At 61.1% G+C, this 56,020-nt stretch carries 55 protein-coding genes (2 of these 55 cut by a window edge); 30 read left to right on the top strand and 25 right to left on the bottom strand.

The window, feature by feature from the left end:
• Both LC094_RS16225 and lhpI read right to left on the bottom strand, forming a co-directional pair.
• A protein-coding gene (locus LC094_RS16225) for a dihydrodipicolinate synthase family protein (protein WP_226553840.1) crosses the window boundary here: on the bottom strand, window positions 1-248 show its 5' portion. The gene continues 712 nt to the left of window position 1, outside the view; 248 of the gene's 960 nt are visible here — the first part of the coding sequence; it begins with the start codon at window positions 246-248; its stop codon lies off the left edge, out of view.
• Window positions 249-263: 15 nt separating this feature from the next.
• Window positions 264-1,943, bottom strand: coding sequence for a cis-3-hydroxy-L-proline dehydratase (gene lhpI, locus LC094_RS16220; protein WP_226553839.1), 1,680 nt, complete (start codon window positions 1,941-1,943; stop codon window positions 264-266).
• Window positions 1,944-2,093: 150 nt separating this feature from the next.
• Between lhpI and LC094_RS16215 the strand changes: the two genes are divergently transcribed.
• Together LC094_RS16215 and LC094_RS16210 are read left to right on the top strand one after the other, a co-directional pair.
• Window positions 2,094-2,738, top strand: a complete 645-nt coding sequence (locus tag LC094_RS16215; RefSeq protein ID WP_226553838.1) for a helix-turn-helix domain-containing protein — start codon at window positions 2,094-2,096, stop codon at window positions 2,736-2,738.
• A 53-nt stretch (window positions 2,739-2,791) separates the two neighbouring features.
• Window positions 2,792-3,826, top strand: a complete 1,035-nt coding sequence (locus tag LC094_RS16210) for an Ldh family oxidoreductase (RefSeq protein ID WP_226553837.1) — start codon at window positions 2,792-2,794, stop codon at window positions 3,824-3,826.
• 98 nt (window positions 3,827-3,924) lie between these two features.
• Here the strand turns inward: LC094_RS16210 and LC094_RS16205 are convergent, their stop codons facing one another.
• The 4 genes from LC094_RS16205 to LC094_RS16190 all read right to left on the bottom strand — a co-directional run bounded on the left by LC094_RS16205 (window position 3,925) and on the right by LC094_RS16190 (window position 6,856).
• A complete protein-coding gene (locus tag LC094_RS16205) occupies window positions 3,925-4,647 on the bottom strand; it encodes an amino acid ABC transporter ATP-binding protein (protein WP_226553836.1) in 723 nt (240 codons plus the stop codon).
• The gene (locus LC094_RS16200) at window positions 4,640-5,293 is read right to left on the bottom strand and encodes an amino acid ABC transporter permease (protein ID WP_226553835.1); all 654 of its coding nucleotides are present in this window, start codon (window positions 5,291-5,293) and stop codon (window positions 4,640-4,642) included. Before LC094_RS16200 ends, LC094_RS16205 begins: the two co-directional genes overlap by 8 nt.
• 14 nt (window positions 5,294-5,307) lie before the next feature.
• Window positions 5,308-5,973, bottom strand: a complete 666-nt coding sequence (locus LC094_RS16195) for an amino acid ABC transporter permease (RefSeq protein WP_226553834.1) — start codon at window positions 5,971-5,973, stop codon at window positions 5,308-5,310.
• A 73-nt stretch (window positions 5,974-6,046) separates the two neighbouring features.
• Entirely contained in the window at window positions 6,047-6,856 is an 810-nt protein-coding gene (locus LC094_RS16190; protein ID WP_226553833.1) for an ABC transporter substrate-binding protein, read from the bottom strand.
• Between the two features lie 215 nt (window positions 6,857-7,071).
• Between LC094_RS16190 and LC094_RS16185 the strand changes: the two genes are divergently transcribed.
• Both LC094_RS16185 and LC094_RS16180 read left to right on the top strand, forming a co-directional pair.
• Complete coding sequence (locus LC094_RS16185; RefSeq protein ID WP_226553832.1) at window positions 7,072-8,586, top strand: aldehyde dehydrogenase (NADP(+)); 1,515 nt, start codon at window positions 7,072-7,074, stop codon at window positions 8,584-8,586.
• Window positions 8,587-8,800: 214 nt separating this feature from the next.
• Window positions 8,801-10,444 (top strand): IclR family transcriptional regulator, encoded by a 1,644-nt coding sequence (locus tag LC094_RS16180; protein WP_226553831.1) that lies wholly within the window; start codon window positions 8,801-8,803, stop codon window positions 10,442-10,444.
• A gap of 9 nt (window positions 10,445-10,453) precedes the next feature.
• Here the strand turns inward: LC094_RS16180 and LC094_RS16175 are convergent, their stop codons facing one another.
• Window positions 10,454-11,173, bottom strand: coding sequence for a hypothetical protein (locus tag LC094_RS16175; protein ID WP_226553830.1), 720 nt, complete (start codon window positions 11,171-11,173; stop codon window positions 10,454-10,456).
• 26 nt (window positions 11,174-11,199) lie between these two features.
• Complete coding sequence (locus tag LC094_RS16170; protein WP_226553829.1) at window positions 11,200-11,916, bottom strand: SDR family oxidoreductase; 717 nt, start codon at window positions 11,914-11,916, stop codon at window positions 11,200-11,202.
• Window positions 11,917-12,102: 186 nt separating this feature from the next.
• On the opposite strand from LC094_RS16170, the gene LC094_RS16165 reads away from it, so the two are divergent.
• The 6 genes from LC094_RS16165 (at window position 12,103) to LC094_RS16140 (ending at window position 18,652) form a co-directional block, all read left to right on the top strand.
• A complete protein-coding gene (locus LC094_RS16165; RefSeq protein WP_226553828.1) occupies window positions 12,103-12,795 on the top strand; it encodes an EthD domain-containing protein in 693 nt (230 codons plus the stop codon).
• Window positions 12,796-12,871: 76 nt separating this feature from the next.
• Entirely contained in the window at window positions 12,872-13,633 is a 762-nt protein-coding gene (locus LC094_RS16160) for an SDR family NAD(P)-dependent oxidoreductase (protein ID WP_226553827.1), read from the top strand.
• 9 nt (window positions 13,634-13,642) lie between these two features.
• Entirely contained in the window at window positions 13,643-14,236 is a 594-nt protein-coding gene (locus tag LC094_RS16155) for an EthD family reductase (RefSeq protein ID WP_226553826.1), read from the top strand.
• A 19-nt stretch (window positions 14,237-14,255) separates the two neighbouring features.
• On the top strand, window positions 14,256-15,887 hold the full coding sequence (locus LC094_RS16150) for a GMC family oxidoreductase (protein WP_226553961.1): 1,632 nt from the start codon (window positions 14,256-14,258) through the stop codon (window positions 15,885-15,887).
• A 30-nt stretch (window positions 15,888-15,917) separates the two neighbouring features.
• A complete protein-coding gene (locus LC094_RS16145) occupies window positions 15,918-17,627 on the top strand; it encodes an FAD-dependent oxidoreductase (RefSeq protein ID WP_226553825.1) in 1,710 nt (569 codons plus the stop codon).
• A gap of 86 nt (window positions 17,628-17,713) precedes the next feature.
• On the top strand, window positions 17,714-18,652 hold the full coding sequence (locus tag LC094_RS16140) for a DMT family transporter (protein WP_226553824.1): 939 nt from the start codon (window positions 17,714-17,716) through the stop codon (window positions 18,650-18,652).
• 30 nt (window positions 18,653-18,682) lie between these two features.
• On the opposite strand, the gene LC094_RS16135 is transcribed toward LC094_RS16140, so the two are convergent.
• Complete coding sequence (locus tag LC094_RS16135; RefSeq protein ID WP_226553823.1) at window positions 18,683-19,609, bottom strand: LysR substrate-binding domain-containing protein; 927 nt, start codon at window positions 19,607-19,609, stop codon at window positions 18,683-18,685.
• Window positions 19,610-19,699: 90 nt separating this feature from the next.
• On the opposite strand from LC094_RS16135, the gene LC094_RS16130 reads away from it, so the two are divergent.
• The 11 genes from LC094_RS16130 (at window position 19,700) to LC094_RS16080 (ending at window position 29,531) form a co-directional block, all read left to right on the top strand.
• On the top strand, window positions 19,700-20,692 hold the full coding sequence (locus tag LC094_RS16130) for a TIGR03571 family LLM class oxidoreductase (RefSeq protein ID WP_226553822.1): 993 nt from the start codon (window positions 19,700-19,702) through the stop codon (window positions 20,690-20,692).
• A gap of 1 nt (window position 20,693) precedes the next feature.
• On the top strand, window positions 20,694-21,812 hold the full coding sequence (locus LC094_RS16125; RefSeq protein WP_226553821.1) for an alkene reductase: 1,119 nt from the start codon (window positions 20,694-20,696) through the stop codon (window positions 21,810-21,812).
• Window positions 21,805-22,296 carry a nuclear transport factor 2 family protein gene (locus LC094_RS16120; RefSeq protein ID WP_226553820.1) on the top strand — a complete coding sequence of 164 codons (492 nt, stop codon included), beginning with the start codon at window positions 21,805-21,807 and terminating at the stop codon, window positions 22,294-22,296. Before LC094_RS16125 ends, LC094_RS16120 begins: the two co-directional genes overlap by 8 nt.
• A 4-nt stretch (window positions 22,297-22,300) precedes the next feature.
• The gene (locus LC094_RS16115; RefSeq protein WP_226553819.1) at window positions 22,301-23,254 is read left to right on the top strand and encodes a TIGR03571 family LLM class oxidoreductase; all 954 of its coding nucleotides are present in this window, start codon (window positions 22,301-22,303) and stop codon (window positions 23,252-23,254) included.
• Entirely contained in the window at window positions 23,254-24,198 is a 945-nt protein-coding gene (locus tag LC094_RS16110; protein ID WP_226553818.1) for a nuclear transport factor 2 family protein, read from the top strand. Before LC094_RS16115 ends, LC094_RS16110 begins: the two co-directional genes overlap by 1 nt.
• 190 nt (window positions 24,199-24,388) lie before the next feature.
• Entirely contained in the window at window positions 24,389-24,856 is a 468-nt protein-coding gene (locus LC094_RS16105; RefSeq protein WP_226553817.1) for an RrF2 family transcriptional regulator, read from the top strand.
• A 169-nt stretch (window positions 24,857-25,025) separates the two neighbouring features.
• The gene (locus LC094_RS16100; protein ID WP_226553816.1) at window positions 25,026-26,234 is read left to right on the top strand and encodes a sulfate ABC transporter substrate-binding protein; all 1,209 of its coding nucleotides are present in this window, start codon (window positions 25,026-25,028) and stop codon (window positions 26,232-26,234) included.
• Window positions 26,235-26,236: 2 nt separating this feature from the next.
• Window positions 26,237-27,076, top strand: coding sequence for a sulfate ABC transporter permease subunit CysT (cysT, locus tag LC094_RS16095; protein ID WP_226553960.1), 840 nt, complete (start codon window positions 26,237-26,239; stop codon window positions 27,074-27,076).
• Complete coding sequence (cysW, locus tag LC094_RS16090) at window positions 27,069-27,935, top strand: sulfate ABC transporter permease subunit CysW (RefSeq protein WP_226553815.1); 867 nt, start codon at window positions 27,069-27,071, stop codon at window positions 27,933-27,935. Before cysT ends, cysW begins: the two co-directional genes overlap by 8 nt.
• Window positions 27,936-27,946: 11 nt before the next feature.
• Window positions 27,947-28,666 (top strand): sulfate/molybdate ABC transporter ATP-binding protein, encoded by a 720-nt coding sequence (locus tag LC094_RS16085; protein WP_226553814.1) that lies wholly within the window; start codon window positions 27,947-27,949, stop codon window positions 28,664-28,666.
• A 385-nt stretch (window positions 28,667-29,051) separates the two neighbouring features.
• The gene (locus LC094_RS16080; RefSeq protein WP_226553813.1) at window positions 29,052-29,531 is read left to right on the top strand and encodes an Lrp/AsnC family transcriptional regulator; all 480 of its coding nucleotides are present in this window, start codon (window positions 29,052-29,054) and stop codon (window positions 29,529-29,531) included.
• A gap of 88 nt (window positions 29,532-29,619) precedes the next feature.
• Here LC094_RS16080 and LC094_RS16075 read toward each other — a convergent pair whose 3' ends face one another.
• Entirely contained in the window at window positions 29,620-30,465 is an 846-nt protein-coding gene (locus LC094_RS16075) for a helix-turn-helix transcriptional regulator (protein ID WP_226553812.1), read from the bottom strand.
• An 88-nt stretch (window positions 30,466-30,553) separates the two neighbouring features.
• Here LC094_RS16075 and LC094_RS16070 point away from each other — a divergent pair, with 88 nt between their 5' ends.
• Window positions 30,554-31,960, top strand: coding sequence for an MFS transporter (locus tag LC094_RS16070; protein ID WP_226553811.1), 1,407 nt, complete (start codon window positions 30,554-30,556; stop codon window positions 31,958-31,960).
• Here the strand turns inward: LC094_RS16070 and LC094_RS16065 are convergent.
• The 12 genes from LC094_RS16065 to kdgD form a co-directional block, all read right to left on the bottom strand.
• Window positions 31,937-32,737 carry an ABC transporter ATP-binding protein gene (locus LC094_RS16065; protein WP_226553810.1) on the bottom strand — a complete coding sequence of 267 codons (801 nt, stop codon included), beginning with the start codon at window positions 32,735-32,737 and terminating at the stop codon, window positions 31,937-31,939. The two genes, LC094_RS16070 and LC094_RS16065, sit on opposite strands and share 24 nt — an antisense overlap.
• A complete protein-coding gene (locus LC094_RS16060) occupies window positions 32,728-33,774 on the bottom strand; it encodes a FecCD family ABC transporter permease (protein ID WP_319003303.1) in 1,047 nt (348 codons plus the stop codon). Before LC094_RS16060 ends, LC094_RS16065 begins: the two co-directional genes overlap by 10 nt.
• A complete protein-coding gene (locus LC094_RS16055) occupies window positions 33,761-34,825 on the bottom strand; it encodes an ABC transporter substrate-binding protein (RefSeq protein WP_226553809.1) in 1,065 nt (354 codons plus the stop codon). Before LC094_RS16055 ends, LC094_RS16060 begins: the two co-directional genes overlap by 14 nt.
• Window positions 34,822-35,271, bottom strand: a complete 450-nt coding sequence (locus LC094_RS16050) for an SAM-dependent methyltransferase (RefSeq protein WP_226553808.1) — start codon at window positions 35,269-35,271, stop codon at window positions 34,822-34,824. Before LC094_RS16050 ends, LC094_RS16055 begins: the two co-directional genes overlap by 4 nt.
• Window positions 35,268-35,399, bottom strand: a complete 132-nt coding sequence (locus tag LC094_RS21620; RefSeq protein ID WP_264186545.1) for a hypothetical protein — start codon at window positions 35,397-35,399, stop codon at window positions 35,268-35,270. Before LC094_RS21620 ends, LC094_RS16050 begins: the two co-directional genes overlap by 4 nt.
• A 261-nt stretch (window positions 35,400-35,660) precedes the next feature.
• Window positions 35,661-36,893 (bottom strand): AGE family epimerase/isomerase, encoded by a 1,233-nt coding sequence (locus tag LC094_RS16045; protein WP_226553807.1) that lies wholly within the window; start codon window positions 36,891-36,893, stop codon window positions 35,661-35,663.
• 10 nt (window positions 36,894-36,903) lie between these two features.
• Entirely contained in the window at window positions 36,904-37,659 is a 756-nt protein-coding gene (locus LC094_RS16040) for an ABC transporter ATP-binding protein (protein WP_226553806.1), read from the bottom strand.
• Window positions 37,656-38,513 (bottom strand): ABC transporter ATP-binding protein, encoded by an 858-nt coding sequence (locus LC094_RS16035; protein ID WP_226553805.1) that lies wholly within the window; start codon window positions 38,511-38,513, stop codon window positions 37,656-37,658. The genes LC094_RS16040 and LC094_RS16035 overlap by 4 nt, the downstream gene beginning before the upstream one ends.
• Window positions 38,500-39,345, bottom strand: coding sequence for an ABC transporter permease (locus tag LC094_RS16030; protein ID WP_404815035.1), 846 nt, complete (start codon window positions 39,343-39,345; stop codon window positions 38,500-38,502). Before LC094_RS16030 ends, LC094_RS16035 begins: the two co-directional genes overlap by 14 nt.
• Before the next feature lie 59 nt (window positions 39,346-39,404).
• On the bottom strand, window positions 39,405-40,445 hold the full coding sequence (locus LC094_RS16025) for an ABC transporter permease (protein ID WP_226553803.1): 1,041 nt from the start codon (window positions 40,443-40,445) through the stop codon (window positions 39,405-39,407).
• Between the two features lie 5 nt (window positions 40,446-40,450).
• A complete protein-coding gene (locus tag LC094_RS16020; protein ID WP_226553802.1) occupies window positions 40,451-42,052 on the bottom strand; it encodes an ABC transporter substrate-binding protein in 1,602 nt (533 codons plus the stop codon).
• Between the two features lie 66 nt (window positions 42,053-42,118).
• Window positions 42,119-43,030, bottom strand: a complete 912-nt coding sequence (gene kdgD, locus LC094_RS16015; RefSeq protein ID WP_226553801.1) for a 5-dehydro-4-deoxyglucarate dehydratase — start codon at window positions 43,028-43,030, stop codon at window positions 42,119-42,121.
• A 95-nt stretch (window positions 43,031-43,125) separates the two neighbouring features.
• On the opposite strand from kdgD, the gene LC094_RS16010 reads away from it, so the two are divergent.
• The 3 genes from LC094_RS16010 to LC094_RS16000 all read left to right on the top strand — a co-directional run bounded on the left by LC094_RS16010 (window position 43,126) and on the right by LC094_RS16000 (window position 46,524).
• On the top strand, window positions 43,126-43,890 hold the full coding sequence (locus LC094_RS16010; RefSeq protein WP_226553800.1) for a FadR/GntR family transcriptional regulator: 765 nt from the start codon (window positions 43,126-43,128) through the stop codon (window positions 43,888-43,890).
• Window positions 43,891-43,962: 72 nt separating this feature from the next.
• Entirely contained in the window at window positions 43,963-44,934 is a 972-nt protein-coding gene (locus tag LC094_RS16005; RefSeq protein ID WP_226553799.1) for a mannonate dehydratase, read from the top strand.
• Window positions 44,935-44,991: 57 nt separating this feature from the next.
• Complete coding sequence (locus LC094_RS16000) at window positions 44,992-46,524, top strand: aldehyde dehydrogenase (NADP(+)) (protein ID WP_226553798.1); 1,533 nt, start codon at window positions 44,992-44,994, stop codon at window positions 46,522-46,524.
• 111 nt (window positions 46,525-46,635) lie between these two features.
• On the opposite strand, the gene LC094_RS15995 is transcribed toward LC094_RS16000, so the two are convergent.
• Window positions 46,636-47,403, bottom strand: a complete 768-nt coding sequence (locus LC094_RS15995; protein WP_226553797.1) for a 3-keto-5-aminohexanoate cleavage protein — start codon at window positions 47,401-47,403, stop codon at window positions 46,636-46,638.
• The gene (locus LC094_RS15990; RefSeq protein WP_226553958.1) at window positions 47,400-48,734 is read right to left on the bottom strand and encodes an aspartate aminotransferase family protein; all 1,335 of its coding nucleotides are present in this window, start codon (window positions 48,732-48,734) and stop codon (window positions 47,400-47,402) included. Before LC094_RS15990 ends, LC094_RS15995 begins: the two co-directional genes overlap by 4 nt.
• A gap of 136 nt (window positions 48,735-48,870) precedes the next feature.
• Here LC094_RS15990 and LC094_RS15985 point away from each other — a divergent pair, with 136 nt between their 5' ends.
• The 5 genes from LC094_RS15985 (at window position 48,871) to LC094_RS15965 (ending at window position 55,364) form a co-directional block, all read left to right on the top strand.
• Window positions 48,871-49,734 carry a MurR/RpiR family transcriptional regulator gene (locus LC094_RS15985; RefSeq protein WP_226553796.1) on the top strand — a complete coding sequence of 288 codons (864 nt, stop codon included), beginning with the start codon at window positions 48,871-48,873 and terminating at the stop codon, window positions 49,732-49,734.
• A gap of 45 nt (window positions 49,735-49,779) precedes the next feature.
• Window positions 49,780-50,745: a TAXI family TRAP transporter solute-binding subunit gene (locus LC094_RS15980; RefSeq protein ID WP_226553795.1), complete on the top strand. Its 966-nt coding sequence runs from the start codon at window positions 49,780-49,782 to the stop codon at window positions 50,743-50,745.
• A 74-nt stretch (window positions 50,746-50,819) separates the two neighbouring features.
• Complete coding sequence (locus LC094_RS15975) at window positions 50,820-53,435, top strand: TRAP transporter permease (RefSeq protein ID WP_226553794.1); 2,616 nt, start codon at window positions 50,820-50,822, stop codon at window positions 53,433-53,435.
• On the top strand, window positions 53,432-53,863 hold the full coding sequence (locus tag LC094_RS15970) for a universal stress protein (protein WP_226553793.1): 432 nt from the start codon (window positions 53,432-53,434) through the stop codon (window positions 53,861-53,863). The genes LC094_RS15975 and LC094_RS15970 overlap by 4 nt, the downstream gene beginning before the upstream one ends.
• A gap of 217 nt (window positions 53,864-54,080) precedes the next feature.
• Window positions 54,081-55,364 (top strand): ATP-binding protein, encoded by a 1,284-nt coding sequence (locus LC094_RS15965; protein ID WP_226553792.1) that lies wholly within the window; start codon window positions 54,081-54,083, stop codon window positions 55,362-55,364.
• Window positions 55,365-55,607: 243 nt separating this feature from the next.
• Here the strand turns inward: LC094_RS15965 and LC094_RS15960 are convergent, their stop codons facing one another.
• Window positions 55,608-56,020: the 3' end of a TonB-dependent receptor gene (locus LC094_RS15960; protein ID WP_226553791.1), read on the bottom strand. It continues 1,684 nt past the right edge of the window; the window shows 413 of its 2,097 coding nt (coding positions 1,685-2,097); its start codon lies off the right edge, out of view; the stop codon is at window positions 55,608-55,610.

Below are 56,020 nucleotides of genomic sequence, written 5' to 3'. Positions count from 1 at the left end.
GTGTTGACCGCACCGGTGCCGACGATCACGGGCACGCCGGCTTTGGTCAGCCGTTCAACGCCTTCCATCCGCTCTTCGTCGGTCAGCAAGGGCCAGTCGCCACAAGAGCCGCAATAGACCACACCGGACATGCCCGCCGCCATCATCTCCTGACCCCGGCGCACGAGGGCGTCAAAGTCGGGTTTGCGATCTGCGGCACAAGGGGTCAGAAGAGCGGGAATAGTGCCAAAAAACACATCTTTTTTCATGTCGGGTCTCCGTGGTTATTCTGGTTTGATCCATAAGGGGGGATGTTCAGGGGCCTTGCCCGTGCGGGCGGTGTCAGCGCATTGCGCCAGCGATCCGAAACGGACGGCGCGCTGTGACAGGCCAGGTGCGTAATGTGCATACTTGCCGGAATTGGTCATCAAGGTCTCGGCAGAGGGGGGGAACACTGGCTCGGAGATTGAGCACCAGCAGAGGTCCGGCACAATTTTGACGCCCGCACCTTCGAGCCGCGCCTTGACGCCGGATGCTGTGATCTCCGCAAGGCTCTGACGCCCGAGTGTGATGATCGTCGTGACATTCGGATGCACGCGTGTGCCGTCCATCAGATCGGCAAAAGCGCTGCACTCAGAGGTCGAGAAATGCGGGCTGCCCAAGGCGACGAGTTCGACCTTCGCCGCCCCTTGGTTGAAGCCCTGCCAGAGCTGCGCAAAATCTGCGGGGTCAATCGTCACATGATCTGCGTCGGAGGCAGGGGCCAGATCGGCCTCGGGCGTGATGCCCGCGATATGCAGCATCGGCGCGGCGGAGGTTGTCCCATAGGCCGCGCAGAGGGCTTTCAGGTCATTCTCCGTCGGGGGGGTGTGTTCCAAACCGCGAATGAGGGGGATGCGATCCGGTGCTTTCTGTCCGACGAGCCACCCGAGCATCGGCCAGAACGCATCGTCGATCCCCTCCGGCACAGTGACATCAATGATCCGCCGCGGCCTGCGGTTTGCGTCGAGGTAAACGCCGGTCTGGGCCGCACGTCCGGTGAGCGCAATACAAAGGTCCATGAAATCCGCGTGTTTGACGGTGCGGGCCCCCAAGACACTGTTGGCATAGATGACAGCATTGCTTTCGGCCCAAGCGATGTCTTCCCCCTGCGTGGGTTTATCCGCGAGCAGATATGGGGCGCAGGTGAAACTGGGTTTCGCGCCCATTTCGACATAGGCATCGGCCAGTTGGCTGGCGGGCAGGCCGAACTCTTCGGCGACGCCTTGGCTTCGCCAATTGGCATGATCGACGGAAATCGCGTTCATCGTCGTGGGCAGGCGCACGCGTCCGCCTTTGTCGGCCATGGCGCGTGCAAAGGTGAGGAAGGCGGGGCTTGCGTAGATACAGCCGTCGATATGCACCCGAGCGACATCGGTCAGTCGGGAGGCGCCCTGCGCCATGGCCATTGTGGTGATGATTTCCATCGCGACCTGCGCCGCTTCGCCATAGGCGCCCGAGAGGAAACGTTCATCCTCAGCCGTCAGCGCAAGCGCTGCGCTTTTTTTCGCCAGAGGCCACCGTATGTCGCCCGCGATCAGCGCATCCTCACGGATCGTCACCTCAGGCTCTTCGGACAGTCGGTCATACTCTGACGCAGAAAGTTGCAGGACAGCGATAGGGCGGTCGAACAATTTGGTGGCGACCAATGCGCCGAGGGTCAGGATGTCTTCGTTTTCACGAAAAATCAGCGCATGAGGGGCGTTCTGAGCAAAAGCGAGCCCAAGCAGAACCCCGCTGCCGGTGCAGGACCCGCGACTTGTCGGCATCATGACAATCTTACCGGTCAGAAATTGCCCGTGCTGCGGATGATGCGCGTCGATAATCTCACCGGTCGCGGGATCGACCCCACCCCAGACGCTCAAGCCTTCTTCGCAGAGAAGCAGAGGCCCCGAGACTTCGGCGGCGACGATAACATCTGGCATATCTACCCTCCTGTTGTCAGAGCGCATGTGGTTGGGGGTGGTTGCATTTCGCAACATTTTCTATTCCGCGACCCCGTCACGCATTGCGTGCCGTTGTATTTGGCGCAAATATATGCTTAAACAATCACACATGGTAAGAAAAGAAAAATTATGATGAAAACGGAAAAAAGCGGCGACCAAAATCCCGAGGCCAATTGGGAAGCGGAGCGTCATCATCTCCGCGCCGAACTTGGCGCGCGTATGAAATCAGTGCGCCAGTCCGCAGGGTTGACCTTGGATGCCGCGGCACAGCGCTCTGGCGTTGCCTTGTCCACCATTCACAAGATCGAAAATGGACGCGTTTCACCCAGTTATGAAAACCTGGTGCGGATCGCGCGCGCCTACGACATCGGGATGGAGCGTCTCTTCTCTGAAGATCATGAAGCGCATCAAACGACACGGTTGGCGATTACCAAAGCCGGGCAGGGACAAATCGTTCGCGCCAAGAATTTCGAATATGAAGTCTTGTGTAACGCCTTGGCGGATAAAAAGATCATTCCACTTGTGACGACGGTCGAGCGCCGCGAAAGCCTTCGCGAGGATGAGCTCGAATCACACTCCGGCGAGGAAACACTCTATGTGCTGTCCGGGCGCGTTGAGCTTGTGGTTGAGCATTATCAACCCGTGATCTTGGAGCAGGGCGATTGCGCCTATTTCGACAGCACCCTGAAACATGGACTTCGCGCGATCGACGACACGGAAACCAAAATCTTCTGGGCGTGCACCTATACCGACGTTGCCAACCAAAGCAGCTGACGCCGCGCAGTGGAACATACAGTGGAAAATTTCAGATATCCGCAGGAGGCTACATGACCGATACACAGATCATTTCTGTCGCAGCGCTTGAGGACAAGGTCCGTTCGATCTTTCAATCTCACGGCCTGACGGCGGCAAACGCACAGGCTGTGGCTCATGTGATTGTCGCCGGCGAACGGGATAATTGCAAATCACACGGGATCTACCGCATTGAAGGCTGCCTACGGGTTCTTGCCGCGGGCAAGGTGACCCCGGACGCCGTTCCCGAAGTCGTCGACAGCGGCAAAGCCGTGCTCGAAGTCGACGCGCATGGCGGGTTTTCCAATCCGGCCTTTTACGCTGCGAAAGATGCGTTGGTGGCCCGCGCCAAGGACACCGGGCTCGCGGCTCTGGTGATCCGGGACTGTCTGCATTTCTCGGCGCTTTGGCATGATGTCGAGGCGCTCGCCGAAGAGGGTCTTGCCGCGCTTTCCATGTGCCCGAGCTATTCTTTTGTGGCGCCCGCCGGAGGCAAAGAGCCCCTGCTCGGTACGAACCCGATGGCTTTTGGCTGGCCGCGCGCCGGGGCATATCCTTACGTCTTCGACTTTGCGACCTCTGTGGCCGCACGCGGCGAGATTGAACTGCATCGTCGCGCGGGCACGCCCATTCCCGAAGGCTGGGCCGTGGATCGCGACGGTCATCCGACCACCGATCCGGAGGCGGCGCTCGACGGGGCCATGCTGACCTTTGGGGGGCATAAAGGCTCGGCGATTTCGACCATGATCGAATTGCTGAGTGGCGCGTTGCTTGGCGAATTCATGAGCAAGGAAGCGTTGGACTTCATGGGCGGCGGAGATCTCTTGCCGCGTCATGGGGCCCTCATTCTGGCGCTTGATCCGACGACTTTCGCGGCGCGGTCCGGGCGCGACCCGATCGCGGAAGGCGAACGGTTGCTCAGCGCCATTCCGGCACAGGGCGCACGCCTGCCGTCGGAACGTCGTTTCAAAGCCCGCGAAGCGGCGATGCGCGATGGCATCCTTTTGAGCACCGCCGAGATGGAGCAACTCGATCGCTTCTTGCGCGAGGGTCTCTCCGCAACAGACTGAGAGAGACTGTCCGGAAAACACGAAGGCGCGGGATCAAGATCCCGCGCCTTTTTATGTTGTCGAGGTGCCCACTCAACTCTTGCATGTGACGCGTCGGTTTAGCGAACACTCGCCAGGAATTTTTGAGTTTCCTCGTGTTGAGGGTCCCCGAAAATCTGCTCCGGCGCCCCGATCTCGGCCATAATGCCTTGATGGAAAAAGGCGACGCGGTCGGATACGTCACGCGCGAAACTCATCTCGTGGGTGACGAGGATCATCGTCATGCCTTCTTCAGCAAGCATCTTGAGCGTCTCAAGCACCTCACCGACGAGCTGCGGGTCGAGCGCGGATGTGACCTCGTCGAACAGCATGTAATCCGGCGACATGGCCAGAGCGCGCGCAATCGCCATCCGCTGTTGCTGACCGCCGGACAGCCGTGTCGGGTGGGTCGATAACTTGTCCCCAAGCCCCACGTGTTTGAGTTGCTTCTCGGCGATGGCTTCGGCGTCGGCCTTGCTCATGCCAAGCACTTTGCGCGGGGCGAGGGTGACATTCTCCAACACGGTGAGATGCGGGAAGGCATTCCATTGCTGAAACACGATACCGATCTTTTGCCGCAGCTTGTTCAGGTCCGTAGATTTGGCATGAACTTCGGTGCCATCGACGATGATCTTGCCGGAGTCGATGGGTTCTAACCCGTTGATACAGGTCAGAAGCGTCGATTTGCCGGAGCCGGAGCCCCCGATGACCGTGACGACCTCGCCTTTGGCCACATTCAGGTCGATGCCTTTGAGAACCTCAAGCTGGCCAAAGGATTTGCGGACATTTTGGATCTCAATCATTGGACCACCTTTTTTCGAGATACCCGCCGAAACGGGCAAGCGGGAAGCTGATAATAAAGTAGAACGCCCCACAGATCAGCAGCAGGAACAGTGGCTCTTGCAGGCGCGTGATGAGGATTTGTGTGGATTTCAGAAGCTCGGTGACCTGCACGACATAGACGAGCGCCGAGTCCTTCATCACCCCGAGCGCCAAACCGATCCAGGACGGCAGTGCGACGCGGGTGGCGAGCGGCAGGACGATATGGCGCATATCCTGGCCCCAGGACATCCCGAGCGAGCGCGCGGCACGCCGGGTCGTCTTCGGGACAGCATCGATGCCACCCCGCACGATCTCTGCGCAATAGGCCGCCGTATAAAGCGACAGCACCATACAGGCGACGAAGAAGCCCGACAGTTGCAATTGCAACACCATGCCCATGAACGCATTGGCGAGCACAAGCTGGATCAACAGGGGCACGGACCGGAAAATGTCGAGAAAGAAGGTCAGCGGGGCGGCGAGAACGGCACCAAGCTGAACACGGATGATCCCGAACAGGATGCCGAGCACCGTGCCGATAACGACGGAAATCGCAGTGACGAGAATGGTAATCCCTGCGCCTTTGGCGAGGAAGATCACGTCCGTGAGTGAGAGAGTGGTATCAAACATTGTCACAATCTCCCTCAATACCGGAACAGGCGCGCGGCGGCGAGGCGGGCCCCCAGGGTGATGACCTTTGTGATGATGTAAAAGATCACACCGGCAATGGCGAACAGCTCGAAGGTTCGGAAGGTCAGCGCGTTGAGATCTTGGGTGACACCGTAAAGGTCGGTGTTCATCCCCACGGTGACACCGAGCGAGGTCATGAGAATGGCCCAGACCATCTGGTTCGTCATCGGCAGGAAGGCGATGCGCAGCATCTGCGGCAGGATGATGAACCGGAAAGATTGGCTCGACGTCATGCCAAGCGACCGGCCCGCACGTGTTTGCGTCTCGGGAATGGCTTTCAAAGCGCCGCGGAAGTTTTCGGCGAGATAGCCCGCGTTGTTGAAGGTGATGCCGATCAGAAGAGAGGTGAACGGCGAAAAATGAATGCCGAAACTCGCGATGCCGAAATGCGCCATGTAGATCTGGAACAGGGCAGGGGTGTTACGTGCGACTTCGACCCATGTGGTCGCAAATGCGGCGAGCGGGCGCGAACCGGACCGGCGCATCACGGTCAGAACAATGGCGAGGACGATGCCGATCAACATCGACAGCACCGCAACCTCCATTGTGACCATGGCGCCGTCCAGCATTTTCGGAAGCCGTGCGAGCACCTGCTTCCATTGGAAAGTGTAATCGAACATGTCCGCTATGTTTCCCTTTGCTGATTAGAAAGGCGGCGCGGGTGTTCCGCGCCGCCTGACATGTCGGGGTCAATTAACGGTACACGCCCTGAACGGTCAGGTCCGGCAGTTCGCCACCGATCCACTTTTCATAGAGCTCTTCATAGCGACCGGTGCGAACCTGTTGGTTCACGAAGAGGTTCAGGTAGTTGAGAAAGCCGTATTCATCGCGGCGGGTGAACAGAGCGACATAGTCGATGTCGAACGGCGCTTTGCCCACGACTTCGATGCCGTTGAAGTTGTCGGATTTTACAGTGGCCTGTGCCACGGTCGAGGTGGAGACTGTGGCGTCCAGTTGCCCTTGGCTGAGAGCCAGGAAGACGTCTGCCTGAGTCTGGTAGGGGCGGAACGTGCTGCCTTCGCCCCATGCGTTGACATATTCTTCGAGGGCAATCGCCTCATAGGTCCCGGCGACGGCCCCAACGGTGTGGCCTTTCATGGCTTCGAAAGAGTCGATGCCGCTTTCGGAGTTGGCGGTGACCGCCATATCAAAGGCAAAGTAGGGCACGGTAAAGCCGACGGTTTTGGCGCGCTCAAGCGTGTCGGACGTCGACGCGACACCCACGTCCACACGGCCGGACATCAGCGCCGGGATGCGTTCGGGGAAGGGGGTTTCAACGATCTCGGCTTCGACGCCCAGAGCGGCCGCGAGGTCGTTGCAGTAATCGACATCGAACCCGATCGGCTCGTTGTTGTTGTCGCGCATGCCCATCGGCGGGAAGTCAAGCACGACGGCACACCGCAATTTGCCAGACGCGATGATGTCGTCAAGCTTGTCTGCCTGAGCAGCGCCGGCAAGGCCGGTGGTGGCGAGTAAAACAGCGGTAAGGGCGAATTTCTTCATGAGTTGGACCTCTCTGTTGATCCTGTTTGAGACAGGTATATTTTCTATTTTTCGGTAAGAATTTTCGTATAAGAAAAATACTGGCGCGTAAAGAAAAAAATTGTTACGCCACACGCAAAGAGCGACAGCTCATCGGTTCCGTGTCTCAGGGAGGTTTTGGTTCTCATAGCCGCTCAACAAGGGGTCGAAGGCATTGTGTAACGAAAGGACAAGACATGACATTCACCCCGCATGGCAACCATCTCATCGCAGGCGCTTGGGTTGCCGGTGACGCGCGCTTTCAATCGGCTCCTGCGCAGGGGGCGTCGCACAGCTTTTCCAAAGGCACGTCGGCGCATGTGAATGCCGCGTGTGACGCCGCCGAAGAGGCGTTTTGGGACTATGGCTATTCGACCCGCGAGGCCCGCGCCGCATTTCTGAACGCCATCGCGGATGAGATCGAAGCCCGCGCCGAGGCGATCACCGAGATTGGCACGCAGGAAACCGGCCTGCCCGAGGCGCGTCTGAACGGCGAGCGCGGGCGCACCACCGGCCAGCTGCGCCTCTTTGCAAGCCACATCCTGAGCGCCGCGTATCTCGACCGCCGCCATGACGAAGCCCTCCCGGATCGTCAGCCGCTGCCGCGTCCTGACCTGCGGATGATGCAGCGCCCCATCGGTCCCGTCGCCGTTTTCGGCGCCTCGAACTTTCCGCTCGCCTTCTCGACCGCAGGCGGCGACACCGCCGCGGCACTGGCCGCCGGGTGCCCTGTCGTCGTCAAAGGCCATGACGCGCATCCCGGCACCGGCGAGATCATCGCCGAAGCCATCCATGCCGCGATCCAAACCTGCGGCATGCCCAAAGGCGTCTTCTCCCTCGTGCAGGGCGATGACCGCATCGTCGGGCAAACTTTGGTCCAGCACCCGCTGATCACCGCCGTGGGCTTTACCGGCTCGCTCGCAGGGGGGCGCGCGCTCTTTGATCTCTGCGCTCAGCGTGAGGTTCCGATCCCGTTTTTCGGCGAGCTGGGGTCCGTGAACCCGATGTTCATGCTGCCCGAGGCGATCTCGACCCGTGGCGCAGAGCTCGGCAAAGGCTGGGCGGGCTCGCTTGCCATGGGCGCGGGCCAGTTTTGCACCAACCCGGGCATCGCCGTGGTGATCGAAGGCCAGGAGGCCGACGCCTTTGTCGAGGCCGCGCGGGCCGCGTTGTCGGAGCAAGGCGCGCAGGTCATGCTGACGGACGGCATCGCCAAGGCCTATACCTCCGGTGCGGCGATGATCGGCGCGCAGGCGGGGGTTCAGGATTTGTTGACCAACATGTGCGACCAGCGCGAGGCCAAGCCGTTCCTCTTTAAAGTGGCCGCCTCCGACTGGCTTGGCAATTCCGCGCTGTCCGAAGAGGTCTTTGGCCCTCTGGGGCTCGTGGTCGTCGCGAAGGACGTGGACGAGATGGACCGCGTCGCCCGCAGCTTTAGCGGCCAGCTCACCGCGACTTTGCACCTCGATGAGGGCGACGCGGCGCTCGCACGACGTCTCTTGCCGGTGCTGGAACGCAAGGCGGGCCGGGTGCTCGCCAACGGCTTCCCGACAGGCGTCGAAGTCTGCGACAGCATGGTGCACGGCGGGCCTTATCCGGCCTCAACCAACTTCGGCGCCACCTCCGTCGGCACCCTGTCCATCCGCCGCTTCCTGCGCCCCGTCTGCTACCAGAACATTCCGACGGATGTTTTGCCGCGTGATCTGGCCTAAATCACGGCTTGCAAGATGCGCGCCAAAAGCGCGCATCTTTCGTCTTGGGAAACGCCGCGCCGATGCGGTGCTTGCCCATCAGGGGCCGATGCGGTGCTTGCCCATCAGGGAATGGCCGCATAAGCTGGCAATCGGCGCGCATATTTGGACTGAGGAGCGACACTGCTCTCTTTGTCCTCCAGCAAGCAGAAGTCGTAGAAGCGAGCAGACCCACATGGCGAACGCAGGCCGCGGAATCAAATCAATCGAGGTCAGCGGGCGTGTTCTGAGCGCTCTCATGGAAGCCTGGGAACCGATGATGCTCCGGGACATTGCGGAACAGGCAGACCTGAAACCCGCACTCTGCCACGCCTATCTGACCAGCATGAAAGATGTGGGCCTCGTGCATCAGGACCCGGCAACGGGCCTGTATCACACCGGTCATTTCGCGATTCACCTGGGGGTGAGATGGTTGGCCGAGAACCCGCGCATTCAGGCGGCAATCGAGGCGCTTCACCCTATGGCCTCCGAATTGGGGGTGATGGCGTTTTTGTCGCTGATTGGCCCTCTCGGCCCAGCTGCCGTGCATATCATTCCCGGCCCACGGACGACCGGTTTGAACCTGCGTTTGGGGGATCTGATTGCGCTCACCTCGACGACCACAGGCCGCGTTTTTGCCGCCTTCAGCACGGATCCCATGGTGCAAGGGCGTGCAGATGACGAGCGGAGTTTGCTACGCAAAGGGGATTGGCTCGGCGCGAGCCGTGATGAGGTGGATCTTGACGCGCTGCTGGATAATATTCGCGAAACAGGCCTTTCGGCGACGGCCAGGGCGCCGCTCCCGAGCCTGAACACCATCGCCGCCCCCGTGCATGACCCGAATGGGGAATTGGAATTTGCAATCACGCTGATCGGTGGCCACGACACCCTGTCGATTGACCGGGACAGTGAGGCGGCTAGGCGACTCTGCGCCCTGAGCGCGCGTCTCAGGACAATTCCCGATGTGACCACCCCTGAAAAGAAAGAGCTGCGCCCTCTGCCTGTCGCTGAGGAACCGATCGAACGCGACTCCGGGCGTGGTGTGCGCTCCATCTATCTTGGGACGCGGTTGCTGCATGGGATTGCGGAACACAGCGGGCCGATGATGCTGCGCGATGTGGCCGCCTCTGCGGGGGTCGAGACCGGGCAGGCCCACGCCTATATCGCGAGCTATCGCAATATCGGTCTCGTCGAGCAAATCGAGGCCAACGGGCGCTATCGTCTCGGGCGTGTCGCACTTTACCTCGGCATGTCTTCCATGCGGATGACCGATCCGATGCGCCTTGCATCTGATGCCGCGCATGCGCTGTCCAAGGCCACGCGCCTGAATGTGGCTGTCGCGATCTGGGGGTCTTTTGGCCCGAATGTGGTTCAGGTCCATGAAAGTGGCAGCCAGATCAGCATGGATACGCGACCGGGCACGGTGTATTCCATGGGGGGGACGGCGACGGGTCTTGTCTATTCCGCCTATCTGTCACCTGAGGCCGTCCGAGACGCGCTTGAGCGCGAAACATTCGACCCTTCGGACAGCTATCGTGTGGGCGCGAGGCTTGTGCCGGACGACGAGAAACTTGATGCCATTCGCGCCCAAGGCTATGCGACGGTCAATCCGGGCACCGTGCCGGGCGTCTGCGCCTTTTCTGCGCCAGTCTTTGATCATACGGGACAAATCGCGCTCGCTCTCACCATTATCGGGCACGATTCCTACATTCTCCCAAAAAGCGAGGATGTCTTTGTGCCGATGCTGCTGAAGACAACGCGCACGCTGTCCGCCGACTTGGGATATACGAGCACGCGTTGCCTGCTTGAAGAGGATCGGGCGGGCAACGCGGCTCAATAGCGACCGCCCTTACCAGCGGCGCGCATGCCCGTCGAAGGCCTCAAGGTCATCCAGCGTCTCGTGACGAAGCTCATAGGCCAGATTGTAGAGACCATAGGTGGCCTTGTCGGTGTCCACGCCTTTGGCCTTCAGCAGGTCGAGAATCTGGACCAGACGGCGGGCAAGGCGCGCGCGGTTGAAGCCTTCGACCACCAGCACGGCGACGGTAGGATCGGCCGCGCTCAGTGGCGGGCGGTTCGGTTCAATCTCAGGGAGCGTTTCGCCGAGCCGCGCCGCGATCACTTCGGGAATCTTGATCAGGTCGGCCAAGAGCTCTTGCACCACGGCGTTGGATTTCAGGTCCTCCCCCATCGGCATGATCACCGAAAGCGCGACACCGCCTGTGCCGCCGCCGATCTGACCCAGAAGCTGACAGTTGTTGCGCCAGGAATCGCGGTACTGATCGAGGATCGAGTTGAACCAGTCCGAGGTCCCGCCCGGATGTTCAGGCCAAGGCTTGGCGGCGAGTGTCGCAAAGGCGTCGATGTCGGAGGTCGGGTAGAACATGAAATAGCGCGGCAGGGTGCCGTCGCCCTCGTTGTAGCGGCGACCATATTCGATCCCGCCCCGCCCAATCGCGTTGGCGACATAATCCGGCACATGTTCGCGGGTGTGCACGAGGTTGTATTCTTCATCCACGGCGGCGGGCACATTGTGCCAAAGCGCGACGAATCCAGGTTTCGTTGTCATCGTATTTTCCTTTCGGTCTGTTGCGGTCAGATGAGGGAGGCGCCGCCGTCGAGCATGACGACCGTGCCTGTCGCATAGGGGGAGGCGGCCAAGAGCAGAAGTTGAGCGGCCACGTCTTCGGGGCGCCCGATCACGCCTGCGGGATAGCTTTCGGCGGTCTTGGCAAAGAGCGCCTGACGATCTGCTTCAGAAAGGCCGTTCCACATTTCGGTTTGGACCATCGCGGGCGAGAGCGCGTTCACACGCACCGGGGCAAGTTCCAGCGCGAGCCCGCGCGTCAAGCCTTCGAGCGCGGCATTGATCGCCACCATCAAAGACCGCCCTGCCACGGGGCGGTTTGCCAGATAGCCAGACACAACGCTGAGCGAGCCGCCCTCGCGGATCGCGGCATGTCGTGCCACGCGGTAAAAGCCCCAGAACTTGCTCTCAAAAGAGGCAAACGCATCCTCAAGCGGAAGGTCTCGGACCGGCGCGATCTTGACCTGTGACGCGGTGACGATGACATGATCGAAAGGGGCTGATTGATCGAATAATGCCGCGACAGAGGCATCGTCTCGAAGATCGACCTCACGTGTCGCAAGTGGGCCGCCAATCCGGTCGGCGGCCTCTGCCAGTCGGCGCGCATCGCGTGCGGCCAAAGTGACCTTCGCGCCAGCTTCATGTGCCATCTGTGCCGTGGCAAATCCGATCCCAGAGCTGCCTCCAATCACTAAGACACTCTTATCATTCAGGTTTTTTAGCATTTTTCCTCCGCTTTTGGTGCTTTCTGTCACGCTGCCTCACCATATTTCAAGAAATAGACGAAACTATTCGTTGATTTCTAGCAAGACATCATGGATATACGCAATAGGACAATGAATTCGCTCACTGCGAACTCAGGATAGGGCGGTCGAGGACTGTCGCGACCGCGCAGAATAGGAGGAGAGACGATGATTAGCCGATTTGGTCTGGTGCGCCGCAAGGACGGCATGGATGATGAGACCTTCCTGAACTACTGGCGCAAAATTCACGGGCCCATGGCGGCCAAGCTGCCGGATCTGAGGAATTACTACCAAAACTGGATCACCAATGCCGATCAGGTCGGTGTGGATCACCCGCGCGGCCAATGGGATCTCGACGGGTTTTCGGAACTACAATTCGACACGGTCCAAGCCATGCTCGATGCGCTCGAGTCGCCGGAATTTCCGCCCACGGTGGAAGACGTCGACAAGTTTCTCGGTCAGGTGCGCCTGATCGTCTGTGACAAGAACGTCGTCGTGCCGCGTCCGACCGTGGACGATGGCCCGGTGAAAAAGCGCATCTCGCTTCTCAAACGCCGGCCCGATGTGACGCCAGAGCAGTTCAAGGAAGAATGGCTCGGCAAGCACGCAGAGCTCGTGTCGAAATGGCCGGGTGTGCTTGGGTACAACCAGAACCTCGTGATCGACCGCTACGCGACGATGGCCGAGACCACCGACTATGACGCCGTTCCGGTCGATGGTCTGGTCGAGTTCTGGTTCCGCACTGAAGAAGAGGTCGAAGGGCTGTTCCAGACCGATCAGGTCAAAGAGACGCAGGCCCACGCCTATGAGTTCATCAGCGAGATCACGACCTTCTTCGTCGAAGAAACCAAGATCTTCTGATCCCGATCAGCGGGCCTGCCGCGCTATGGGCAGGCCCTTTGCCGCCATGCGCGGCCCCCAAAAATGGAGAAACCCGATGCATCCCCTTCTCGAAGGTAAACTCTGCCTCATCACCGGCGCAGCACAAGGCAATGGACGCGCCATGGCCGTCGGACTGGCCAAATGGGGCGCCGACATTGTTGTGACCGATGTCGATCTCGCCGGGGCGCAAGAGACCGCGGCGCTTGTCGAGGCGGAAGGCCGCAAAGCCCATGCCTATGAGTGGAACGTGGCCGATCTCGACGCGGGGCGCCGTCTGGCCGAAACGGTCAATTCCGAGGTTGGTGACATCGCCATTCTCATCAACAACGCAGGCATCATCTATCGTGGTGACAGTGATGGTCCTGAGGCCGTCGCGGCATGGAAGCGCATCATCGACGTCAATCTGAGCGGCACCTATTACGCGACGGTCTGTTTCATGGACCAGTTGGAGCGTACCAAGGGTTCGGTCATCAATGTCGGCTCGCTTCAGTCCTTCGTGGGCCTCGCCACCAAGGGTGCGGCCTATGCCTCGTCCAAAGGCGGCGTGCTTCTCCTGACCAAAGAGATGGCCGTGGAGTTTGCGCCGCGTGGCGTGCGGGTCAACGGCATTGCGCCGGGCACCATGCGCACGCCGATGAACACGTGGATCGACACAGACACCACCAAACTCTCCACCGTGCTACAACGCATTCCGATGGGACGTGTGGGCGAGCCCGAAGAGCTTGTGGGCGCCGCCGTCTTTCTCGCCAGCGAGGCGCTGGGGAGCTATGTGAACGGTGTCATGCTGCCCGTCGATGGCGGGTTCCTCGCGGTCTGAGGGAACACGATGACCGTGAAACGCATGACGCTTTTGGAACGGCGAGGGGATCTGTCCTTCGCCGATTTCGACAGCCACTGGGCCGGGCCGCATGGGCGTCTGGCCAAGGGATTCCCCGGTCTTGCCCGCTATCATCAGAACCCGGTTCAATCCTGCGTCGGCCCCGACCGCCACGGCATCGCAGGCATCGTCGAATTGTGGTTCGAGGATGTCGCCGCGATGACCGAGGCGCTGGCCTCCCCCGTCGCAGACGCATTGATCGAGGACGAGCCGAATTTTCTCTCGGGGATCACCATTCTGGCCGTTGAGGAGGAGGTGGTGACCCCCACGCCGATGCCTCCGAATCTCATGATCGTGATCGATGAGGGCACAATGTCACCCGATGGCCTCGCTTCATGGGGTCGGGACATTGCCGCCATGTCCGGTGTCGAGGGGCTGACCCTGAACCATGTCACGGCCGTCTCGAAACGGCAGGGGCTCGGCGCGCTCGCCACCCGGCCCCTTGCCGTCGTCTCGCTCGTGGCCGCCCCCGCAACATGTGAGGCGCTCGCGCAGCGGCTCACCGGAACGCTTTATGTCACGGCGCAACGCCGTATCGTTTGAGGACAGACTCTTGGACCACATGTCACAGCCGCCCAGCGACGGCATCTATGATTTCATCGTCACGGGCGCAGGCTCCGCAGGCTGCGTCATGGCGGCCCGGCTCAGCGAGAACGGCAAATACAGTGTCCTCCTGCTCGAAGCGGGCGGCGAGGATCGCGCCTTTTGGATTCACGCGCCGATGGGCTATCCATTCCTGTTTGCCAATCCCAAGATCAACTGGATGTTCGACAGCGAACCGATTTCCGGGCTGAACGGGCGCACGACTTATATGCCTCGGGGCAAGGTTCTGGGCGGCACAAGCTCGATCAATGGCATGGTCTATATTCGTGGCCACGCCGAGGATTATCATCACTGGCGGCAGATGGGCTGCGAAGGTTGGGGCTATGACGATGTGCTGCCCTATTTCAAAAAGGCCGAGGATCAGGGCCGGGGCGCGGATGAGTTCCATGGCACGGGCGGCCCGCTCAAAGTGTCGGACCATCAGGAGACCTACGCGCTCTCGGATGCGATCATCGCAGCCGGACAACAGGCGGGCTATCCGGCGAACCGGGATTTCAACGGGGCCACACAGGATGGCATGGGCTATTATCAGACCACGACCTATCGCGGCAAACGGTGGAGCACGGCGCGGGCCTATCTCAAACCGGCGCGGCGGCGGCCCAATCTGCGCACGATCACAAAGGCGCATGCGACCCGTATCCTCATGACCGACGGTCGGGCGAGCGGCGTCGAATATCAGACCCCGACAGGACGCCGCATGGCCACGGCCCGGCGCGAAGTTGTGGTGTCGTCTGGCGTCTTCGGCTCGGCTCAGCTTTTGATGCTCTCCGGCATCGGTCCGGCGGATCATCTCAGGGACCATGGCATCGACGTCGAACAGGACCGTGCACAGGTCGGCGCGAACCTGCACGATCATTTCTACGTCCAACTCATGTTCCGCGCCTCCCAGCCGGTGACCATGAACGACCTCGCCGCGAGTAAGGTGAAACAGGCGATCCAAGGCCTGCATTACGTGCTGCGCCGTCGTGGGCTTTTGTCCACCAACGGGATCAACGCCGGGGGTTTTGTGCGCACCGATCCACGGATGGCGCGGCCTGATATGCAGATCAACATGAACCCCTGGAGCGTCGCCGAACGGACCCGCGACGGCATGCGGGCGCATGATTTCTCGGGGTTCACCATGAGCCCGGTTCACCTTTTGCCGGAAAGCCGTGGCACGCTGACGCTCAAATCCTCGGACCCGTTGGCGGCCCCCTCGATCAATTTCAATTTCCTCGACACGGACTACGACATGCAGGCGATGATCGAAGGCGTGCGGATCGTGCGACAGATTTCGCAACAGCCCGCGCTCGCGCCCTTCATCACCGAGGAAATTCAACCCGGCGGGGCCACGCAAAGCGACGATGAGATGCGCGATTTCATTCGCAACTTTGGCTACGCCAATATGCATCCGGTGGGCACCTGTCGCATGGGCGCCGATGAGAGCGCCGTGGTCGATCCGCACCTGCGCGTGAACGGGGTGCGGGGCCTCCGGGTGGTCGATGCCTCGATCATGCCCTCCATCATTGCCGGAAACACCAATGCCCCGACCATCATGATCGCCGAGAAAGCCTCCGACATGATCCTCAAGGCTGCAAGCAGCCAAGCATAAGCGGCGTCACAGAACGTAGGAGACGAAAGCATGAAACATCTCGAAGTCGACGTCCTCGTTGTCGGGTCCGGCGCCGGTGGTTTGGCCGCTGCCGTGTCGGCGGCGCATCGGGGTCTTGAGGTCGTTGTGGCCGAGAAGGAACCCGTGTTCGGCGGCACCACTGCGCGATCCGGGGGCTGGATGTGGGTGCCGAACAATGCGCCCGGCAAGCGCGCAGGCCTCGACGACAGCCTTGAGAAGGCCCGCACTTACCTCAAACACGAAACCGGCGCGTTTTATGACCATGACCGGATCGAAGCCTTTCTGGAAGCCGGTCCCAAGGCCATTGAGTTTTTCGAAACCGAGACGGCCCTGGAATTCGATCTTGGCCCGACCTTCGCGGATTATCATTGCGATGCGCCAGGCGGGATGGATGCGGGCCGGTCCTTTGTCGCGCGTCCTTTTGATGGGCGCGAACTTGGGCCGGAGATCAAACGCCTGCGCCCGCCGATGTGGGAGATTACCATGCTCGGCATGATGATCGGCTCGGGCAAGGAGCTTTTGCATTTCTTCAACGTCACCCGGTCCCCCGTCTCGATGGTCTTTGTCGTGGGCTTGGTGACGAAATTCGCGCGTGAGAAACTTCTTCATGGGCGTGCCATGCGACTGGTGAACGGCAATGCCCTCATCGGTCGGCTCGCCAAATCCTGTTTCGACAAGGATGTGCCGATCTGGACCTCTTCCGCTGTCACACGGCTCATGCGGGATGACGCGGGCAAGGTCACGGGCGCCATCGTTCAGCGCGCCGACGGTCCGGTCGAAATCACCGCCCGCAAAGGCGTGGTGCTGGCCGCTGGTGGCTTCCCACAGGATGCGGTGCGGTGTGAAGAGCTGATCACGCATACGCCCACGGGGCGGAAACATGTCTCCCTCGCGCCGCCGGGCAACACCGGCGATGGGCTGCGTCTTGGCGAAACCGTGGGGGCCGAGGTGAAAACCGATCTGCCCAATGCCGCGGCTTGGGTGCCGATCAGCCGTCCGCCGCGCGGGGATGGCACTTTGGGCACCTTCCCGCATTTCGTGGATCGGTCAAAACCGGGTGTGATCGCGGTCACCCGCTCTGGTCGTCGCTTTGTCAACGAGGCGCAAAGCTATCACGATTTCAGCCAGGCGATGATCAAACGCTGTCGCGCAGAAGGCGGCGAGGAGGCCGAGATCGCGGCTTGGTTCATCGCGGATCACCGGACCTTCCGGCGCTATGGGTTGGGCTACGCCAAGCCTTCGCCGGTGCCCTATGGCAAGCTGATCAAACAGGGGTATTTGATCCGGGGGAAAACGCTGCGCGAGCTGGCGGACCAGATCGGGGCTGATGGTGCGCAACTGGAAAAAACCGTCGCCGCGTTCAACACCCATGCGGTGAAAGGCGAAGACCCGGAGTTCGGCAAAGGTTCGACTGCTTATAACCGCTCTCTGGGTGATCCCAAACACGAGCCCAACCCCTGCCTTGCACCAATTGAGCAGGGGCCGTTCTATGCGGTGCGTCTGCATGTGAGCGATCTGGGCACCTACGCCGGGCTTCAGACCAATCAGAACGCACAGGTCGTCGATCAGGCAGGTCGTGCCATCGAGGGGCTTTATGCGGCGGGCAATGATGCGGCCTCCATTATGGGGGGCAACTATCCGGGTGGCGGGATCACGCTTGGACCCGCGTTGACCTTTGGATACGTCGCTGCGCGTCATATGTCGGGGGAGAATGCTTAGGCCAACCCTTTGAGGTTGAACACCCAAACTGTGGCTGGACATATGGAGGTCGCCGCAGCAGATTGAATTTGATCTTGGAGATCCAAATGAGACTCGCTCGCGGCGCCCCAGTGCGCGCTCCCAATGCTTTGCAACAAAGCTACCTCTTCCGCGCCGGTTTGATGTTGGCCGCGATGCTTTTCTATGCCATCGCGGACTCCTCCGCCAAAGCCCTGTCCGAGCGGATCGACATTTCGCTTATCTTGTTCGGCCAAGGGGTCTGTGGTGCCCTGCTTTTCCTGCCGGTCAGTGTCGCCCGGGGGGAATTGCGATACGTCCGCAAACTGCTGTCGTGGCCCGTTCTCTTGCGGAACATCGCAGAGTTTGTGGCTCCGTTTTGCATTTTGATCGCGATGACCGTCACGCCCCTCGCGATCGTCGGCTCTCTGATTCAGCTTCAGCCTTTGTTTGTGCTGGTTTTGGCGGCTTTCTTTCTGAAAGAATCGATTGGCTGGCACCGATGGGCCTCTGTCATCGTTGGCTTTGCCAGCGTCCTGTTGATCCTTCGGCCTGGGACAGAGGGTTTGAATATCTGGGCGGCGATTGCGGTATTCGGGGTCTTCTGGCTGGCCGTGCGCGACATTGCCACGCGGTTGATCGATCCGACGATCCCGACCATGCTGCTCACCGCGATCTCTTTTGCCGTGCAAGCGCTGTTCGGGCTTTTGCTGGCTCTTTTTCGTGGCATTGAACAGGCGCCCGTCGGCAGTGACTATGCGATTTTGGGGTTGCTCGTCTTCGGCGCGGGTCTCGCCTTTAGTCTGACAACGGTCGTTTTGCGGTCGGGCGATGTCGCGGCGGTCACCCCATTTCGCTACTCGCGATTGCTTTATACTTTGGCGATCAGTGTGATCTTTTTTGGCGAACGGCCGGATGTCTGGGTTTTGGTCGGCGCCGCGATGATCACATTGTCGGGCCTCTATGTCTTTTGGCGGGAACGCAGGCTTGTGAACACGCGGCGCAAGAGGGCCCCAGAGGGCGGCTAAGTGCGGTTTGAGGCGCCCGGCATAGACCAGTTACAACCAATATCCTGCATCCGTCCGCGCGGCATCGGCAACCAACGCATCAATCAGAGCACGCTGAGCGGGTTTGAGATAGCGCGAGCGTGGCCAGACGGCGTGGATCGGCATTTCCGCCCCTGAAAATGTTTCCAGCACCGGAACCAGAGCGCCGGTGCTGAGTGCGCTGCTGACCAGCCAGGTTGGCAGTTGCGACAGGCCTGCACCCGCCAGCGTTGCCTCCAGCATCGCGTCCCCATCGCTGAATTCATGACGTGCCCGGATCAGCTGGGCGGTCAATGTGCCATCGGGCTGACGCAGCAGCCACGACACGGGTACGGCTTCGCGCCGGGTGCCAATGATGCAATCCCGTTCCGTCAGTTCAGCGGCGGTTTGCGGTGCTCCGTGCCGGGCGAGGTAGGCCGGGCTGGCACAGATCACCAACCGTTGCCGTCCCAGTCGACGCGCCACGAGGTCGGCGTCATCGCTCAGGGCCCCGATCCGCACCACGAGGTCCACGCCCGCGTCGATCAGGTTGATCCGCCGCTCGGTAAAGCTGACCGCGAGGTCGAGCGCGGGATGCGCCTGTGCCAGTTGCATCAGGACAGGCATCACATGTCGCCGCCCGAAGGCCGCAGGCAAGTGGATGTTCAGCCGGCCAGAGATTTTGCCGCTGCCTTCTGTGACCGAATTCTCGAGCCCCGCGACATCGGATAGGATCGCCACCCACCCATCGAAATAGCGTTGCCCCTCCGCGGTCAGGGACAGCCTGCGCGTGGTGCGATGCAACAGCTGCGTGCCGAGCCGCGCCTCCAGCCGCGAGACGCTTTTGCCCACGGCCGATCCGGTGAGGCCGAGCACGAGACCTGCGGCGGTGAAAGAGCCGGTCCGCACGGCTTCGACAAACTCGCGCACCCCGGAAAAAGGATCGTCAGCATCACGCATTATGGAATCTCAGGACGGAATGAATGAAATTGAAAGCATATTATCATTTGAGAAGAGATCAATAGATTGCGGGTCTGAAAGGAAGGCCCGATGACACACCACAGCCTGCACCACGCAGACACCGCCACCGCAACGGCCCGCCACGCCGGGTTTCAGCGCCTGTTTGCGCCGGGCGAGATGACGCTCGGCCTGATCATGCCGCTTGAGACCTATCCGACCGTCGGCGTTCCGACGATGGCGGCGCATCTCGATCTCGCCCGCCATGCGGAAGACATCGGGATTTCCGCGCTTTGGATGCGCGACATTCCCTTCTTTGACCCACAATATGGCGACGCGGGGCAGGTGTTCGAGCCCTTGACCTATATCGCCGTGCTGCTCAGCGTGACCCGGAAGATCGCGCTTGGCACCGCCGGGATCGTCCTGCCGTTTCGGGATCCGAACCTGCTGGCGCGTCAGGTCGCGAGCCTCGATCAGCTGTCGGGCGGGCGGATGCTGGCTGGGCTGTCCTCCGGTGACCGGCCAAAGGAATACCCGCTCTTCGACATCGACTTTGACAGCCGGGCCGCGCGGTTCCGTGAGGCCTATGATCTGTACCGCCAGTTCACCGAAACCCCTGCGCCAGCCTATGAGACAGAGCGTTTTGGCGCCTCTCCCGGTGGGTTCGACGTTCTGCCGAAACCGCCGCTGGGGCGGACGCCAGCCCTTGCCATTGGGCGCGCCGGGCAGGGCGTCGATTGGATCGGCGCCCAGATGGAAGGTCTCATCGTGCCGAGCCCTTCTGAGCCGGATTTGCCGCAGGCGGTCGCCGATTGGCGCGCGGCCAGCGGTGATGCGTTCAAACCCTATGGCATCGCGGGGTTCCTGCACCTGTCCTCTGATCGGGACCGTCCCTTCGAACGGGTGCGTGCCGGGTTCAGGACGGGCAGCAAGGGGCTCGCTGATTTCATGGAGCGCGCCCGCGACGCCGGTGTGAACCACATCGCGCTCAATCCGCGCTTCACCACCCGCCCCATGACCGACGTGCTGGCCGACCTTGAACGCGACGTGCTGCCACGCTTCCCCTCCCTGACGGAAAGGACCTGAGATGTCCCAACTTTTTACACCTTACGATCTCGCGGGGCTGACCCTGCCGAACCGCGTTGTCATGGCGCCGATGACCCGCTCCCGCGCGATGACCGGCGTGCCGGATGAGCAAACAGCGCTCTATTATGCACAACGCGCCAGTGCCGGGCTGTTGATCACCGAAGGCGCGCCCGTCAGCCAAGAAGGCAACGGCTATCTCTACACCCCCGGCATCTACACGGATGAGCAAGAGGCCGGTTGGGCCAAAGTCACCAAGGCGGTGCATGATCGTGGCGGGCGCATCTTTGTGCAGCTTTGGCACGTGGGGCGCGTGTCGCATGTTTCCCTGCAACCGGGCGCGGCCGCCCCGGTATCGGCCAGCGCGCAGCGTGGCGAAGGGGCGTTCTCCTTTGCCATCGGCCCAGACGGCGCGCCGGGGCAGCAACCCGCCTCTATACCCCGCGCGCTGGAGACCGAAGAGGTCGCGCGTGTTACAGCCGATTTCGTGGCCGCCGCCAAACGCGCGATCCGCGCGGGCTTTGATGGCGTCGAAATTCATGGCGCCAACAGCTACCTGTTCGAACAGTTCCTGAACGCAGGCTCCAACCAGCGCGAGGACCGTTACGGCGGCAGCATCGAGAACCGGATGCGATTTCTGCTAGAGACCCTCGACGCCGTGGCCGCCGAGATCGGTACGGACCGCACTGGCGTCCGCATTTCACCGTTCGGGCGATTGTCCGGGATGGGTGCCTTTGAAGGCGAGGCAGAGACGTGGCTCGCCGTGGCCGAGGCGCTGGAAGATCGCCAACCGGCCTATGTCCACCTCAGCGATCAACTGACCATCGGAGGCGATGCTCTGCCGACAGGTTTTCCGTCGCAGTTTTGCAAGACCTTCACCGGCACGCTGATTGCGGCGGGCGGCTTTACGCAAGCCACAGGCGCACAGGCGCTCAAAGACGGTGCGCTGGACCTCATCGCCTTTGGCAAGCCCTTTATCGCCAATCCCGATCTGGTGGAGCGGATGCAGAACGGCTGGCCGATCAACACCGCCCCGCGCGCGGCCTTCTACGGGGGCACAGGTGCCGCCGGCTACACAGATTTCCCGACATGGGACCAAGAGAGAGACGAAACCAATGAATGACATGACCCCCCTGTCCGTGAGGGACTCCACCCGCGAGGACCGCATCACAGCGATGCTCGATCGCGAGGACATCCGCACGCTGCGCCAACATTACAGCGCCCTTTTGGACGGCAACGAAGCCGACCGCATGGGCGAGGTCTTCACCGATGACGCCGAAGTGGTCGTCACCGTCGGGTCGATGAAGGGGCTGGAGGAGATCAAGACGAGCCTCAGAGGTGCCTATCAGATGTTCGACAGCCGCAAGGCGGGGCACTACCCCTTTGTTCACGCCATTGCCAACCATGAGATCACCCTGACCGGCCCGGATACTGCGACGGGCAGCTGCTATCTGCTGGACTTCGTCACGGATCGCCCCGGTCCACAGCATCCGTTCCTGCTGCTCGGTCGCTATATGGACGACTATGTCCGCGTGAACGGAGAATGGCGCATCTCCCGGTCAGAACTTGATGTGCTTTGGCCGCATGACGGCGCAGAGGAAGACTGATTTCATGCTGGACACAACTGCTATGCCCCAAAGCTTCTCGCGGGTGTTCTGTGCGGGCCGACTTTCTGTTGGCCTGATCACGCCGCTGGAAGCCTATCCCGACAGCCCGTTTCCGACGCTGAAGGATCATCAACAGATCGCCAAACAGGCCGAAGACGCTGGCTTTGCCAGCATCTGGGTCCGTGATGTGCCGTTTTATGATCCGAACTTCGGCGATGCCGCGCAGATGCTCGATCCTTTCGTGTACGCGGGTTACCTCGCTGCGGTGACCGAACGGATCACCATCGGCACCACCGGGATCGTCTTGCCGCTGCGCGAGCCTGTGTCGGTCGCGAAACAGGCCTTGTCCGTGGATCGGCTGACCGAAGGGCGGTTCATCCTCGGGCTCTCGACCGGTGATCGCCCCGTGGAATATCCGGCCTTCAACATCGATTTCGAGGACAGGGGAGAGCGGTATCGCGAGGCGGCGGAGGTCATCCGCACCCTGTCGGAGACCCGTTTCCCCAAGGCGGAGACCCTGCGTTTCGGCACCTTCTCCGGCAACCTCGACATGCATCCCAAGCCGGTGCATGGCCGCCTGCCGATCATGGCCGTGGGACGATCCCGGCAACCGATTGAATGGCTGGCGAAAAACGTCGATGCCTGGATCTGGGCGGTGGATGACGACAGTGCGATCTGTGACATTCTGACCGCGCTCAGGGATGCGGCGGGGGAGGGGACGCCCCCAGCCTATGGCTATTCAACATTCTTCGATCTCGACCCGAACCCGGACGCACCCTACCAGCGGTTCTACAATGTGGTGCGGATCGGTCGAAAGGCGTTGACCGAGCGGCTGTTGCACCACCGCGATCTGGGCGTGCGTCACGTCGCGCTGAACCTGAAGCCCTCGCAACGTGCCGCGCAATCGGTGATCGACGAGATGGGCACCCATGTCCTGCCCGCGCTGGAAACTGTGTGATGATCTCGGATCGCCGTCACATTCGCAGTCTGCTCGACGATCTGACAACGGCTTGGGCCTGCGGCGAATGGGGTGCATTGTGCCCGGATTTCGCCCCGGAAGCCCGACTGATCAGCGCTCAGCATGGCGCGCGCTCCGGGGCCGGTGAGATCGTCGATGCCCTGCGCCAAGATCGCTTCGCCCATCGGGTCAGCAACCATTACATCGGTGTCCAAGGAGACGACGCTGCGGCCAGTCTCTATCTCTTTGGCCTGATGGAGGAGGGTGGCGCGCCGCTGTTTCTCTTCGGCATGACATTGATCCTCCGGCTGCGCCGCAGTCCTGCGGGTTGGCAGATCACCGAGCTGCGCATGGAGGCCATGTGGAGCAAAGGCAGCCCGCGCCTTGTGCCGCACTGGCTGCATGTGCCGGGGGATCGTGGCTGGCAACCGGGCGATCCGTCGCCGGTGATCGTCAGTGAATTGCACGCGCCTTGGCACATTCTGCCCGATGCGCCCGTGCCCGAGGCTTTGGAAGACGCCCTGCCGGAGCTTTACGCCCGCTACGCCTTCGCCCTTGATCAGAACGATATCGGCCTGCTGGTCAGCGCCTATGCCGAGGATATCGCCGGCGGCTTTGCGCCCTTGGGCAATTTCGAAGGGCGTGACACTGTGATTGGACAGCTGAAAAGCTTTCGCCATCTGGCCCCGTTCTGGCAACATTTCGCAGAGGTGGTGGCCATCGAGGACGAAGGGGACGGCCAGCACGCCCGGATGATCGTCGGACGCATCATCCCAGAAAGACCGGTCGACCGCAGCGGCGCGCCCCTCTATGGCGCGCACTACCAGTTACGCCTCCGACGCGACGACCGCCGCTGGCGCATCTGTTGGAGCGACTATCGCCCCGGATGGTTCACATCAGATGTGCCGCCGTTCGACATCGGCCACGCGACCGGACATATGTAAGCGCGCAACCTTGCCAGAAGGTGAAAGCGGAGATTTTTCCAGGAGCCCGCTCGCGGAGCTGGCGCGCAGGTCAGGCGAGCCAAGTGGATGGCATGGTCTCTGGCGTCCCGGCAAAAAACAGATTCCGCCGAGACGCCATCTCTTGTAAATATTGATCGATCTAGTCGTAATATGTGCAGGGGGCGGCGCGATGCTCACTCAAAAGACAAAATATGCGCTGAAGGCTCTGACGGTCTTGGCCGATGAGCAGGCGCAGGATGGAACGGCTCTGCGGATCGAAGAGATCGCGGAGCGCTCCGGGGCCCCCAAACGCTTTCTTGAGCACATCCTCCTCGATCTGAAGCGGGCGGGTCTGATCGGGAGCCGTCGCGGTCGAAATGGGGGATACGAACTGATCAAGGACCCCCGGCGCGTATCTTTGGCGGAGGTGCTTCGCCTGATTGACGGCCCGTTGGCTCCGTTTCCGTGCTTGTCTCGCAATGCGTATCAGCGCTGTGAGGACTGCAAGGACGAGGTGAGCTGTAGTGTGCGTGCCGTGTTCGGCGGGTTTTACACGACGTATATCCTGATGCTCGAATCACTCACTCTGTCGGATTTGATGCGTGAGGCGCGACCGCTCGAACGCTTTGGCCTTCCGGGGCTTGGGGGCGGAGAATAATATTCTATAATCACGACCAAATTAGACGTGATTTTTCCTTTGCAAAACACGACTAACCCTGTCGTTATTAACGTGTCAGGAGGTGCCGGACGCTTCCTCGGGCCAAAACCCGAGAAGTCCCCATCGTCCTGACACGACGAATTCGACAGCGATGAGCAAAGGAGATCACATGCTTCTCACGATTCAGATCGGCAGCCATGTGCTGGCACAGGGCACTTTCATTCGCCGTCTCGATGACGGCCAGATCGAAATTGACGCGGGCAATCGCCGTATGGTTGGTCGCCCGATTGCGAGTGGCTGGCACCCAAAGGCCATGACCAAGGTTCGCGACGGCGCATTCCGTAAAACCTTTTCGCGCATCAGTTTGCGCCGAGGTGTCGTGGCGGCATTGACCTCGCTCGGTCTAACTTTCGGGGTCGTGATGCCCGCCAGCGCGCAGGAGGACACGGAGATCCTCAACGTGTCCTACGACCCGACGCGCGAGTTCTATCGGCAATACAATGAGCTTTTCAGCGCATGGTGGGAAAGCGAAGGCCACGCGCCTGTGACCTTGCGACAGTCGCATGGCGGCTCCGGCGGACAGGCGCGTGCCGTGATCGATGGGCTTGAGGCGACTGTGGTGACACTCGCGCTTTCGGCTGACATCTCGGCCATTGCCGAACGCACAGGCAAGATCCCGGAAGATTGGCAATCGCGCCTGCCGCACAATTCCTCGCCCTACACGTCAACGATCGTGTTTCTGGTCCGGGATGGCAATCCTCTCGGCATCGAGGATTGGGATGACCTTGCCCGCGACGACGTCGCTGTCATCACCCCGAACCCCAAGACCTCTGGCGGCGCGCGCTGGAACTTCATGGCGGCCTGGGCTTGGGCCATGGAGGAATATGACGGCGACGAGGCGCAGGCGCGCGCCTATCTGGGCACGCTGTTCCGCAACGTCCCTGTGCTTGACACCGGGGCACGCGGCGCGACCAACACCTTCGTTCAACGCGGGATTGGGGATGTCTTGCTGGCCTGGGAAAACGAGGCGTTTCTGGCTCTGGCCGAGCAAGGCGACGGTGCATTCGACATTGTTGTGCCTTCGGTTTCGATGCTCGCCGAACCACCCGTGACGCTGGTTGATGGCAACATCACGTCAGAGCGCCAGCGTGCCGTCGCCGAGGCCTATCTTGAGCATCTCTATCGTCCCGAAGCGCAGGCGCTCGCTTTGCAAAATTACTATCGGGCCTGGGATACCTCCGCCGCCTCGCAAGAGGATATCGCCCGCTTTCCTGAGGTGACGCGGCTGTCCATCGACGATTTCGGCGGATGGGCCGAAGTGCAGCCCACCTTCTTTGGCGATGGCGGTGTCTTCGACCAGATCTATGAGGAGCAATGACCATGCGGGCGGGCATTCTACGCTCGCCCTCACCCTTGCCGGGGTTTGGGCTGAGCTTTGGGATCATGATGGCGGCGCTGTCCGTTGTCGTCCTTTTGCCGATCATGGCGCTTGTCGGTCGCGGCGTGATGATCGGGCCGGCAGAGCTATGGGAGATGGTGGGCACAAGGCGCATTCGCGCAGCACTCGCCCTGTCGTTTCGCGCGGCCTTGGTGGCATCCCTGTTCAATCTGGTGTTCGGGCTTGTGTTGGCCTGGGTTCTGGTGCGGTACCGGTTTTGGGGACGTCGCCTGATTGATGCGGCGATTGACCTGCCTTTCGCATTGCCAACTGCGGTGGCAGGGATCGCATTGACGGCGCTTTATGCGCCAAACGGTGCCCTCGGTCAGATGCTCACGCCGCTGGGGATCAAAGTGGCCTATACCGAGTTTGGCATCTGGTTGGCACTGATTTTCATCGGGTTGCCTTTCGTGGTGCGCACGGTTCAGCCGGTCATCGAGGAGATCGACCGGGAGGTCGAAGAGGCCAGCGCCACCTTGGGGGCCAGCCGGGCCTATACCTTGCGTCGGGTGATCCTGCCGATGCTCGCCCCGGCCTTGCTGACGGGTTTTGCCCTCGCGTTGGCCCGCTCCGTCGGAGAATACGGATCGGTCATTTTTATTGCCGGGAACCTGCCGTTCAAGACCGAGATCGCGCCGCTGCTGATCGTGATCCGGCTTGAAGAATACAATTACGACGCGGCCACCGCGATTGGGCTCGCCATGTTGCTGATCTCCTTCGCGATGCTGCTGGTCATCAACATCATCCAGATATGGAGCAGACGGAGGATTGGCGATGTCTGACGTGAGTTTCACCCCCCGTGCGGCGTCGGTCACTACAGAGACCGCATTGACGAGGCGGATTGTGATCGGGGTGGTCATGATCCTGATCGCGGTCCTGCTGTTTGCGCCGCTGATCGCTGTCTTTGCCGAGGCCCTGCGCAGCGGCTGGGCCGCCTCGCTCGAAGGCCTTGCCTCGCCCGATGCGCAGGCCGCAATCCGGTTGACGCTGATCGTGGCGGCCATCGCTGTGCCTCTCAATGCCGCTTTCGGCATCGCGGCAGCCTGGGCGATCACCAAGTTCGACTTCCGTGGCAAAGCCCTTTTGATCACGCTGATAGACTTGCCCTTTTCGGTCTCGCCGGTTGTGGCGGGCTTGGCCCTTGTGATGCTGTTCGGCACCAATTCCTGGCTCGGGGCCTGGCTGATCGCCCATGACCTGAAGGTCGTCTTCGCCTTTCCCGGTATTGTGCTGGCGACGATGTTTGTGACGTTCCCGTTTGTCGCTCGAGAATTGATCCCCGTCATGATGGAACAGGGCCGCGCCGAGGAAGAGGCCGCCTTGACTTTGGGGGCGTCGGGCTGGCGAACGTTTTTCACGGTCACGCTCCCGAATATCCGTTGGGCGCTGCTCTATGGGGTGCTGCTCTGTAATGCTCGGGCCATGGGTGAATTTGGAGCCGTCGCTGTGATCTCCGGCAAAATCCGGGGTGAGACGACGACCATGCCGATCATGATCGAGATGCTTTACAACGAGTATCTTTCGGTTGCCGCCTTCTCTCTGGCCGCCGTTCTGGCGCTCCTTGCACTGCTCACTCTTCTTCTGAAATCCCTGCTCGAATGGCGCTATGCGGGCCTTTTGGCCGCGACCCGACGCCACTGAAAGGAGCCAACATGTTTGTTCAAATCGAAGAAATCGCCAAAGAATTCGGCAATCAGCGTGCGCTTCACCCGGTGTCGCTCAGCATCCCCTCTGGCGCATTGATCGCGCTGCTCGGCCCTTCGGGGTCCGGCAAGACGACGCTTCTGCGGATTTTGGCCGGACTGGAGTTCCCGACCTCAGGCCGTGTCATGTTCGATGCGCTGGATGCGACAGGGCTCAGCGTGCAAGACCGCCGCGCGGGGTTTGTTTTCCAGCATTACGCCCTCTTTCGGCACATGACCGTATTCGAGAACGTGGCTTATGGTTTGCGCGCGCGCACACGCGGCGAGCGCCCGGCCGAGGCGGAGATCGGGCGTCGCGTGAACCGGCTGCTGGACCTCATCCAGCTTCCGGATATCGGCGCGCGCTACCCCAGCCAACTCTCGGGCGGTCAACGCCAGCGGGTGGCCCTCGCGCGCGCATTGGCGATCGAGCCGCGTATGCTTTTGCTCGACGAGCCCTTCGGCGCCTTGGACGCCAAGGTGCGCAAAGAGCTTCGTCAGGGGCTGCGCGAAATCCACGACACCACCGGCCTGACCACGGTTTTTGTGACGCATGATCAGGAGGAGGCTTTGGAACTCGCCGACCTTGTGGTCGTGATGTCGATGGGCCGGATCGAACAGGTCGGCAAACCGTCAGACATTCGCGCGAACCCGGCGAGCGACTTCGTGCGCGCGTTTACTGCAGCTTAGGACTGCGTGGGTGGATGCAACGTCCAACACATATCGGCGCGTCAACTTGGCTTCGGGCGGCTCTCTGGCTCACGACGTCTTCCGTCCCGGCGGAGGGGGGCTTTGCGATCCCGGTCACGGGGTGGCGTGTTCGCACCGCTGTGCCCAAGTGGTGGATTGTCTGGCGTGGTCACGTCGATGCACAACGCCGTTTGTGCGCGATTGTCCTGCCCAAGCCATGGATTGGATGGGATGATCCAATTTGGCAGGCGCTTTTGCATCAGCGGCTACATGCGGTCGGGCTTTGCCCCGATGAGCCGGACCCTCGGCTCCTTCTTCAGGCCGAGCGAGAGATTTTCGCCCGGCTTGCACCCCCCTGGACCAATATGATGGCAAGGCGATACCGATGAGCGATCTGACACTCGACAGAATTGACAGGAAGATTCTGAACCAATTGATGCGGGACGCGACGTTGCCCGTGGCACAGCTCGCGGAGCGGGTTGGTCTGTCTCAGACGCCCTGCTGGAAGCGCATACAGAAGCTGGAGGCCGCCGGCGTCATCACGGGCCGGGTTGCGCTTGTCGATCCTGTCAGGGTTGGCCTGGGGCTCACCGTGTTCGTGGAGATCGAAGCGTCGGACCACACACCGGAATGGCGCGCTGAGTTCCGCAAGGTTATTCCCCAGTTCCCCGCCATCGTTGAAGTTCACCGGATGGCCGGGGATATCGACTATATGCTCAAGGTCGTCGTGCCGGATATGGGCGCATTTGATGGGTTCTATCTTGAGTTCACGCGCAGGCTTCCCTGCCGCAACATCACGTCGAAGTTCTCGATGGAAGTGATCCTTGCCTCGACCGCATGGCCCATCGATACGGAGACGGCCTGACCCTGTTGTGAAAGCTAGATCGTGCCCGGCCCTGACCCATCCGGGCGAGGCGTCTGCGGCGACGGCGCAGGACCGCTTCGAACCCCTATCAGTCAGATGCAAGATCGAGAGCATGGCCATTTCTTGGGGTGTCTGGAAGACCTCCCGGCACGGCCACGTAGTATACGAGGCGCAGATGTCGGTCCTGATCGACGATCAGCGTTGTATGGTCGAATGCAACCTGACCTCGGTCTGGCATCTCGAAACTGCGACGCCCCTCACATCGACCCTGCACGTCATGGTCACGCCACAGGCGACGAAAGGTGCGGGACGCCGTTTGTAAATGATCGGCCAAGTCTTGCATGTCGCTCCGGTGATGTCCGGCAGCATAGTCACGTCGGAAGCTGGCGACGATCTGGGCCGCTTGCCGGGGCCAGTCCTGCACGCGGCAGCTCAGCCGTTCATCTGCGAAATACATCCAGAGCATGTTCCGCTGGCCCTTCGGGTAGTCCGAGAACCCGAACAGGCCGTCGCCTGCGGCATTCCATCCAATCACGTCCCAGCGAAGGTTCATCACGAACGCAGGTCGCTGCGTCAAGTCGTCCAGCAGCACCCGGATCAACGGTGGCATCTCGCACCATGTATCTGCCGGGGCCGAGGGCGGACGGTTCTGCGCAAGAAGGTACAGGTGCTGGCGTTCTTCGGGGCTCATCCGAAGGGCGCGCGCGACGCTGTCGAGAAGATGGGCCGAAACACGGATGTCTCGTCCCTGCTCCAGCCACGTATACCAGCTCAGGCCGATCCCTGCGACGGTCGCGACCTCCTCGCGCCGCAGGCCAGGGGTGCGGCGGCGTGCACTGCGCGGCAGGCCCACATCCTCAGGCTGTACGCTGGCGCGTTTGTGGCGCAGGAATTCCGCCAAATCCTGACGGGTGCGGGAAAGACGGGTGGTCATGGTGCTACAAGCAATAGGATAATTTACCCCATAGTAACAGAATAAAAGCTGCGCGAAAGGACGTCATGATCTCGAAGAAGGAGCTGTCATGCCGACCGAACCCATCCCTCGCCACCTTAGCGTGGCCCCGCTTTTCGCCCTGTTGCTTGGCGGCTTCATCACCATTTTCGATCTGTTCGTGGTGAATGTCGCGCTGCCCTCCATCCGCGCCGACCTACAGGCGGACCTGTCGGGGATCGGCTGGATCGTTGCAGGATACGAACTGACCTTCGGCGTGCTTCTCATCGCCGGCGCAAGACTTGGTGATCGGTATGGACGGCGCCGCGTGTATATACTCGGGACGATCTCTTTCACCCTGACATCAGTTCTTTGTGGCTTGGCGCCCGACACAGAGGCCCTGATCGCTGCGCGGCTGCTGCAAGGCGCGGCGGCGGGGATTCTGTTCCCGCAGATTTACGCCATGCTGCGCGTACTCCTTGATGAAGAACGGCGCCCGCGCGCGTTCGGCCTTCTGGGCATGGCCTTAGGCCTCGCGGCCATCGCGGGGCAGGTGCTGGGCGGCTGGATCGTCACGGCGGATATCGCGGGCCTCGGGTGGCGGATGATCTTTCTGATCAACCTTCCAGTCGGGCTTGTCGGAGTGCTCTGCGCGTTCAGGTTGCCGGAGAACAGTCAGTCCAACGCAGCGCGGATCGACCGGGCAGGGACACTCCTCGCCACGCTCGCGCTGCTCTTGCTGCTCGTGCCGCTTCTGGAAGGCGCGCATTCGGGCTGGCCGCTCTGGACATGGGTCAGCTTCCTTGCCGCGGCCATCACCATGATGGTGTTTGTGGCATGGGAGCGGCGGGTGACATCAAATGGCGGTGCAGCTGCGGTGGACCCGGCCATGTTCGCCAACCGTAGTTTCGCTGTCGGCTCAGGCGTCGTGCTCCTGGTCTATTCCACCTCTACATCCTTCTTCCTTGGCTTTGCGCTGCTGGTACAGGAGGGGCTTGGACTTTCGGCCTTCGCAGCGGGCACCTTGTTTGCACCGGCAAGTGTCGCCTTTGTCACCGCCTCCATGCTGGCGCCCCGTATCGTTGCGCGGTTCGGCACCACAAGCATTGCCGGTGGCGCGGTAATTTACCTCGCCGGAACCGTGGCCGTCGCCCTGACCGCTTTGGCCAACGGGAGCGTAGCATGGATGATCCCCGCACTGATCGTGTTCGGGTTCGGCCAAGGCCTTTCGATGACACCGTTGCTGCACTTTACCCTCGGCTTCACAACGGAAGATGAGGCCGGAATGGCGGGCGGCATCCTCTCGACCATGCAGCAGGTCGGCGGCGCGATCGGCGTGGCCGTGATCGCAATCCTCTTTAGCCAGATCCTGCGCAATGCAGGATATGCCAACGCATTCGCCGGAAGCTTGATCTATAACATTCTGGCGCTGATGCTGGCGGCGATCGGTATCGTGTGGCTGACACGGCGCAGGTCACGCGCTGGCATCCATCCGTGACATGCGCCCAATCCCCGTTTCTGCTCGTCGGCCACGCCGTGCCTGTCGCACATCATGCTCTGCTATCCCGTATAGCGCTGACAGCTGGGCATCGGTGATCATCTCGTCTGCCCGGCCACTGCGGCAATGTCCTTGTCTGTCGATGGTCAGAACGCGGTCTGCAACCCGTTCAATGAAGAACGGATCATGACTGGTGAAGATAAGCCCGTAGCCCTGTGTGGCCAGCCCTTGCAACAGTTGCGCCAGGTGTTCGCGCTTGCCGAAATCCAGCGCGGCATCCGGTTCGTCCAGCATCAGGGCAGGGGCATCTTGTGCGACGGCGCGGGCGATCATGGCCGCTTGGCGTTCTCCGCCGGAGATGCGGTTAATCGGGGCGTCGGCCAAGGCAGTGATGCCGAGGGCGGCGAGGGCACTGGCGGCCCTTGTCCGGTCAGCCGCACCGGGAGCCGCAAAGGGGCCAAGATGGGCTGTGCGGCCAGCCAGAACATAGTCGCTCACCTTGTCAGGAAAGGGCGCGCTCATGCTCTGCGGCACATAGGCGATGCGGTGGGCAATCTTGCGGCGGGTGAGCTGCGCCATCGGGGTTCCACCAAGCAGAATATCGCCGTCATGCGCCGGGGCGAGCCCGAGAATCGTGCGGAAGAGTGTCGTCTTGCCCGCGCCATTGGGGCCGAGCACGCCCAGAATTTCGCTCCGGCAAAGCGTGATGTCGATACCCCGTGCCACGGTTTTCTGCGCGGCACCGATGGCAAGGCCGGTGGTGCGGATCAATTCCATCCGGTGTTCCTTCGTGCAAGCAACACGAGAAAGACCGGCGCGCCGATCACCGCAGTCAGAACACCGAGCGGGACTTCGGTGGTGGCGATGGAGCGGGCGAGCGTGTCGATCAGCACCATAAGTCCGGCGCCAAGGATCAGCGACATAGGCAAGACACGATCGAACCGCGCGCCGATGGCCAGCCGCGCCATATGCGGCACCATCAGCCCGATCCAGCCAATGGTGCCCGCCGCCGCCACAGCCGCCGATGTGATCAGTGTGGCAGACCCGATCACCAGCCAGCGCAGGCGGCGGGTGTCGACGCCCAGAGCCTTGGCCTCATCTTCGCCCAGTGCCAAGACGCCGATGCGCCAGCGCAGGAGGAACAGCGGCACGAGGCCCAGCAGCATCGGCGGCACGATCAGCCAGACATCTCCGCGCTGAATGCCCGCAAGGCTGCCAAGCAGCCAAAAGGTCATCGCCGGGAGCTGATCGTCCGGGTCTGCCAAGACCTTGAGCAGAGAAATCCCCGCTCCGGCCAGCGCCCCGATGGCGATGCCGCAGAGCACGAGGGGCAATGTCTCGGCGCGTCCGCCCACCGCGCGGCCCACCAGCATGACAAGCGCCACCGTGCCAAGGCCGGAGGCAAAGCTCAGCCCTTGAATGGCAAGGACCGGCAGGCCCAGAAAGATCCCCAGCACGGCCCCAAGCCCGGCTCCTGCCGAAACGCCCAGAATATCGGGCGAGACCAGCGGATTGCGGAAGGTGACCTGATAGGCCGACCCGGCCACCGCCAGCGCCGCGCCCACCAAAGCGGCCGCCAGCACACGGGGCAGACGGATATTGAACAAGACGGTGGCCTGCGGGCCGGAGGTCTCTTGCCCGCTGAGCCCCAGCGCGATCAGCCGCAGCACATCCTTCGGGGGCAGGTGGTAGGGGCCAATCAGCGCGCCGAGCAACAGAACGGCCAACACGACCAGACCCGCCACAAGCATGACGGGCCTGCCCTGTGCGGCGCCTGCGACCGGCGCGCGCGATGCTGTGTTACTCTCCGACAAGGGCGGTCAGCGCCTCGTCATCGGGGGTGACCTGATAGAAGAGCGTGTAAAAATCGCGTACTTCCTGCCGCAGATCGCTGTTGGCCTCTTCGAGATAGAGCTTGTTCATCGCCCAGCGAAGGCCGATCAGCCGGTTGACCGAGGGCGGGCTGTCGATAAAGCCGAAGGGCGCGCGAGCGGCCAGATAGACCCGGCCATCGGCCACGGCGGGCACATCGGCCCAGGCCGGATTGTTGCCGACAGTTTCGGCAAAGCCCGCATCAATCGTGACGATCACATCGGGCGCCCAGGCGAGTACATTTTCCGGCGAAATGCTGGACAGCCCGTCATTGGACGCCTCGACCACATTGCGCGCACCGACGCGCGAGATGATCTCGGCATTGAGCGAATTTGGCCCCGCGGTTTCCAGCCCGTCGGCGCTGCGCGCGAGATAGACACCGGGGCGGTCTGCCTCGGGGATGCCCTCCAGCGTGCTGTCAACCATGGCGAAGGTTTCTTCGGCATAGCTTGCAAGCGCTTCGGCGCGCTCGGGCACGCCCAGAATGTCACCCAGAAGGCGCAGGGCACCGGGGGTGTTGTCGAAGGAGCCGTCGATCAACACATAAGGAATGCCAGTCTGTTCCTGAATGCGCGCGGCAAGATCGAGATAGGTATCGTTCACCGTGCCGAAATCGAGGATCACCTCCGGCTCGGCCGACAGCAGCACCTCAAGGTTCAGCGTATCACCGCGCCCCGTGAGCCGACCAAGGGCCGGTAAGTCATGGGTTTGGGGCAGAAGATAGGGCAGATCCGCCTCCGCAGGCGGTCGGACCCAGCCGATCATCGCATCGGGGTTGAGCGCATAGAGCAGCGCGGCGGCCGGAGGTCCGGCGGCGAAGACGCGTGTGGGGGCATCGGGAATGGTGACGGTGCGGCCTGTGGCGTCCACAATCTCATGCGTCTGAGCGCGGGCTTGCAGGGGGGTGACAAGCACGAGGGCCAGCACGATCAGCGCACTGCGCAGGATTTTCAAAGGTTTTTGCGGGCACATTGTGCGCCGAACAATCGTCATTTCAAAACTCCATGACTTGGTTTGATATCCAGAAGCGGGGTGCCATCCACGCAATCGAGCCCGCGCAGCCAAAGCGTGGTGCCCTCGATCCGCTCAAGCTGCACGATGGATGAGGCGATCAGATTGGGCCGCATGGGCGAGCGGATGGCGAAAGTGCCGATGGTCTGCCCGTCATTTCGCGGCGATTGCTGGCGCAGATCGCGCCGCCCCAGATGCATCCAGTAGAGCAGTTGCATCGGGCCGGGCGTTACGCCCTTGAGCGCCTCCTGCCAGATCGGATCAAGCTCGGCACGGCAGAGCGGCCCTGTCTCGGCATCTCCGCGCTTGGGACAGTCACGCGGTGTGGTCCAGGGGGTGTGCAAGGTGCCGATGAACAGTAGGCTGGCATCGCTTCGGTCCGGCACGGGGCCGGTCATCTCGCCGGGGCGCAGGTCAGCTTGGGTCATTCGGCCTTGTCCCCTAGGACATCGCTGGCCGTGATCCCGCGAACGTTGATCCGAACGCGGGCGGTCACGGCCACGGGGGCCACTTCGGTTACGCTGCCGGAAAGCGTGTTGCGGGCGCTGCGTTTCATCGGAAATTCCCTACCTTGTTCGACAGTATGGCCCTGGCCACTGTCGGCACAGGCGCCGGGCAGGCATTCTGCCCCCGTCATCTTCGTTATGTTTATAGGGAAATAACGCTGACTGTCCATGCCCCATGCCTCATTCCCCATGCGCTTTGGCTTTTGCACCATGCGTCCATGAAGCACGTTGGCCCGCCGGGCCATGCAGTACGATTTCACAAAGGGCCGTTTTCACCCGCGCGAAGGCTGCTTGCGAAGGCCCGCATCTTTCTACTCAGAGGTTTCGGAAAGCAGCCCGGTGATGCCCTCATAGTGCTGCGACACCCCATCATGCAGCGGATACAAAACGGCCTGAAGGGAGTGATAGATGTCCGGTTTGCCGGTGAACTGGCGGTCGCAGGGACGGCCTTGTGCATCGATTTCCGGGAACCAGCCATGGCCCTTTTGATCGATAAACAAGGTAAAAGCGGTGTCCCAAAGGCGGGTGTACCACGCGTGGTCCGAGGCGCGCCCGTCGACTTTTAAAAGTGTAGCAACGGCCCCAATCGCTTCGGCCACAGGCCACCAATATCGGTCACGCACACGCGGCGATCCATCGAAATCGAGCGTGTAGGCAAACCCTCCCTCGGGCAACCAGGCATCATTGAGCGCGGTTTCGATCAGCGCCCGTGCCTTCTGCAGCGCCCCGGTGTCGGGGCGTCCCGAGAGGTCCCAATGCTGCAAAAGAAGGCGGCCGATCTCGAAGGAATGGCCTGGCGTTGTTCCATAGGGGCGGAACATCGGATTGCCCTCATAGGTTTCGTCCACGCTCCAGTCCGCGCGGTAATGTTCCGGCAATCGCCAGCCGTTGGAGGCGCCAATGTGATCGACGAAAAAGGACAAAATCCGTCCGGCGCGTTCGAGATAAACGGCCTCGCCCGAGGCCTCGAACGCACTCAAATGCGCTTCGATTCCATGCATGTTGGCGTTCATGCCGCGATAGTCCGAAAAGATGCTCCAATCCCGGCGGAATTCGTCTTGCATCAAGCCCGCAGGTTCGTCCCAAAAGCGTTCAGAGATCACCTGCGTGACATCATCGCGCAGACGTTTTGCGTCCGCATGGCCCGCGGCCTCGGCGCTGGCGGCTGCCAGCAGAACAAACATGTGGCCATAGGCCAGCTTGTCGGTGTCGACAGGGCCGTTTGCGTCGAAAGACCAAATATAGCCGCCATACGCGCTGTCCCGGTGGTTGTCCCATAGGGCGCGCATCCCGGCATCGACCAGAGGCATACAGCCGGGATGCCCCGCCAAATGTCCCAAGGCGTAGGAATGTACCAGTCGCGTTGTGGTGATCAGCTCCTGCGGGCCTTCGATGGCGGCCCCGTCGCGGTCGAGAACCGCCAACCGTCCATCCGGGCGCAGACTGGCGCGGAACAGATCAAGTTGGCCGCGCGCGTCCTCTTTCAGTCGCGCCACAAAGGCTGGGTCATGCACGTCGGTCAATGTGGTATGAGGCAGTGTCACGGCATTTCCTTCAGACAAAACTGGCATCGATCAGATGCTGGGCATAGGGGTCAGTGGCGCGACGCGCGGCAATGGCCTCTGGTGCGAACTCATCGACAAATCGGCCGTCCTTCATCACCAGAATACGATCGCACATATGCGCGATGACCGACAGGTCATGGCTGACCATCACATAGGTAAGTGCTTCGGCGTCTTTCTTATCCGACAAGAGGTTGAGCACTTCGGCCTGAACGCTGACATCCAAGGCCGAGGTCGGTTCGTCCAGCAACAGGATGGGCGGGTTCAAAACCAGAGCGCGGGCGATGGCCACGCGCTGGCGCTGGCCGCCCGACAACTCATGTGGGAAACGCTCGGCGAAACTGCCCGGCAGCCCGACCTGTTCCAGTGCGTCTTCCACTTGTCCCGGGCGCACGGCAAGCCCCATGCAGCGCAAAGGTTCCGTGATCGCGCGGCGGATGCGGTGGCGCGGGTGCAAAGAGGCAAAAGGGTCTTGGAACACCAGCTGCAATCGGCGCAATTCTTCTTGGGTGCGGCGGTGCGAGACGGGGCTTCCTTCGACGCGAATTTCGCCGCTCCAGCCGCGCTCAAGGCCGGTCAGGCACCGCAGCACGGTGGACTTGCCGCAGCCGGATTCCCCAACGATCCCCAGCGTTTCGCCGCGCCGGACGTCAAAGTCCAAGGCGCGGACCACATGGTTGCGATGCTCGCCCTCGCCATAGACAACGTCGAGTCCCCTGACTTCAATGGCATGGTTTTTGGTGCTCATGACTGAGCCTCCATCTGTTCGAGCCGTTTGCGATCCGGCACGTGAAGGCGCCGCACGGGATTGGAAGGATCGGGCAGCGCCGACAAGAGCCCTTGGGTATAGATGTGCTTGGCCTGTGTCAGGTCTTGGATCATCTCGACCACACGTCCCTTGTACATGACCGCCACCTCGTTGCAAAAGGCGGCAACCATGCGGATGTCGTGGCTGATCAGGATCAGGGAGGAGCCTTGTTCACGCACCAATTCGTCGAGCAACTCCAGAACCTCAGCGCGGACACTGACATCCAGTGCCGAGGTCGGTTCATCCGCGATGACAAGGCGGGGCCGGGCAATCAGCATCATCGCGATCATCACCCGCTGGCCCATACCGCCGGAAATTTGATGAGGGTAGAGGTCCATGACGCTGGCAACGTTGCGAATGCGCACCCGGTCAAGCATCTCTGCGGCGGCGTTGCGCGCGGCGCGGCCCTTCAGCCCGAGGTGCAGATTTGCGGCTTCGGCCACCTGATCGCCGATCGAGCGCACAGGGTTCAGGGAATAGCGCGGGTCCTGCATGATCAGCGCCATGTCTTTGCCGCGCAGTTTGCGAAAGCCTCTTTCATTCAACTTTCGCAGATCCCGCCCTTCAAGCTCCATCAGATCGGCCTCGACCGTGGCCGAGGGCGGCAGAAGTCGCATCAGGGCGCGCCCCACGGTGGACTTGCCGGAACCGCTTTCCCCGACGATGCCGAGACGGCCTGCGGAGAGCGTGAGATCGACGCCGTTGACGGCCTTGAGCGCGCCGCGACCGTAGCGGACGTTCAGCCCCTGCACGCGCAGGGTCGGGGCGGCGGGCTTTGTATCAGGAACGGTCATGGCGCGGATCCAGGATGTCGCGCAGGGCGTCGCCTGCGATGTTGAAGGAAAGGCTGGTCAGCAGGATCGCGATGCCGGGCATCACGGCCACCCACCAGTAGTCGATCATATATTGTCGCCCGGCGGAGATCATCGCGCCCCATTCCGGGGCTGGCGGCTGTGCGCCCAGTCCCAAGAACCCGAGAGAGGCCGCCGTCAGGGTGATCACCGCCATATTCAGCGTCAGGCGCACCACGACGGACGGAATGCACATGGGCGTCACATAGAGCGCGATCAGGCGCAGATGTCCTGCGCCATAGACCCGCGCTGCCGAGACGTAATCGGAATTGCGGACCACCAGCGTTTCCGCCCGTGCCAGACGCGCGATTGGCGGCCAGGAGGTCAGCGAGATCGCGATGATCGCGGTGTTCAGGCCCGGGCCGATGGCGGCGGCAAAGGCCAGCGCGAGGACGAGCGACGGGAAGGACAGCACGATATCGGTGATCCGCATCAGGATCGTATCGGTCCAGCCGCCGAAGTAGCCGGCGACGACGCCGATGATCAACCCGATGGGGCCAACAATGGCGGAGACCGACAACACCGTGCGCAGCGTCAAACGTGAGCCCCAGATCAGACGGCTGAGAATATCGCGGCCGAATTCATCTGTGCCCGCCCAATGTGCCGCCGAGGGCGCCGAAAGCGCATCGGACAGAACCTGACGGTTCGGTGAATAGGGGGCCAGAAGCGGCGCGAACAGGGCCACCAGGACCAACAGGCCGATCAGGATGAAACCGGTGAGCCCCAAGGGCTCGCGTGCCAAGTTGCCCCAAAACGGATGACGCAGAAACCGCATCGCGATATTCGGGCGTTTGCTCAGGGCGCCCTCAGTGGTGTGAGACATGGATGGGGCGCTCATGCTGCCTCCTTGGTGCGGGGGTCCAGAAGAGTGTAGGCAATGTCCGACAGGAAATTCAGAAGCATAAACACCACTCCGATGATGATCGTGGCTGCGACCACTGCATTGATGTCGCCGATCAACAGGGCGCTGGTCATATACTGCCCAATGCCGGGCCAGGAGAAGACGACTTCGGTCACCACGGCACCTTCGAGCAGGCTGCCATAGGAAATCGCGGCGACGGTGATGAGTTGGACGCCAATGTTGGGCAGGATATGCCGCCCGAGAATCTTTGCCGGGCTGACACCTTTGGCGCGCGCGGCGATGACATAGTCTTGCGACAATTGTTCCAGCGCAAAGCTGCGTGTCATGCGGGTGATATAGGCCATGGCCGCATAGGCCAGCATCGAGGCGGGCAGGATGATATGTGTCAGGGCATTGCGAAAGATGTCAGTCTCACCGGCCAAAAGGCTGTCGACAAGGATCATGCCGGTGACATTGGGGACGATGCCCTCGTAATAGACATCGATCCGGCCGGGGCCGCCCACGACCTGAAGGATCGCATAGAAGATCAGCAAGCCGATCATCCCAAGCCAGAACACAGGAACCGAATGCCCCACGAGAGAAATCACACGGATCGTCTGATCGACCCATGTGTCGCGGCGCAATGCGGCGGTCAACCCGAGGGGCACCCCGATGAGCATCGACAACACGATCGCCAGTGTGGCCAGTTCGAGCGTTGCCGGGAAGGCGCGCCAGAGGTCTTCGGCGACCGGGTTGCCGGTCAGCGCCGCGACCCCGAGATCGCCGTGCAGCATGTTCCAGACATAGTGTCCGAACTGCACCAGCACAGGTTGATCCAACCCAAGGCGCGCGCGCATCGCGGCATAGGCCTCGGGGTCGGCCAGTTCCCCGACCAAGGTGCCCACCGGGTCGGTGGGCAAAACACGGCCAATCACAAATGTCACCGCGATAAGCACAAGCAGGCTGAGGAGAAGCTGGATCACTCTCTGACCCAGCTTCATCGACGCCACGGATTTCATGACAGACCGTGCCATTCAGTTCACTCCGATTTCGAGACTTTGTCGAGGCGTGTCACCTGCTGCGGATGCCCTTCGTAGCCTTTCACGTCGGTCGAGATCGCCAGCGGCAGAAACCGTTCGAACATCGGCAGGATCGCGGGCACCGCATCGACGAAGGCCTGTTGCATTTCACCATACATGGCGACACGTTTCTCAGGGTCGTTTTCCTTCATGGTGCGGGCGGTCAATTCCGTCAACTCTGGGATGTCCCAGCCGGAGCGCCAGACAAAATTGCCCGCATTGTTCGCTTCGGGGCTATTGTCGGGATTGTTCGAAAACTGCTCCATCGCGCCCATCGGGTTGGGCATATAGGCCCCGGTTTGCGGCACCAAAAGTTCAAAGTTCCGCGCCCGGTGATCCGGCACAATGTCCGCGCCGCTGCCCTGCGTGATGGACGCCTCGATCCCGATGTCGGCAAGACCCGCCTGAATGGCCGTCGAAAGCTCGACCCGTGGCGTTTGGGCGATCACTTTGATGTTGGTCGTGAAGCCGTCCGGGTAGCCCGCCTCGGCCAGCAAGGCGCGTGCCTTCTCGGGGTTGTAGTCCCAATCCGGGTCCGGCAAAGCGCCCTCATAGGCCATCGGCACCGGAAGCAGGCGCTTTTTGCCGTAGGGGCCCATGATCGCCTGCTCGATCCCGTCGTAGTCGATGGCGTGGAAAATCGCCTCGCGCACTTTGGGGTTGGAATAGGGCTCCTGAGTGACATTCATGGCCAGCGCGTAGAACCCGCCGGTGGAAATGCCGCGCACGTCGACCCCGTCCTTGTCCGAGAAATATGCGATATCCTTGGGCGACAAAGCGCCGGCGATGTCGATGTCGCCGCGCTCCAGCATCAAGCGCTCGGCCTGGCTTTCGGGCACGTGACGCATGACAACGCGTTTCAGGATGGGCGCGCCGCTCCAGTTGTCTTCATCGGCATTCATGATCACGATGTCATTCGGCGCCCAGCGTTGCAGATCGAAGGGGCCGGAACCGGCGGCATGGGTCCGCAACCATCCGTTGCCCATATCGCCATCTGCCTCATGCTCCATCACTTCGGCCCGCTCGACGACGGAGGCGGCCACTTCGGAGAGGCGATACAGCAGGAAGTCTGCCGCCACTTCGCCGGTCAATGCGATGCGGAAGGTGCGGTCATCAAGTGCCTCGGTCAGGCTGTCGATATTCTCTGCCGTATATCCCGTCGACCCCAGTTTGGCGGCTGGCGCCTGATTCAGTTTCAACACCCGGCGGATCGACCAGACCACATCCTCAGCGGTCACGGGATTGCCGGTGTTGTTGAACACGGCGTCCTTCAGATGGAAGGTGATCCCGTCCTCGGTGATCTCCCAGCTTTCGGCCAGTTGCGGCGTCAAGTTGCCCGCCGCATCGGAGGCCACGAGGCGGTCATAGAGATTTGCCATGATCTCCAGCGAGGTCACCTCTTGGCCCTGATGCGGATCGAGAGAAATCACCTGTGCCAAGGACGTGCCGTACACAAGCGTGTCCTCTGGCGTTGCGGCCATGGCGGGGGTCATGCCGCTCGCGGCGAGGCTTGCCGCCAGAATGCCAGCGGCGACCCCGGACTTCAAAGATTGTACACCCATCGTTTCCTCCCTTGGGTTGTTCCTGTTTGGCGCCAATCCTCCTTGGCCGCCAAACGGTTATGTGGTTCAGGCTGCCTGCTTTGTCTGTGCAATCAGGTCCTGAAGCATTTCTTCTTCTTCCCCCGTTAAATCGGTCAGCGGCGCACGCACCTTGCCGACGGCAAAGCCTTGTTGACGCACACCCGCCTTGATGGCGGAGACGGCATATCCGGGCTTGCGGGCACGAATATCCATGAAGGGGAAAAAGAACTCGTTCAGAATACGCCCACATACATCGCGCTTTTCGGCTCGGAGTGCCTTGTAGAATTCCTGCGCAAGGCCGGGCACAAAGTTGAACACGGCAGAGGAGTAGGTTGTGAAGCCTGCGCCAAGATAGGCCTCGGCGAAGAGCTCGGCTGTCGGCATGCCGCCGATATAGGTCAGCCGATCCCCCAGCGTTGCAGTTATTTTGCGCACGAGGGCCAGATCTCCCGTGCCATCCTTGAAGCCGATCAGGTTCGGGCAATCGTCCGCCAAACGCGACAGCGTATCGGCTTCGAGGACACAATTGTCACGGTTGTAGACGGTCACACCCAGGCCCGTGGCATCGCAAACCGCTTTGACATTGGCATAAAGCCCCTCTTGCGGCGCGTCGATCAGATAGTGGGGCAGGAGCAGAATTCCGTCCGCTCCTGCTTTCTCGATCTCGCGGGCCAAGTCCACGGCCACCGCGCTGCCCCAGCCACAGCCGGAAACAATCGGAACATTGCCGGAGGCGGATTTCGCAGCGCGCACGATGCCCGGGATTTCATCGGGTCGCAGCGAGAACATCTCGCCCGTGCCGCCTGCCGCAAACAGTGCCGAGGCATTATAGCCTGACAGCCATTCGATGTGCTCGGCATAAACATCAGGGGCAAAGGCGCCTTCGCTGTCAAACGGTGTGACGGGAAAGGAAAGAAGCCCCCCTCCGAGTGCGGATTTGATCTCTTGCGTGTCCATGGCGCGATGCTTCCTCTCTGCTCACCCCTGTCCCACATTTGACTTGGTGAGAGCATTAAGGGATGATATCAACAATTCATACGATGAGTCATAGTATGATTCCATTCTATACGCAACATGAGTCTCAAAATATGCTCGAAGTACGCAAAACGAAGGCCCGCCTGGCAGAGAGTGTCGTGGCGCAGATCCGTCAAGATATTGAAAGCGGGCGCACGCCGCTCGGCGCCCAGCTTCCAACCGAACCCAAGCTGATGGAGGCCTTTGGCGTCAGTCGCACCGTCATCCGCGAGGCGATTGCCGAGTTGCGTGCCGCAGGCATCGTCAATCCGGTGCAGGGCAAAGGCGTCTTCGTGGCGGAGAAACTGCCCAACGCTCTTTTGACTCTGTCACAGGATGAACGCCGCTCGATTCCTCGTACAATTGAGTTGATCGAGTTTCGCACGGCGATCGAGGTGGAGGCCGCCGGATTGGCCGCACTGCGCCGAACTAGCTCTCAAGAATTTGATATTATGTCAAAAAACTCAATAATGAAAAAATCAATTCTGGATGAGAGCCGCACCTCTCAAGCGGATTTCGATTTTCATATGGCGATCGCAACGGCCGCCAACAACGGGTATTTCCCACAGGCCCTGTCGCAGTTCGGCCCCTCGGCCATCCCACGTGCTTCGCTGCCAAATCTGACTGAGGCGCGTAGCCAGACCTACCTTGAAACCATTCAGGCGGAACATGATCGCATCGTTCACGCCATTTCGATCCAGGATGCCGTTGAGGCAAGGGCGGCGATGCGCGCGCATCTGGAAAATTCCCAGGCCCGCTACCGCGCGCTCTCCCTTGCTCTCAGTGAAGCGACCGACAGGTGATCGAGTTGGGGCTAGGCAGGCGCGTTAAGTCATACTATGACTTGACCTGACCTAAGATTCGGGAGGAGCCCCATGTATATCGGAACACAGCGCGAACCGCGTCATGCCACTGACTTTAAGATGCTGACACAGTTCGGTGTTCGCCATATTTCACTGGACCCGCCCGGGCCGTGGACGGAATGGACGCTTGAGGCATTGGAGCGGCACCGTGATGAGGTCGCATCTCATGGCATGATCTTGGATATGATCCAGTTGCCGTTGCCTTCGGTGGCCGTGGATCGCGCGCCCTGCGCCGACATTCTTCTGGCCGGGCCGGAGCGGGACCGCCAGATCGCGGGCATCTGTGAGCTCATCGAGAATTGTGCCCGGGCCGGTATTCCGGCGGCCAAATACAACTTCAACTACATTGGCATCCCGCGCAGCGAAGATGAGATCGGGCGCGGCGGTGCGCGCCTGCCGTCCTTCTTCTGGGACAAAATGGACCCTGACACCGCGCCGCCGTGTGAGCCTCTGGAAGAAGAAGAGATCTGGGAGCGGGCCGAGTATTTTCTGCGCCATGTTGTGCCGGTCGCGACCAGCGCCAAGGTCCGGCTGGCCTGTCATCCGCACGACCCCTGGACCCCGCCCGGCTATCGTGGTGTGACCCGTATTCTGGGCACGTTCGAAGGCATGAAGCGTTTTGTCGAGACCCACGAAAGCCCTTATCACGGTCTCAACTTCTGTATCGGAACTATGGCCGAAAACCTTGATGCGCCGGATGCCGAGATGGACGACATCATCCGGTGGTTCGGGACGCGCGGAAAGCTGTTCAACATTCACTTCCGGAACATTCAGGGTAGCAAAGGAGGGTTCTCAGAGGTGCTGCCCGACGATGGCGATGTGAATATGTTGCGCGTGCTGCGGGTCCTCGAAGAGGTCGGCTATCAGTATATGGTCATGCCGGATCATGTGCCCGAGATCGACGCCGTGGACCCGGAAGGTGCCGCTTTCGCATTTTCCTACGGTTATATCGCCGCCGCCATTCAGCACGCGAAAGGCGCGTGATCGGGACGCGTTTTGTGCCCCGTTTTGATGAGACAATACACTTTGAAAGGATGCAGTATGACGGACAGCTCTGTCTTCACCCCGCACGGCAAACATCTGGTCGCGGGCGACTGGATCGCCAGTGCCGAGACCTTTGCCTCCGAGCCCGCCCACGGGCCGTCGCATAGATTTAGTGTCGGCACGGTTGATCTGGTGAATGCTGCCTGTGAGGCGGCAGAAGAGGCCTTTTGGAGCTATGGCTACACGTCGCGCGAGGAACGCGCGGTCTTTCTTGAGGCCATCGCAGATGAAATCGAAGCCCGTGCCGAGGCGATCACCGAGATCGGCACACAGGAAACCGGCTTGCCGGAGGGCCGTTTGCAAGGCGAACGTGGCCGGACCACCGGGCAGTTGCGCCTCTTCGCGACGCATATTCGTGAAGGCGCCTATCTCGACCGCCGTGTCGACGAGGCGCTGCCTGATCGTCAGCCCCTGCCGCGTCCGGAACTGCGGATGATCCAGCGTCCGATTGGTCCCGTTGCGGTTTTCGGCGCATCGAACTTTCCGCTGGCCTTTTCCACCGCAGGCGGGGACACCGCTGCGGCACTGGCGGCTGGCTGTCCGGTCGTGGTCAAAGGCCATTCTGCGCACCCGGGCACCGGCGAAATCATTGCCGAAGCGATCCATGCCGCGATTGAAAAGACGGGCATGCCGAAGGGTGTTTTTTCGTTCATTCAGGGCGGCACACGCGAGGTCGGGGCCGCGCTCGTGCAGCATCCGCTGATCAAGGCCGTGGGCTTTACAGGCTCTTTGGGCGGTGGTCGGGCCTTGTTCGATCTTTGCGCGCAGCGTCCGGAACCGATCCCCTTCTTTGGGGAGCTGGGGTCTGTGAACCCGATGTTCATCCTGCCCGAAGCGGCCGCCGCGCGTGGTGAGGCCATCGGCACGGGCTGGGCTGGGTCGTTGACAATGGGGGCAGGGCAGTTCTGCACCAACCCCGGCATCGCGGTGATTGCCAAAGGGTCGGAAGGGGACGCCATTGTGGCCGCCGCCGCCAAAGCCCTGAGCGCCGTTGCGCCACAGACTATGCTGACCGATGGCATCGCCTCGGCTTATGTCGCGGGCAAGGCTCGGTTCCACGACCGCAACTCTGTCCGTGCGGTGTTCGAGACCGAAAGCGCGGGGCGTGACGTTTGTCCGAACCTTTATGAAACCGATGCTCAGGCCTATCTGCAGGATCATGCTCTGGGCGAAGAGGTCTTTGGGCCGCTTGGACTGGTCATCCGCACCGAGACGCCGGAGCAGATGGTGGAGTTGGCCAAGGGGTTTGAGGGGCAATTGACCGCGACGCTGCACATGGATGCAGGCGATGCGGTGCTGGCGCGGAAACTTCTGCCAGTGTTGGAGCGCAAGGCGGGCCGGGTCATGGCGAACAATTTCCCGACAGGTGTCGAAGTGGCCGATGCCATGGTGCACGGCGGGCCTTACCCGGCGTCGACAAATTTTGGCGCGACCTCGGTCGGCACCCTGTCGATCCGCCGTTTCCTGCGCCCGGTGTGCTTCCAGAACATCCCGGAGGGCGTCCTGCCTGAGGATCTTGCTTCGTTCTAAAAGGGTGCGGTTTTTCTGACCGGATCCACATCGGGTCGAACATATCACTCAACGGGCGCGTGTTTTCATATCACGCGCCCGACGCGCGTCGTGAAACCATGACGCCTGCCTCTAGCTCAACGCCAAGGCGGCACAGAGGTCTGCGACCCGCGCGGCATTGTTTTCGGCCAATGTCCCATCGGCATGCCACAGCGAATTTTCAAAGCCCACTCGCATTTTCCCACCCAACGCAGCCGCAGCTGTCAGCGCGGCCGTTTCCCCCGTCCCAAAGGCACAGACCGCCCAATCGGGTGCGATCCCACGGCTGCGCATCCATTGCGTAAAGGGGGTGAGCATGTCGGGGGAGGAAATTTGCCCCGCCGTATAGCGCCCCAGCACGAACAGGAGTTGCAGCGCGGGATTTTCGAACTGCTCACATGGCAGCACGCGGGCGAGATGTTCGGCATCCTCCCGGTCGTAACAGATATGTTGGACAGTGATCCCGGCGTCCGCGCAGTCCCTATAAAAACGCCCGGCCACCTCCGCCCCATCCCGCAACATTTCGCGCAGGGAGACAGAGACCAGCGAGGCGCCCGAGTGCAGCGCGACATGGCGTTGATGTGGCGGATGGTAAATGCCTGCGGCCTCCGTCGTGATCTGAAGCGCCAGCCCCGGAACCTGCTCCGAGAGATGCGCCAAAGCCTCGCGATAGGCGCCGCTGTCGAGGAGGTGCGTGCCCTCGGGGGTGCGCAAATGGAAATGCAGCCCCTGTGCGCCTGCCGTTTGGCAGGCCCGCGCGGTGTCGGTCAGCTCATCAAGGGACATCGGAAGCGCAGGGTGGTCGGCCTTGGTCTTTGTCGCACCATTGGGGGCGACCATGATGCGGGGCAGGGCGGTCACGAGAGGGCTCCGGTCAAAGCGCTCTCAAACGCGGTGCTGAGTTTTTCGACCAACTCCCCGACCTGATCATCGGTCAAGATGAAGGGCGGCGCGAGGAGCACGTGATCGCCCTTTTGCCCATCGACTGTGCCCCCCATCGGGTAACAGATCAGCCCGGCCTCGAAGGCAGCGGCTTTCACCTTTTTGTTGATCCCAAGCGCCGGATCGAAGGGGGTTTTGCTGTCGCGATCCGCGACGATTTCCAGCCCGCGGAACATGCCACGCCCGCGCATGTCGCCAATATGGGGATGATCCGCAAACGCGGCGCGCAGGGCGTGATCGAGGGTGTCGCCCATCCGGGCCGCGCGTTCGACAAGCCCGCCCTCCGTAAGTTTCGTCACGACCGCATCGCCTGCTGCACAGGCGACCGGGTGGCCGATATAGGTGTGGCCATGCTGAAAAAAACCGGAGCCTTGCACAAATGCCTCGTGAATGCGGGCGGAACAGAGCGTGGCGCCGATCGGCTGATACCCGGCACCGAGTCCCTTGGCGATGGTGAGGATGTCGGGGGCGACGCCGTCCTGTTCACAGGCGAAAAGCGTGCCGGTGCGCCCCATGCCGCACATCACCTCATCGAGGATCAAAAGCACACCGTAGCGATCACAAATCTCGCGGATGCGTTTGAAATATCCGGGCACAGCGGGCACCGCGCCCAGCGTCGCCCCGACAACCGGCTCCGCGATGAAGGCGATGACAGTGTCCGGCCCGACCCGCAGCAATTCTTCTTCCAACGCATTGGCAGCCCGCAGACCGTAGGCCTCAAGGCTCTCGCCCGCCTCTTGTTCGCGATAGGCATAACACGGCGCGATATGAGAGGTTTCCGCGAGAAGCGGGGCGAATTGCGCCTTGCGCCAGACATTGCCGCCCGCCGCGAGCGCGCCCAAAGTGTTGCCGTGATAGCTTTGGCGGCGCGAGATGAACCGCGTGCGCTGCGGTTCGCCGGTTTCGACGAAATATTGCCGCGCCATTTTAAGCGCGGTTTCCACCGCTTCCGAGCCGCCGGACAGGAAATAGACCTTATCAAGCCCGTCGGGGGCATGGGCAATCAGGCGTTCGGCCAGAGCTTCGGCAGGGTCCGAGGTGAAAAAGCCGGTGTGGGCAAATTCGAGCGTTCCGACCTGTGCCTGCACTGCCGCAATCACATCGGGATCGGAATGCCCGAGACAAGACACCGCCGCGCCGCCGGAGCCATCCAGATACCGCTTGCCGGTGCTGTCATAAATGTAAGCGCCTTCGCCACGGACGGCCGTCGGCGGTGTGGTGCGGGAATTGCGGTAGAAAACATGCGTCATCATCTGTGCTCCGGGTGAGAAGAGGCCGCCTGAAGCGGTCACCTTTCACATGATGAAACACATGGTTCGAGAGTTGACAATAATTGAAACAATTGAAACAGTCCTGAGAACCACATCACATGCGCGGGATGGCAGATTGTCGGCGAGTTATCAGCAAAGGCTGGCGGAGCATTACGCCGATTTGAGCCCGCGCCTGCGCGAGGCCGGGGATTATCTTGTCGAAAACCCGCTGGATGTGGCGACGCGGTCGCTGCGGGCCCTCGCAGAGGAGGCGCGAATCGCTCCGGCTACCTTCAGCCGTCTGGCCCGCGCTTTGGGGTTTGAAACATTTGAAACCCTGCGCGAAGCCGTGCGCTCCCAGCTTTCCCTCAAGGTTTCGACCTTCGCCACACGCGCGAAGGACCTTCGGGAGAATCAACAGGGTGCATCGGAACGGCTTTTGATGCGCTCTCTGGAGACGGCCCATCACAACCTTGATGAGCTTGTGCGGGGGCTTGATCCTGCGCGTCTCGCGGATCTGGTCGAGGTGTTGCACAAGGCGCGCCGCGTGCTGATCGTGGGGGCGTTGGGCTCTACGGGGATTGCGGAATACGCCGGGTATATGGCCAATTTTCTTGGCGATAAGTGGCGGCTTGCCGGGCGTATGGGGGCGTCCTACGGCTCAGCGCTCAGCGAGATGGACGCGCGGGACGCCATGTTGGTCATCACCATGACCCCCTCTGCGCGGGTCTCGGTCCACGCGGCTGAGGTTGCGCGACGTCAAGGGGTGCATGTCACTGTAATCACGGATGGGTATGCCTCCCCCGCATTGCGTTACGCCAATACTTCGGTCATCATTCCAGGGGAAACTCCGAACTTTTTTAACACTTACACCACCACGGTATTTTTTCTTGAAATGCTCATGGCCATGCTTGCGCAACACGCCGGACCGGATGTTGTGGAACGCATATCAGAGATCGAGCGCCACAACCGGGCGCTTGGAGAAGTGGTCGATCTCTGAGGCGAGGATGCCTCGGGATGACCAAAAACACTAAGGGAGTCACTTATGACCAAACACATGAAACTCGGCCTCGCTGCCGCTGCTGCTTCCGCGATGATTGCGGGCTCTGCGATGGCTGAAGAGTTCGTCACCATCGGCACCGGCGGTGTGACCGGTGTGTATTACCCGGCCGGCGGCGCGATCTGTCGTCTGGTCAACAAGAACCGCAAGGAAACCGGCGTGCGTTGTTCGGTCGAATCCACGGGCGGTTCGGTGTACAACGTGAACACGATCAAGGAAGGCGAGCTGGAATTCGGCGTTGCGCAATCCGACATCCAGTACAACGCATTCAACGGCGTCGTGCAGTTCGATGGTGAGCCCTTCGATGGCCTGCGTGCCGTGTTTTCCATCCACCCCGAGCCCTTCACCGTTGTGGCGCGCGCAGATTCCGGCGTGAAAACCTTTGAAGATCTCAAAGGCAAGCGCATGAACATCGGCAACCCCGGTTCCGGTCAACGCGCGACCATGGAAGTTGTCATGGACAAGCTTGGCTGGACCACCGACGATTTCGCTCTGGCGACCGAACTGAAGCCTGCGGAACAATCTGCGGCGCTGTGCGACAACCAGATCGACGCCATGGTCTACACCGTGGGTCACCCGTCCGGGTCCATTCAGGAGGCCACCACCGCCTGTGACTCCGTGCTCGTCGAAGTGGCAGGCCCGGCGATTGAAGAACTGGTTGCCGACAACCCCTACTACCGGACCGCGACCATTCCGGCAGGCATGTACCGTGGCAATGACGAAGACGTGCAGACCTTCGGTGTCGGCGCGACCATCGTGACCTCCGCGGACGTGTCCGAAGATGCAGTTTACGCCGTGGTGTCCGCCGTGTTCGACAACTTTGAAGACTTCAAAGGTCTGCATCCGGCCTTCGCCAACCTGAAGCCGGAAGAAATGATCAAAGACGGTCTCTCCGCTCCGCTGCATCCGGGTGCTGAGAAGTACTACAAAGAACAGGGCTGGATGGAATAATCCGTTCCTAACAGTTCGAGGGCGGCGCATCAGTGCCGCCCTTTTCCCAAAAAATAATATCAGGGTGGTTACACATGGCAGACGCTGAAAAACGGGCGTTGAACGAGGAAGAGCTCCAGGAACTGGTTGCTGCCTCTGACAGTGGCGCACGCAATGTGCCGGGAACATTGGGTAAGGTGATTGCGACAGTTGCGCTGTTGTGGTCGGTTTTCCAAGTGCTCCTGGCGTCTCCGATCGGGCTCAAAGTGCTGCCCGGCGACATGATCAACAACGCGCGACAGATTCACCTCGCCTTTGCGATCTTTCTGTCGGCCATGTCCTATCCTTTGTTCAAATCCGCCTCCAAGACGTCGGTCCCGTGGTATGACTGGATTCTCGGTCTCGGCGGGGCCTTTTTGGCCATGTATGGCTATGTGTTCTACGAGAAAATCGTCGCGAATGGCGGGCTCGCGGACGCAAGCGACGCCTATTTCGCCTTGGCAGGTCTGGCATTTTTGTTCATTGCGGCCTACCGGACGCTCGGTCCGGTGATGGTCGTGCTGGCCATCGTGTTTCTGGCCTATGTGTTCTTCGGGGCGTCCGAGGCCGTGCCGGACTCGATCCGCTGGGCGGGCGCCTCGCTGCGCAAGGCGATGTCGCATATGTGGATCACGACCGAGGGCGTCTTTGGCATCGCGCTGAACGTCTCGACGCAATTCGTGTTTCTCTTCGTCCTGTTCGGCGCTTTGCTCGATAAGGCCGGGGCCGGGAATTATTTCATCAAAATGGCTTTTGGCGCCCTGGGGCACCTGCGTGGCGGTCCGGCCAAGGCCGCTGTTGTCGGCTCTGCTGCAACTGGTCTGATCTCCGGCTCCTCCATTGCCAATGTGGTCACCACCGGCACCTTCACCATTCCGCTGATGAAACGCGTGGGTTTCTCGGCCGAGAAAGCCGGGTCGGTCGAGGTCGCGTCCTCTGTGAACGGTCAGATCATGCCGCCCGTGATGGGGGCAGCGGCCTTTCTCATGGTGGAATACGTCGGCATTTCCTATTTCGAGGTGATCAAGCACGCCTTCGTGCCCGCGATCATTTCCTATATCGCGCTGGTCTATATCGTTCACCTCGAAGCGGTGAAAAACAACATGCCCACGATTGGCAACAAGGTGGTGTCGCTCTGGCGCACGATCATGGGGATGTTCCTGTTCTTCGCGGGCTTTGGTGCGCTGTGCTATGCCACGCAATTCCCGGTCCGGCTGATCACCTCTGCCGTGCCGGAAGGTTCTGGCTGGATTCTCGCCGTCTTGCTCGGCGTGATCTATGTCGCGCTGATCAAGCTCGCCGCCGATGCCGACGAGCTGGAGGCCGACGATCCGAATGCCGAGGTGGTGGAACTGCCCGATGTGGCAAAGCTCTGGAAAGCCGGGCTTTACTACCTGATGCCGATCATCGTTCTGGTCTATTTCCTGATGATCGAACGCAAATCGCCTGGCCTGTCGGCGTTTTGGGCGACCTTCCTGTTGTTCTTTATCCTGCTGACGCAAAAGCCGCTCAAGGCGATGTTCCGAGGGGAAAGCGGTGCGGGCCAGAAGGTCAAAGAGGGTGTGGTCGATCTCGTCGAAGGTATGATCGACGGTGCGCGCAACATGATCGGCATTGGCCTTGCGACCGCCACCGCCGGGATCATCGTCGGCACCGTGTCCTTGACCGGCATCGGTCAGGTGATGGCGGATTTCGTCGAGTTCCTTTCTGGCGGCAATCTCATTCTGATGTTGCTGTTCGTGGCGATCCTGTCGCTCATCCTCGGCATGGGCCTTCCGACCACGGCGAACTATATCGTTGTGTCCTCGCTCATGGTTTCGGTCGTCGTCGAGCTTGGCGCGCAATCGGGTCTGATCGTGCCGCTGATCGCCGTGCACCTGTTCGTGTTCTATTTCGGGATCATGGCGGATGTGACGCCGCCTGTGGGACTTGCGAGTTTCGCGGCGGCGGCGGTCTCGGGCGGCGATGCGATCCGCACCGGCTTTACCGCCTTCTTCTACAGTCTGCGCACCGTGGCCCTGCCGTTCGTGTTCATCTTCAACACCGATCTTTTGTTGATCGATGTGACCTGGGTGCAGGGGATCATTGTCTTTGTCATCGCGACCATCGGCATTCTGGTGTTCACGGCGGCCACGATGGGCTTTTACATCACGCGGTCGCGGATCTGGGAAACTGCGGCGCTCTTGCTTGTGGCCTTTGCTCTGTTCCGACCGGGCTTTTTCATGGACATGATCCAGTCGCCCTATCACGACATTGCCCCCGCCGCCGTCGAAGAGGCCCTGGCCGAAGCACCTGTCGGATCGCAGTTGCGTGTGGTCGTCACGGGGCCGGATTTCGACACGCTTGAAGAGAAAGAGCTTCATCTTGCGCTGATCGTCCCGGAAGAGCCGGGCGGGGCCGCGCGCCTCGATGCGCTTGGTCTGATGCTGATGCCTGAGGGCGACGCGATGGTCATGGACGAACCGATGTTTGGCACCGATCTGTCGGACAAGTTGGCCAGTTTTGACTTTTATGGCGACGAGCCCGTGCGTCTGACCGCCGTGCAGGCCCCCGCCGATCAGCTCCCCAAAGAGTTGATGTTCATCCCTGCGCTCCTTCTTTTGGGCCTTGTGACCGTCCTGCAACGTGGCCGGGCGGCCTCTTCGCGTGAACTCAAAGGAGAACTGGCATGATCAAGACCATTCTATGTGCCATTGATGTGAACCGTCCAAAAGATGAGATCAAAGTGCTGGAGACCGCGCAACGGCTTGCTGCGGTGGAGAATGCGCAGCTCGATGTCATTACTGTGCTCCCCGACTATGGCATGAGTTGGGTGGGCGGCTATTTCGACGAAAACCGCACCAAAGAGGTCCGCGAGAGCGTCAAGAAAACCTTGTTCGACTTCGTCGAAGAGGTGCTCGGTGCCGAAGCGAATGCGCAGGTGCGCCATATCGTGGCCGTCGGCACCGCCTACCATGAAATTCTTGAAGCCGCAGAAAAGGACGAGGCGGATTTGATTATCCTTGGGGCGCATCGTCCAGATCTCAAAGATTACCTTTTGGGTCCGAATGCCGCCCGCGTCGTGCGTCATTCCAAATCGTCGGTCTACGTTGTGCGCTGACGACTGTTCTGAGCGACGTTCGGGCAGGTTTGACACCTTGAGTGGCAACCTGCCCGATTTACATGTGCCATCAGTGTGGGCCGCCGGCACCCGCTCCTTGCAGTGCGCACAGTCTGACGCGGCATGAGGGTAATGGTTGTTTCGTGCGGGCACTAAAGGTCATGTCGTGAAAGTCCTAATGGACATTTGGTGAGCCTCTTGGTAGTCATCTCGTGACATGAATGATGCTGATGAATATCTCCCGCGCCACCTGACGCCTGAGCTGCAGGACGCTCTGGCAACGGCACGCGTTGTCAACCTTGTCGGACCACGTCAGGTTGGCAAGACGACCCTTGTGCGCGATCTGTTTCAACAGGGGCGTTTCCTCACGCTGGACGATGCGGCGATTCTGGCGGCGATGGAGGCGGACCCCGAAGGTCAGCTGACGAGCCTTGCCGAGGAACAGCCGGATGCACCGGTGATCATCGACGAGGCCCAAAGGTCTCCGAAACTTGCTTTGGCGATCAAGAAAATCGTCGATCGCAATCGCCGGAAAGGGCAGTTTGTGCTGACCGGTTCCTCCAACGTTTTCACAACGGCGGAGGTCGCGGACTCGCTGGCGGGCCGAATGCAGACGCTCAAACTCTGGCCGTTGACGACATCCGAGGTCCATCGGGCGCCGGTCAACCGGTTGATCGACTGGGCGATGCAGCCGGACCCAAAGCTGTCGCAAATCGCAGAGCACGCACATCTGGGACGCAAAGACTATGTCGATCTCCTCCTCATGGGCGGTTACCCCGAAATCCGCGCCCTGCCACTCCGTTCACGGCAACGGCAGTACCGCGATTATATCGATGCGGTGGTGGATCGCGACGTGGCTGATGTCATGCCGGTGCGCAAACCCGATGCACTTCGGTTTCTGATCGACCAAATGGCGGCGCGGACCGCACAAGAGATCAACACCTCCGAACTGGCGAAACTGGCAAAACTCAAACGCGAAACGGTGGATCAGTACCTCGACATTCTCATGCGGCTCTCCTTGGTGACCAAGCTGAGCGCATGGATGCCGGGGGAGAGCAAACGGGATATCAAACAGCCAAAGTTCCATTTCGTGGACACCGGAATTGCCAGCGCGCTGCGCCGATTGAATGACAGATCCTTTGACATCGGCAACAGTCCCGAAGCCTTGGGCGGGCTGTTGGAGAGCTTTGTCGTCGGTGAACTCCAACGCGCTCTGCCGATGCAAGACGAAGACCATCGTCTCTATCATTGGCGCAGTGCGGATCGTCGCGAGATCGATATTCTGATCGATGGCGGCCATCGGTTGGTTGGCATCGAAGTCAAAGCCGCGACCACGGTTGCGGCCGATGATTTCAAGCATCTGAAATGGTTCGCCAACAATGGGCCGGGCAAAGGCCGCAGCACCGTCGGGATCGTGTTTTACCTCGGGCAGGAAAAGCTGACCATGGGAGAGGGCAACTTCGCCCTGCCGCTCAGCGCGCTTTGGGCGCAGGTGCTTTAATTACACCATGATAGTCGAGTGGGAGGCTCTGTTTGTTTCCGCTCAGGCCTGACCCATGCGGCGCATATCGGGGTGTATTGTCTGAACTTCCCGGTTTTTAAACCGATAAAGCGCGACTTTATCGCGACAAGCTGCGGGGCAAGCCGCGTGATGTTTGGGACGAGACGCACTTCGGCCCCCCCCCCCTTGCAGGCGAAGGGGGGGCGTCGGCTGCGGTGCATGCCGTGATGTGAAGCAGCGATGTTAAAATGTTCCGCGAATGCCGATCCCGACGGTGCGCGGCGCGGTGATGGCGGCCTCGGTGCCTCCCTGTGTACGGTTGAACTGCTTGAACGTATCTTCGCGAATGTCGAAAATATTGTTCACATAGCCATAAAGCTCGATCCCGTCATCGAACGCATAGGAGGCCTGAAGATCCGTGATCGTGTAATTGCCGATCTTGTAGTCTTCGGTGTTTTCCGCGTCAGAGAAATAGCCCCCGGCCACATGACGCAGTTGCCCGCCGACACGGATTTGATCCGTCACGGCCCAGTCTGCCCCAAGCGAGAGGGTCACAGGCGGGGCCTTGGCAAAGCTGTTGTCCTCGAAATCGGTGTTTCGGCTGATCTCCGTGATCTTTGTCTTGAGCAACCCAAGGCTGCCGTTCAGCGTCAGGA

Source organism: Celeribacter naphthalenivorans (assembly GCF_020524585.1).
Classification (GTDB): Bacteria; Pseudomonadota; Alphaproteobacteria; order Rhodobacterales; family Rhodobacteraceae; genus Celeribacter; species Celeribacter naphthalenivorans.
This window is presented reverse-complemented; position numbering and strand designations above follow the sequence as displayed.

Bases quoted from the DNA above. Each gene is read 5' to 3' on its own strand.
- LC094_RS16100 (WP_226553816.1), top strand. From the start codon at position 25,026: ATGCTTCTCACGATTCAGATCGGCAGCCATGTGCTGGCACAGGGCACT.
- LC094_RS16125 (WP_226553821.1), top strand. From the start codon at position 20,694: ATGTCCCAACTTTTTACACCTTACGATCTCGCGGGGCTGACCCTGCCG.
- LC094_RS16115 (WP_226553819.1), top strand. From the start codon at position 22,301: ATGCTGGACACAACTGCTATGCCCCAAAGCTTCTCGCGGGTGTTCTGT.
- LC094_RS16080 (WP_226553813.1), top strand. From the start codon at position 29,052: ATGAGCGATCTGACACTCGACAGAATTGACAGGAAGATTCTGAACCAA.
- LC094_RS16050 (WP_226553808.1), bottom strand. From the start codon at position 35,271: ATGACCCAAGCTGACCTGCGCCCCGGCGAGATGACCGGCCCCGTGCCG.
- kdgD (WP_226553801.1), bottom strand. From the start codon at position 43,030: ATGGACACGCAAGAGATCAAATCCGCACTCGGAGGGGGGCTTCTTTCC.
- LC094_RS16165 (WP_226553828.1), top strand. From the start codon at position 12,103: ATGATTAGCCGATTTGGTCTGGTGCGCCGCAAGGACGGCATGGATGAT.
- LC094_RS16035 (WP_226553805.1), bottom strand. From the start codon at position 38,513: ATGACCGTTCCTGATACAAAGCCCGCCGCCCCGACCCTGCGCGTGCAG.
- LC094_RS16040 (WP_226553806.1), bottom strand. From the start codon at position 37,659: ATGAGCACCAAAAACCATGCCATTGAAGTCAGGGGACTCGACGTTGTC.
- LC094_RS15965 (WP_226553792.1), top strand. From the start codon at position 54,081: ATGAATGATGCTGATGAATATCTCCCGCGCCACCTGACGCCTGAGCTG.
- cysT (WP_226553960.1), top strand. From the start codon at position 26,237: ATGCGGGCGGGCATTCTACGCTCGCCCTCACCCTTGCCGGGGTTTGGG.
- lhpI (WP_226553839.1), bottom strand. From the start codon at position 1,943: ATGCCAGATGTTATCGTCGCCGCCGAAGTCTCGGGGCCTCTGCTTCTC.
- LC094_RS16135 (WP_226553823.1), bottom strand. From the start codon at position 19,609: ATGCGTGATGCTGACGATCCTTTTTCCGGGGTGCGCGAGTTTGTCGAA.
- LC094_RS16020 (WP_226553802.1), bottom strand. From the start codon at position 42,052: ATGGGTGTACAATCTTTGAAGTCCGGGGTCGCCGCTGGCATTCTGGCG.
- LC094_RS16000 (WP_226553798.1), top strand. From the start codon at position 44,992: ATGACGGACAGCTCTGTCTTCACCCCGCACGGCAAACATCTGGTCGCG.
- LC094_RS16085 (WP_226553814.1), top strand. From the start codon at position 27,947: ATGTTTGTTCAAATCGAAGAAATCGCCAAAGAATTCGGCAATCAGCGT.
- cysW (WP_226553815.1), top strand. From the start codon at position 27,069: ATGTCTGACGTGAGTTTCACCCCCCGTGCGGCGTCGGTCACTACAGAG.
- LC094_RS16055 (WP_226553809.1), bottom strand. From the start codon at position 34,825: ATGACGATTGTTCGGCGCACAATGTGCCCGCAAAAACCTTTGAAAATC.
- LC094_RS16145 (WP_226553825.1), top strand. From the start codon at position 15,918: ATGAAACATCTCGAAGTCGACGTCCTCGTTGTCGGGTCCGGCGCCGGT.
- LC094_RS15990 (WP_226553958.1), bottom strand. From the start codon at position 48,734: ATGACGCATGTTTTCTACCGCAATTCCCGCACCACACCGCCGACGGCC.
- LC094_RS16010 (WP_226553800.1), top strand. From the start codon at position 43,126: ATGATTCCATTCTATACGCAACATGAGTCTCAAAATATGCTCGAAGTA.
- LC094_RS16190 (WP_226553833.1), bottom strand. From the start codon at position 6,856: ATGAAGAAATTCGCCCTTACCGCTGTTTTACTCGCCACCACCGGCCTT.
- LC094_RS16065 (WP_226553810.1), bottom strand. From the start codon at position 32,737: ATGGAATTGATCCGCACCACCGGCCTTGCCATCGGTGCCGCGCAGAAA.
- LC094_RS16205 (WP_226553836.1), bottom strand. From the start codon at position 4,647: ATGATTGAGATCCAAAATGTCCGCAAATCCTTTGGCCAGCTTGAGGTT.
- LC094_RS16075 (WP_226553812.1), bottom strand. From the start codon at position 30,465: ATGACCACCCGTCTTTCCCGCACCCGTCAGGATTTGGCGGAATTCCTG.
- LC094_RS16120 (WP_226553820.1), top strand. From the start codon at position 21,805: ATGAATGACATGACCCCCCTGTCCGTGAGGGACTCCACCCGCGAGGAC.
- LC094_RS16070 (WP_226553811.1), top strand. From the start codon at position 30,554: ATGCCGACCGAACCCATCCCTCGCCACCTTAGCGTGGCCCCGCTTTTC.
- LC094_RS16195 (WP_226553834.1), bottom strand. From the start codon at position 5,973: ATGTTCGATTACACTTTCCAATGGAAGCAGGTGCTCGCACGGCTTCCG.
- LC094_RS15975 (WP_226553794.1), top strand. From the start codon at position 50,820: ATGGCAGACGCTGAAAAACGGGCGTTGAACGAGGAAGAGCTCCAGGAA.
- LC094_RS16025 (WP_226553803.1), bottom strand. From the start codon at position 40,445: ATGGCACGGTCTGTCATGAAATCCGTGGCGTCGATGAAGCTGGGTCAG.
- LC094_RS16175 (WP_226553830.1), bottom strand. From the start codon at position 11,173: ATGACAACGAAACCTGGATTCGTCGCGCTTTGGCACAATGTGCCCGCC.
- LC094_RS16185 (WP_226553832.1), top strand. From the start codon at position 7,072: ATGACATTCACCCCGCATGGCAACCATCTCATCGCAGGCGCTTGGGTT.
- LC094_RS16105 (WP_226553817.1), top strand. From the start codon at position 24,389: ATGCTCACTCAAAAGACAAAATATGCGCTGAAGGCTCTGACGGTCTTG.
- LC094_RS16160 (WP_226553827.1), top strand. From the start codon at position 12,872: ATGCATCCCCTTCTCGAAGGTAAACTCTGCCTCATCACCGGCGCAGCA.
- LC094_RS16155 (WP_226553826.1), top strand. From the start codon at position 13,643: ATGACCGTGAAACGCATGACGCTTTTGGAACGGCGAGGGGATCTGTCC.
- LC094_RS16180 (WP_226553831.1), top strand. From the start codon at position 8,801: ATGGCGAACGCAGGCCGCGGAATCAAATCAATCGAGGTCAGCGGGCGT.
- LC094_RS16005 (WP_226553799.1), top strand. From the start codon at position 43,963: ATGTATATCGGAACACAGCGCGAACCGCGTCATGCCACTGACTTTAAG.
- LC094_RS16150 (WP_226553961.1), top strand. From the start codon at position 14,256: ATGTCACAGCCGCCCAGCGACGGCATCTATGATTTCATCGTCACGGGC.
- LC094_RS15970 (WP_226553793.1), top strand. From the start codon at position 53,432: ATGATCAAGACCATTCTATGTGCCATTGATGTGAACCGTCCAAAAGAT.
- LC094_RS16170 (WP_226553829.1), bottom strand. From the start codon at position 11,916: ATGCTAAAAAACCTGAATGATAAGAGTGTCTTAGTGATTGGAGGCAGC.
- LC094_RS16200 (WP_226553835.1), bottom strand. From the start codon at position 5,293: ATGTTTGATACCACTCTCTCACTCACGGACGTGATCTTCCTCGCCAAA.
- LC094_RS15980 (WP_226553795.1), top strand. From the start codon at position 49,780: ATGACCAAACACATGAAACTCGGCCTCGCTGCCGCTGCTGCTTCCGCG.
- LC094_RS16140 (WP_226553824.1), top strand. From the start codon at position 17,714: ATGAGACTCGCTCGCGGCGCCCCAGTGCGCGCTCCCAATGCTTTGCAA.
- LC094_RS16030 (WP_404815035.1), bottom strand. From the start codon at position 39,345: ATGCGGTTTCTGCGTCATCCGTTTTGGGGCAACTTGGCACGCGAGCCC.
- LC094_RS16110 (WP_226553818.1), top strand. From the start codon at position 23,254: ATGATCTCGGATCGCCGTCACATTCGCAGTCTGCTCGACGATCTGACA.
- LC094_RS16210 (WP_226553837.1), top strand. From the start codon at position 2,792: ATGACCGATACACAGATCATTTCTGTCGCAGCGCTTGAGGACAAGGTC.
- LC094_RS21620 (WP_264186545.1), bottom strand. From the start codon at position 35,399: ATGAAACGCAGCGCCCGCAACACGCTTTCCGGCAGCGTAACCGAAGTG.
- LC094_RS16215 (WP_226553838.1), top strand. From the start codon at position 2,094: ATGATGAAAACGGAAAAAAGCGGCGACCAAAATCCCGAGGCCAATTGG.
- LC094_RS16130 (WP_226553822.1), top strand. From the start codon at position 19,700: ATGACACACCACAGCCTGCACCACGCAGACACCGCCACCGCAACGGCC.